Below are 55,550 nucleotides of genomic sequence, written 5' to 3' on the forward strand. Positions count from 1 at the left end.
TCCCGAATCCCGAATCCCGAATCCCGAATCCCGAATCCCGAATCCCGAATCCCGAATCCCGAATCCCGAATCCCGAATCCCGAATCCCGAATCCCGAATCCCGGCCCTCAAGCCACAAACGGCCGGAAATTGATCCCCAACCCCGCCATGCCCTCGACTTCGCCGATCAGGTCGGCGCGCTGCAGCGGTCGCGATTCGATCCACGGCTGCGACAGGATCAGGTGCAGGTTGGCGCCGTCGGCCTTCAGTTCCAGCGCCGGGATCGGGTCGGCCTCGTGCGCGCGGTGCAGCAGCACCGCCAGGCGCAGCAGCGCGGCCTTGCGCTTGGCGCTGAGCAGCAGGCGGTCGGGCAGCGCGTCGAACGCGGTCTTGGAGACGTTGCGGCGGTGCGTGCGCACCAGCGTGGCCAGCACCTGCTGCTCCTGCCGCGAGAAGCCGGCGATGTCCGAGTGCTCCAGCACGTAGGCACCGTGCACGTGGTACTGGCTGTGCGCGATGGCCTGGCCGAGTTCGTGCAGGCGCGCGGCCCAGCCGAGCATGCGCGCGTCGTCGGCATCCAGCGCCCAGTCGCCGGCAACCTGCTCGAACAGCGCCATCGCGGTGTGCTCCACGCGCGCGGCCTGCGCCTCGTCGATGCCGTAGCGCTGGGTGAGCGCGGCGATTGCGGTTTCGCGCGGATCGTTCTCGCCGCCGCGGCCGAGCATGTCGTAGAGAATGCCTTCGCGCATGGCCGCCTTGCTCACCATCAGCCGTTGCAGGCCCAGCGCCTGGAACGCCGCCTCCAGCACCAGCACGCCGCCGGCGATGATCGGCCGGCGGTCGGCGGACAGGCCCGGCAGGTCGATGTCCTCGATGCGCTTGGCCAACAGCAGGCGGTCGCGCAGTTGCGGCAGCGCCTCGGCGGTGATCGCGCCCTTGGTCAGCTTCATCGCCGCGCAGATCTCGCCGATGGCCTTGTGCGTGCCCGACGAGCCCAGCGCCTCATGCCAGCCCAGCGCGCGGTACTGCCCCGCGAACTGCTGGAACTCGGCGCCGATCTCGGTCAGCGCGTCCTTCCACTTCTTCCTGGACAGCTTGCCGCCCGGGAAGAAGCGTCGCGTGCTGGCGATGCAGCCGGCCTGCAGGCTCTCGCGTTCCAGGGTCTGGAAGCCGCTGCCGATGATGAACTCGGTGGAGCCGCCGCCGATGTCGATGACCAGGCGGCGTTCGTCCGGCTTGGGCGGCTGCGCGTGGGCCACGCCCAGGTAGATCAGGCGCGCTTCCTCGCGGCCGCTGACCACTTCGATCGGATGGCCGAGCGCGGTTTCGCCGGGAATCAGGAAGGTCTGCGGCGAGCGCAGCTGGCGCACGGTGTTGGTGGCCAGCGCGCGCACGCGCAGCGAAGGCAGGTCGCGGATGCGCTGGCCGAAGCGCGCCAGGCACTCCAGCGCGCGCTGCCGCGCGTCGGCGGACAGCCCGCCCTTGTTGTCCAGGCCGTCGGCCATGCGCACGGTCTCGCGCAGGCGATCCACCACCCGCAGCTGCCCGAGCTGATAGCGGGCGATGACCATGTGGAAACTGTTGGAACCCAGGTCGATGGCGGCCAGCAGGTCGTCGTCGCGCAGCGGCGGATGAGTGGGGGAGGTGGCAGGCATGGCGGAATGGTAGCCGATGCGCGGCGTGCGCCGTTGGCGCGACGCCGCGCTGCGCTCAGAGCCCGTCGAGCAGGGCCAGCTGCGCCGAGTGCGGCGGCTGGTCCTGGCCCGGGGCCAGCTTGCGGTAGTTGCCGTCGGCGTCCAGTTCCCAGGCGTTGAGATTGTCGGCCAGGTAGTTCTGCAGCACCTCGCGGTGGATGCGCTTGACCAGGTCCGGATCGAGGATCGGGAAGCCGGTCTCCACGCGTCGCAGCAGGTTGCGTTCCAGCCAGTCGGCGCTGGCGCAGAACAGTTCCGGCGCGCCGTCGTTGCCGAACCAGTAGACCCGGCTGTGCTCGAGGAAGCGGCCGACGATCGAGCGCACCCGGATGTTGTCGGACACGCCCGGCACGCCGGGGCGCAGGGTGCAGGCGCCGCGCACGATCAGGTCGATCTTGACCCCGGCCTGCGAGGCGGCGTACAGCGCGCGGATCACCTGCGGCTCGTTGAGCGCGTTCATCTTGGCGATGATGCGGCCCGGGCGGCCGGCATGCGCCAGCTTGGTCTCGCGTTCGATCCGGTGCAGCACGCCCGGGTGCAGGGTGAAGGGCGATTGCAGCAGGCGCTTGAGGCGGATCTTCGGCGCCAGGCCGGACAACTGCTGGAACAGCAGGTGCACGTCGTTGCCGATATCCACGTCGGAGGTGATCAGGCTCAGGTCGGTGTAGGCGCGCGCGGTGCCGCTGTGATAGTTGCCGGTGCCCAGGTGCACGTAGCGGCGCAGCTTTCGGCCCTCGCGGCGCACGATCAGCAGCATCTTGGCGTGGGTCTTGTAGCCGACCACGCCGTACACCACCTGCACGCCGGCTTCCTGCAGGCGGTCGGCCAGGCCCAGGTTGGCCTCTTCGTCGAAGCGCGCGCGCAGTTCCACCACCACGGTGACGTCCTTGCCGTTGCGCGCGGCCAGCACCAGCGCATCGACGATCGCCGAGTCCTTGCCGGTGCGGTACAGGGTCTGCTTGATCGCCAGCACGTTGGGGTCGATCGCGGCCTGCTTGATCAGGTCCAGCACCGCGGTGAAGGCGTCGAACGGGTGGTGCAGCAGCACGTCGCCGGCGGCGGCGATCTCGAAGATGCCTTCGCTGTCGCGCAGGGTGCGCGGGTTCATCGCCGGATACTTCAGGTCCGGGCGCTGCACCAGGTCGTAGACCTGGTTGACCCGGCTCAGGTTGACCGGGCCGTTGATGCGGTAGACCGCGTTCTCCGGCAATTCGAAGTTCTGCAGCAGGGTGCGCACGATCGACTTCGGGCAGTCCTCGGCGATCTCCAGCCGCACCGCCGGCCGGTAGCCGCGGTTGACCAGTTCGTCGCGCAGCGCCAGCGCCAGGTTCTCCACTTCCTCCTCGTCCACCACCAGTTCGGAGTTGCGGGTGACGCGGAACTGGTAGGAGCCCATCACCTCCATGCCCGGGAACAGTTCGTCGACGAAGGTGGACAGCACCGAGGACAGGAACACGAAACTCTGCCCGCCCTCGGACAGGCTTTCCGGCAACTGGATGATGCGCGGCAGCGAGCGCGGCGCGCGCACGATCGCCAGGTGGCCGACGCGGCCGAACGCGTCGGTGCCCTTGAGCACCACCACGATGTTCAGCGACTTGTTGAGGATCTTCGGGAACGGATGCGCCGGGTCCAGGCCCAGCGGCGACAGCACCGGCATGATCTCGTTGCGGAAGTAGGCGCGCAGCCAGCGCTTCTGCCGCGCATTCCAGGAATGGCGGCCGAGCACGCCGATGCCGGCGTCCTTCAGTGCCGGGCGCAGCACCTCGTTCCAGCAGCGGTACTGCTGGTCGACCAGTTGCGCGGCGCGGTCGTGGATGGAGGTGAGGATGGCGCTGGGGCTCATCCCGTCCGGTGCCGGCGGCAGCCCGAACTCCTGCGCGTGGCGCACGGTGGCGGCGCGGATCTCGAAGAATTCGTCGAGGTTGGTGCAGGAGATGCACAGGAAGCGCAGCCGCTCCAGCAACGGCACCTGCGGGTCCTGCGCCTGCGCCAGTACCCGGAAATTGAAGTCCAGTTGCGACAGTTCGCGGTTGATGTACAGCGCGGGATCGCGCAGTGGGTCGCTGGGAATGTCCGGTGGCGGCGTGGGCGGCAGGGCAGGGGCGCGGCGGGGCATGGCGATACTCGTTAGACGGAGGTCAGGGTGGCATGGTCGTGCCGTGGATGCACGCGCCCGGCGCCGAAGTGGCAGGAGAAGGTGCTGCCCTTGCCGACTTCGCTCTCGATCTCCAGTCGCGCCTGATGCAGACCGAGCACGTGCTTGACGATCGACAGGCCCAGGCCGGTGCCGCCGCTCTCGCGCGAACGGCTGCTGGAGACGCGGTAGAAGCGCTCGGTGATCCGCGGCAGATGATGCGCGGGAATGCCGTAGCCGCTGTCGCGCACCGACAGCACCGCGCCGTCGCCTTCGCGGGCGAAGCGGATGCGGATGGTGCCGCCGGCCGCGGTGTAGCGCACCGCGTTGGTGACCAGGTTGGAGAAGGCGCTGTGCAGTTCCTTGTTGGAGCCGACCAGGTCGCAATCGGCCTCGTCGTGGACCTCGATGCGGTGCCGGCCCTGGCTGTGCGCCTCGGCCTCGCGGCGCAGCGTGGCCAGCATCGGCGCCATCGCGATCGACTCCTCGTTGGCGTGCTCCTGCGATTCCAGCCGCGACAGGGTCAGCAGGTCCTCGACCAGCTGGGTCATGCGCTGCGACTGCTTGCGCATCTCGGCGATCATCGGCCCCGAGTCCGGGAAGTCCTCCGGATCGAGCATGTCCAGGTAGCCATGAACCACGGTCAGCGGCGTGCGCAGCTCGTGCGAGACATTGGCGACGAAATCGCGGCGCACCTGCTCCAACTGCAGCAGCTTGCTGACGTCGCGCGCGACCAGCAGCCAGTGGTCGTCGGAATAGGGGATCAGGCGCAGGTTCAGGCGCAGGCGGTCGTCGACCGGCGAGGGCATGTCCAGCATCGGTTCGGCGTTGCGGCCGCCGCTGAGCCAGTGCGCCAGCGGCATCGGCTGCAAGCGCTCCACCACCGGCGCGCCGAGGTCGCCAGGGTGGCGCAGGCCGAGCAGGGTGCCCGCCGCCTCGTTGAACCACTGGATGCGCTGGCTGTTGCGGTCCACCACCACCACCGCGTCGGGCAGTGCCGCGGCGGCGGCGCGGTAGGCGCGCAGCATGTCCAGCAGGCGCCGCTTGCGCACGCGCATTTCCGCCTGGCTGCGGTACAGCAGCCGGTCCAGCTCGTTCCATACGCCGGTGCCGGCCGGCGGCTCCCAGCGCTGGCGCGCGGTCAGTCGCCGCAGCACCCGCCGCAGCCGCCAGTAGTGCCAGCCCATCACCCCCAGCGACATCAGGGTCAGCGCCATCCACACATGGCCGCCGATCCAGCCGACCAGCAACGCCAGCAACAACATGCCGGCGAGCGTGCCGAGGGTCTTCAACCAGGCGGAGCGGATGTGGCGGGGCATCGGGAACGCACTCTGTCGCAAAGGATCGTGATCCGTCCGCCGTTATAGCAGGCGAAGCCGGCGGTCAGATGGACGCAGAGAAGCGATAGCCGGAACCGCGGACGGTCTGCACCATGTTTTCCACCGCGAACGGTTCCAGCGTCTTGCGCAGGCGGCGGATGTGCACGTCGATGGTGCGCTCTTCCACGTAGACGCTGCCGCCCCAGACGTGGTCGAGCAGCTGCGCGCGGCTGTACACGCGCTCGGGATGGGTCATGAAGAAGTGCAGCAGGCGGTACTCGGTCGGGCCGATCGGCACCGGCGCCTCGCCGGCGAACACCCGGTGCGCCGCGCCGTCGATGCGCAGGCTGCCGACCGAGACGCTGCCGTCCTCGTCGTCCTCGCGGGTGCGGCGCATCACCGCGCGGATCCGCGCCAGCAGCTCGCGCGCGGAGAACGGCTTGACCACGTAGTCGTCGACGCCGGCCTCCAGGCCGCCGACGCGGTCGTTCTCCTCGCCGCGGGCGGTGAGCATGATGATCGGCACTTCGCGGGTCATCGCATCCTTGCGCCAGCGCCGGGCCAGTTCCAGGCCGCTGGTGCCGGGCAGCATCCAGTCCAGCAGGATCAGGTCCGGGACCCGGTCGGCGATCGAGGTCTGCGCCTCGCGGGCATCGCCGGCATGCACCGGCTCGAAGTCGCCCTTGCGCAGGGCGAACGCGACCATGTCGCGGATGGCCGGTTCGTCGTCGACGATCAGGATGCGTTTCTGCACAACGGCACCGTGGAACTGGGGAGGAAGGTCGCCAGTAGACTACGGTTTTATTACGGTTGAGTGACGCCTGACACGGGCGCGTTTCAGCGCCGTTGCATGTCCGGGTCCTGCACGCCCTGGCGGCGCAGTTCCAGCACCGTCGGGGTGATCGCAGCGATGCGGGCGTCGATACGCGCGCGCGCCACGTAGTCCAGGTCGCTGCGCTTTTTCAGGTTGCTGAGCTGGATCAGGGCCTGCTCCGGGTGCCCGTTCAGATAGGCGGCCTCGGCGTAGGCCTCGCCGGCGCGGGTGTCGTCGCCGGCCAGTTCGCAGGCGCGGGCGAAGGTGCGCTGGAACACCGGATCCTCCGCGGCCGCCCCCAGCAATGGCCGCAGCACGGCCTGGGCGCGCTGGCCGGCCTGGCGGCCGCCCTGTTCGTTGAGGGCGGTCGCATAGCTCAGGGCCACCGCGCGGTTGCTGGGCATGCGTTTGACCAGCGCCTCGAAGCGCTGGTCGGCGGCCTGGTTGCGGCCGGCCTTGGCCTCGGCCTCGGCCACCGCCACGGTCAGCCACCAGTTGTCCGGGTGCGCCTGCAGCAGGCTTTCCAGCGTCTGCACCACGTCCTGCGCGCTGCCGCCGCTGCGCAGCCGCGCCAGCGCCAGGCCGTAGCGCTGGGCGTCGCTCAGGCCCTGCTTGCTGCCCTGGCGCAGGCCTTCGTACTCGCGGATCGCATCGGCCGGGGTGTTGGCGCTGAACACCCGCAGCCGCTCGCGCGCCCACTCGAACTGGCCGCTGGGGCCGCGCGCGTAGTTGGCGAACGGCAACTGCAGGCCGCCCGGCAGCAACGGGTTGCTGGGCGCGCCCAGCGGCTGGCTCAGCGACACGTCGTTCGGATCGACCCGCTCCTTCAGGGTGCCGCCGGGCACGCTGGTGGTCAGGGTCAGGGTATTTTTCTTCATCTGCTCGGCGCGCTCACGCGCCTCGCTGATGCGGGTGGTGGTGACCGGGTGGGTCATCAGGAAGTCCGGCGTGCTGTAGCCGCCCTGGTTACCGCGCATCGCCAGCGACATGCGCTCGAAGAAGCCGGCCATCGCATCGACGTCGTAGCCGCTGCGCGCCAGGGTGCGGATGCCCAGGCGGTCGGCCTCCGATTCGTTGGAGCGGGTGTAGTCGATCTGCCGCTGCTGCATCAGGCCCAGGCCGCTGGCGATCGCCGCCTGGGTGGCGTCGCCGCTGGAGCGCCCGCCGGCCTGCTGCGCCGCGACCACCGCGGCGAGCATGCCGAGCAGGATCGGGATCTGGTCGCGCTGCGCCCGCTCCACCCCGCGCAGCACGTGCTGCTGGGTGACGTGGGCGATCTCGTGCGACAGCACCGCGGCCACTTCGTCCTCGCGCTCGGCGGTCAGCACCAGGCCGGCGTTGACCGCCACGTAGCCGCCGAGGGTGGCGAAGGCGTTGATCTGGCGGTCGCGCAGCATGAAGAAGGTGAACTTCTGCTGCGGCTGGTCGCTGTTGGCGCCGAGCCGGGTGCCCATGGTCTGCAGCCAGTCGTCGATCAGCGGGTCCTCGAGCACGTAGCCGTAGCTGCGCAGCTCGGCCAGCATCATCTTGCCGTACTCGGCCTGGCGCGCCGGGGTCAGCAGCTCGCCGGCCGAGGAGCCGATGTCCGGCAGCTTGTTCTCCTGGGCCGGCGCCACGGCGCAGGCGGTGGCCAGGGTGATCGCGAAGGCGAGCGGCAGCAGGCGCAAGACGGGCTCCAAGAGGGTAGGCGGACGCCGGGGGGGCGCCCGGGACGACGGTGAATCCGGGATGATTCGCAGTGTTGCGGCAGCGGCCTCGAAAATCCACCCGGCCGCTACCATAGTGACTTGGACCTTCTACACCGCCCGGAGTTTCCCGTGGACAACCCAACTGCCGACACCGGCCAGGCCGGCGGCGCGCCGATCACCCTCTATTCCACCGCGATCTGCCCGTACTGCGTGGCGGCCAAGAACTTCCTCAAGAGCAAGGGCCGCACCTGGAACGAGGTACGGATCGACCTGGATCCGGCCGAGCGCGAGAAGATGGTCGCGCTGGCGCGGCGCACCAGCGTGCCGCAGATCTTCGTCGGCGACGTCCACGTCGGCGGCTACGACGACATGATGGCGCTGCACCGCGCCGGCAAGCTGGAGCCGCTGCTCGACGGCCGCGCCCCCGAGGCGCAGGCATGAGCGGCGCCGCGACGGGCGAGGGCGCCGCGGCAGGGGAGGACCGGGTACGCGAGTTCACCGAGTTCCGCCAGCGCATGAACCAGCGCATTCTGGCCGAGCCGAACCAGGTGGTGCGGCGCTTCTTCGCGCTGGACACCCAGACCTACCAGGCTGGCGCGCTGGACGTGAAGACCAAGGAACTGCTCGGCCTGGTCGCCTCGCTGGTGCTGCGCTGCGACGACTGCATCAGCTACCACGTGGCCCAGTGCAAGGAGGCTGGGGTCAGCCGCGAGGAGTTCTTCGAAACCTTTTCGGTCGGCCTGGTGGTCGGCGGGTCGATCGTGATCCCGCACCTGCGCCGCGCAGTGGACTTCCTCGACACGCTGGAGGCCGGCGCCGCCGCGCCGGCGCAGCACGCCCACGACTGAGCCCGCCTCGGGCTGCCCCCAAGGCCGCCGGCGCCCGCGCCGGAGGCCGCCCGGTTTTGGGCGCCTTCACCGGCTTCGGGCATAATTACCGCTGAAACCTCCTTGCGCCTGCAGCCCCGGTTCCCGGGCGGCGCTCCCCCCTCTTGTACGGAAACCGCAACCCTATGACGCAGACAATCACGGTCATCCGTGGCGATGGCATCGGCCCGGAGATCATGGACGCCACGCTGTTCGTGCTCGACGCGCTGAACGCCGGCCTCACCTACGAATACGCCGACGCGGGCCTGGTGGCATTGGAGAAGCACGGCGACCTGCTGCCGGCCGCCACGCTGGAGTCGATCCGCAAGAACAAGGTGGCGCTGAAGAGCCCGCTGACCACGCCGGTGGGCGAGGGCTTCAGTTCGATCAACGTGGCCATGCGCCGCCAGTTCGACCTGTACGCCAACGTGCGTCCGGCCAAGTCGTTCCCGAACACCAAGTCGCGCTTCGGCGCCGGCGTTGACCTGATCACCGTGCGCGAGAACACCGAAGGCGCCTACCTGAGCGAAGGCCAGGAAGTGTCGGCCGACGGCGAGACCGCGCTGTCCATGGCCAAGGTGACCCGCAAGGGTTCCGAGCGCATCGTGCGCTACGCCTTCGACCTGGCCCGTTCGACCGGCCGCAAGAAGGTCACCGCGGTGCACAAGGCCAACATCATCAAGTCCACCTCGGGTCTGTTCCTGAAGGTGGCGCGCGAAGTGGCGGCGAACTACCCGGAGATCGAATTCCAGGAAATGATCGTCGACAACGCGTGCATGCAACTGGTGATGCGCCCGGAGCAGTTCGACATCATCGTCACCACCAACCTGTTCGGCGACATCCTGTCGGACCTGTGCGCCGGCCTGGTCGGCGGCCTGGGCCTAGCCCCGGGCGCCAACATCGGCGTGGACGCAGCGATCTTCGAAGCCGTGCACGGCTCGGCTCCGGACATCGCCGGGCAGGGCAAGGCCAACCCGTGCGCGCTGCTGCTGGGTGCGGCACAGCTGCTGGACCATGTCGGCCAGCCGCAGAACGCCGAGCGCCTGCGCAACGCCATCGTCGCCACGCTGGAAGCCAAGGACGGGCTGACCCCGGACCTGGGCGGCAGCGGCAATACCATGGGCTTCGCCAAGGCCATCGCCAGCCGCCTCTGAGCGCGCCGGAAGATCGCAAACAAGAAAGGGCGCCCCAGGGCGCCCTTTCTTTTGCTCGGAAGTTGTCCGAAACCACATCTGCAGATCGGTCAAGGGGAGTCGCTCTTACGATTCCCCAATCCTGATTCTCGACTCCCGGCTTCAATTCCGCGACTGCAACTTCGACAGCAAGCGCAGGAACTCCACGTACAGCCACACCAGCGTGACCATCAGGCCGAACGCGCCGTACCACTCCATGTACTTGGGCGCGCCCTGTTCGACGCCGCTCTCGATGAAGTCGAAGTCCAGCACCAGGTTCAGCGCCGCCACCACCACCACGAACAGGCTGAACAGGATGCCGACCGTGCCGGAGGCGTGGATGTAGGGAATCTGGATATTGAAGAAGCCCAGCACCATGGTCGCCAGGTACACCAGGGCAATGCCGCCGGTGGCTGCGACCACGCCCAGCTTGAAGTTCTCGGTGGCCTTGATCATGCCACTGCGGTAGGCGAACAGCAGCGCGAACAGGGTGCCGAAGGTCAGCAGCACCGCCTGCAGCACGATGCCGTTGAAGCGGTGCTCGTAGACCGCCGAGATCGAGCCCAGGAAGAAACCTTCCACCAGCGCGTACAGCGGCGCGGTGATCGGCGACCATTCCTTCTTGAAGATCGTGATCAGGGCCAGGATGAAGCCACCGATGGCGCCGCCCAGCGCGTAGCCGGCCACGCCCGGGGCGATCATCTCGTTGCCCGCGGCGTCGACCGAGAGCGACTGGCTCCAGGCGAACACGGCGGTGAGCACGGTCAGCATCAACAACACGCCGGTCTTGTTGGCGGTGCCGTTCAGGGTCATCGCGCCGCTGTCGCGCGCGACGACCGTGCCGCTGCCGGGCGAGACCACATTGCCGCTGTGCAGATCGAGGAAAGTGGATTCCTTCAGGGCGGGATTACCGCTGCGAAGCATGCTGTTTTCTCCTTCAAAAAGTGGCGCTCGGCCGGTGCCGATGGCAAGGGGTGAGCATAGCGCAGCCGATGTTGCGTACATGCGACGTTGACAGCGGGCCTCAGGCTTCCCACAATAGCCGACCTTTCCGGCCTTGGCCGCGAGGGATGTTCCGCCGGGGTATAGCGCAGTCTGGTAGCGCGCCTGCTTTGGGAGCAGGATGTCGGGGGTTCGAATCCCTCTACCCCGACCAATCCGATGTCCAACGGCGGAAAGGAATGCGACAATCCAGCCAGGGCGCCCGTAGCTCAACTGGATAGAGCACCGGCCTTCTAAGCCGGCGGTTACAGGTTCGATTCCTGTCGGGCGCGCCACACCGGCGCCGGGCAGGAGATGCAAGGTTTCAATGGTGGCTGTAGCTCAGTTGGTTAGAGTACTGGATTGTGATTCCAGATGTCGGGGGTTCGAGTCCCCTCAGCCACCCCATTGATCGTGTGACCCGACGCTTCGCGGGTGTTGCAACGAAGCAAAAAAGCACATAGAATGTGCGACTCAGTTTCAGGGCCGTTAGCTCAGTTGGTAGAGCAGTTGACTCTTAATCAATAGGTCCAAGGTTCGAATCCTTGACGGCCCACCAAAACAGAAAGGCACCTGCTCCGGCAGGTGCCTTTTTCTTTGCCGGCCGGCCTGCAACAATGTGCCGGCAGGCGCCTTCCGGCGCCGCAGCGCGAAAGTGGCGGAATTGGTAGACGCCCTGGTTTTAGGTACCAGTGCCGCAAGGCGTAGGGGTTCGAGTCCCCTCTTTCGCACCATCCCGATGCCCGTGGACCATGCTCGCGCGGCCACGTCCGGCGTCGCCGCTTCGGGCCTACCGGCCCTGCGCTGGCAGGCGCCGCGGGAATAGGCGAAACTATCCGGCTGCGGCGGCTGTCCTGTGCCCGCGCCAACCCGTACTTTTCTACATCGTGCCGAGAGCCGTGGGCTCCCGGTGGCAGGAGTCCACATGCAAGCTTCGATCGAAACCACCGGTACCCTGGAACGGCGTCTGACCTTCACCCTGCCGGAGGATCGCCTGGAAACCCATGTCGGCGGCCGCCTGCGCGAAGTCGCGCGTACCGCGCGGATCAAGGGCTTCCGTCCGGGCAAGATTCCGGCCAAGGTGATCGAGCAGCGCTTCGGGCCGCAGATCCGCGCCGAGGCGCTGGACGGCCTGCTGCGCGAGACCTTCGACTCGGCCGTGCGCGAGCACGCGCTGCGCCTGGCCGGCAATCCGCGCATCGACCGCGCCGGCGACAACGAGCTGCAGTTCGTGGCCACCTTCGAAGTGGTGCCGGACTTCGGCGACATCGACGTGTCCACGCTGCAGGTGATCCGCCACACCGCCGAGGTCACCGACGCCGACATCGAGCAGATGATCGAGAACCTGCGCCTGCAGCGCCGCACCTGGCAGCCGGCCGCGCGTCCGGCGCAGGACGGCGACCTGGTGACCCTGGAGACCTGGTCGCAGGTCGGCGACGAGCGCCTGCCGGCCGAGGGCGTGGAGAAGGGCAGCAGCGTGATCGGCTCGGGCGTCATGTTCCCGGCGATCGAGCAGGGCCTGGTCGGCCTGTCCAAGGACGAAGAGAAGACCCTGACCGTCGACTTCCCGGCCGACTGGCGTGTGCCGCAGTTTGCCGGCAAGCAGGTCCAGGTCCACGTGAAGGCGGTCGACGTGGCCGCGCCGGTGCTGCCGGACGTGGACAAGGAGTTCATCAAGAGCTTCGGCGTGAAGAGCGGCGATGCCGAGCAGTTCCGCAAGGACATCCGCATCAACCTGGAGCGCGAGCTCAAGGGCGCGCTGATGAACCGCCTGCGCCGCGAAGTCGGCGAGCAGCTGATCGCCGCCTACGCCTCGGTCGAAATGCCGCCGCGCCTGGTCGAGAACGAAGCGCGCGCCATGCTGGCGCAGCAGGTCGAGCAACTGCGCCGTTCCGGCCGCGACCCGGGCCAGGTGCCTGACGATGCCCACCAGGGCTTCATGGACGCCGCGCGCAAGCGCGTGCTGGTCGGCCTGCTGGTCGGCGAGGTCGCCCGTCGCAACGAGCTGCGCCTGGACCCGAAGCGGGTCTCGGAGACGCTGCGCCTGATCGCCTCGACCTACGAAGAGCCGGAACAGGTCATTGAGATGTACCGCAACGACCCCCAATTGATGGGAGGACTGCAGAGCCGCGTGATGGAAGAGCAGGTGATCGACTGGATCGCCGAGCGCGCCCAGCACACCGAGCAGGCGATGTCGTTCCAGGACGCGATCCGTCAATAAGACGACGCGTCGCCGCCGCGCGCATCCCGGCATGCGCGCGCCGAATCCCGTTTCACTCCCCGCGGCGGCGGGGCGCAACACGATGCGAAGCCCTGTACACCCCCGTGCAGGGACCGACCCCGAGCAGCAGGAGATCACCGCGTGGACAATGTGACCAAGGCCTTGAATCTGGTTCCGATGGTGGTCGAGCAGACCAGCCGCGGCGAGCGCGCCTACGACATCTATTCGCGCCTGTTGAAGGAGCGTCTGATCTTCCTGGTCGGCCCGATCGACGATCACATGGCCAATGTGATCGTGGCGCAGCTGCTGTTCCTGGAAGCGGACAATCCGGAGAAGGACATCAGCATCTACATCAACTCGCCGGGCGGCGTGGTCACCGCCGGCATGGCGATCTACGACACCATGCAGTACATCAAGCCGGACGTGAGCACCATCTGCGTCGGCCAGGCCGCCTCGATGGGCGCGCTGCTGCTGGCCTCGGGCGCGGCCGGCAAGCGCTATGCGCTGCCGAACTCGCGGGTGATGATCCACCAGCCGCTGGGCGGCTTCCAGGGCCAGGCCACCGACATCGACATCCACGCGCGCGAGATCCTGACCCTGCGCGCGCGGCTGAACGAAATCCTGGCCAAGCACACCGGCCAGTCGCTGGAAACCATCGCCCGCGACACCGAGCGCGACAACTTCAAGAGCGCCGTCGACGCGCAGGCCTACGGCCTCGTCGACCAGGTTCTGGAGCGTCGCCCGGATGAGTCCATCCAGCCGGCATAAGGCTTGCATGTACTGCTAAACGCAGCGTATTCCGCAGGGCCGGGGTCGGGCTAGCGTCCTCCCGGCCCTGTGCTATTCTCGAAATCGAACCACCGTTCATCGGGTGGGGTAACTGGGTAAGCGAAGCAATGAGCGAAGACCGGCAAGGCCGTTCCGGCGACAGCAACAAGATCCTGTACTGCTCGTTCTGCGGCAAGAGTCAACACGAGGTCCGTAAGCTGATCGCCGGGCCCAGCGTGTTCATCTGCGACGAATGCGTCGAGTTGTGCAACGACATCATCCGCGAGGAGCTCGAGGAGAAGGCGCAGTCGGCACGCAGCAGCCTGCCCAAGCCGCGCGAGATCCTGGAAGTGCTCGACCAGTACGTGATCGGCCAGCAGCGCGCCAAGCGCACGCTCGCCGTGGCCGTGTACAACCACTACAAGCGCATCGAGAGCCGGCAGAAGAACGACGAGGTCGAACTGGCCAAGTCGAACATCCTGCTGGTCGGTCCGACCGGTTCGGGCAAGACGCTGCTGGCCGAGACGCTGGCGCGCCTGCTCAACGTGCCGTTCACCATCGCCGATGCGACCACGCTGACCGAAGCCGGCTATGTCGGCGAGGACGTGGAGAACATCATCCAGAAGCTGCTGCAGAAGTGCGACTACGACGTCGACAAGGCGCAGCAGGGCATCGTCTACATCGACGAGATCGACAAGATCTCGCGCAAGAGCGAGAACCCGTCGATCACCCGCGACGTGTCCGGCGAAGGCGTGCAGCAGGCGCTGCTGAAGCTGATCGAAGGCACGGTCGCCTCGGTGCCGCCGCAGGGCGGGCGCAAGCATCCGCAGCAGGAATTCCTGCAGGTGGACACCAAGAACATCCTGTTCATCTGCGGCGGCGCGTTCGCAGGCCTGGACAAGGTGATCCAGCAGCGCTCCAACGACGCCGGCGGCATCGGCTTCGGCGCCAAGGTCAAGAGCTCCGAGCGCAAGCGCGAGGTCGGCAAGATCCTGGCCGAGGTCGAGCCGGAAGACCTGATCAAGTTCGGCCTGATCCCCGAGTTCGTCGGCCGCCTGCCGGTGGTCGCCACGCTCGAGGAACTGGACGAGCCGGCGCTGATCAAGATCCTCACCGAGCCGAAGAACGCCATCACCAAGCAGTTCAAGAAGCTGTTCGAGATGGAAGGCGTGGAGCTGGAGTTCCGCCAGGACGCGCTGCTGGCCATCGCCAAGAAGGCGCTCAAGCGCAAGACCGGCGCACGCGGCCTGCGCACCATCGTCGAGTCGGTGCTGCTGGACACGATGTACGAGCTGCCGTCGCAGGAAAACGTCAGCAAGGTGGTGGTGGACGAGTCGGTGATCGAGCACAAGTCCGAGCCGTACCTGATCTACCAGACCCCGCCGGCGCCGCCCAAGGTCGCCTCCGCGGAGTGACCCCGGGCGGGGTGGGCGCGGCGAACTCGTCGCGGCCTCCCTGTGTCTCGGTAAGTTACTGAAAGTAAAAGGGGTTTCTTGCTCCCCTTGCATCGTCCAGCCGATGGCCCCATAACGGGGCCATCGGCGTTTTTATGGCCGCCCGCACCGCGTTCCCGCCTCCCAAATCGGAATCCTCATGGCCCAGTCCCAATCCGAAGTCCTCGACCTGCCGGTCCTGCCGTTGCGCGACGTCGTGGTCTTCCCGCACATGGTCATCCCGCTGTTCGTCGGTCGCGACAAATCCATGCGCGCGCTCGAGCACGCGATGGAGGCCGACAAGCGCATCCTGCTGGTCGCGCAGAAATCCGCCGAGACCGACGATCCGGCGGCGGCCGACCTGTACAACGTCGGCACGCTGGCGCAGGTGCTGCAACTGCTGAAGCTGCCCGACGGCACCATCAAGGTCCTGGTCGAAGGCCTGTCGCGGGTCAGCGTCGACAAGGTCGCCGAGCGCGACGGCGCGCTGCAGGGCGAAGGCCGCGAGATCGACGCCGCCGAATCGCGCGAGGAGCGCGAGGTCGAGGCGATCGCGCGCTCGCTGATGTCGCTGTTCGAGCAGTACGTCAAGACCAACCGCAAGCTGCCGCCGGAGTTGCTGCAGACGTTGTCCGGCATCGACGAGCCCGGCCGCCTGGCCGACACCATCGCCGCGCACATCGGCGTGCGCCTGGCCGACAAGCAGCGCCTGCTGGAAACGCTGGAAGTGGGCGAGCGCCTAGAGATGCTGGTCGGCCTGGTCGACGGCGAGATCGATGTGCAGCAGCTGGAGAAGCGCATCCGCGGCCGGGTCAAGTCGCAGATGGAGAAGAGCCAGCGCGAGTACTACCTCAACGAGCAGATGAAGGCGATCCAGAAGGAACTGGGCGACCTCGACGATGCGCCGGGCGAACTGGAGGAACTGGCGCGCAAGATCGCCGAGGCCGGCATGCCCAAGCCGGTGGAGACCAAGGCCAAGGCCGAACTCAACAAGCTCAAGCAGATGTCGCCGATGTCCGCCGAAGCCGCGGTGGTGCGCAACTACCTCGATTGGCTGCTGGGCGTGCCGTGGAAGAAGCGCAGCAAGGTGCGCAAGGACCTCAAGGTCGCGCAGGAAACCCTCGACGCCGATCACTATGGCCTGGAGAAGGTCAAGGACCGCATCCTCGAGTATCTCGCGGTGCAGTCGCGGGTGAAGCAGATGAAGGGACCGATCCTGTGCCTGGTCGGACCGCCGGGCGTGGGCAAGACCTCGCTGGGCCAGTCCATCGCCAAGGCCACCAACCGCAAGTTCGTGCGCATGTCGCTGGGCGGCGTGCGCGACGAGGCGGAGATCCGTGGGCATCGCCGCACCTATGTCGGTTCGATGCCGGGCCGCATCGTGCAGAACCTCAACAAGGTCGGCAGCAAGAATCCGCTGTTCGTGCTGGACGAGATCGACAAGATGTCGATGGACTTCCGTGGCGATCCGTCCTCGGCGCTGCTGGAAGTGCTCGACCCCGAGCAGAACAATGCCTTCAACGACCACTACCTGGAAGTGGATCTGGACCTGTCCGAAGTGATGTTCGTGGCGACCTCCAATTCGCTGAACATCCCCGGCCCGTTGCTGGACCGCATGGAAGTGATCCGCATCCCCGGCTATACCGAGGACGAGAAGCTCAACATCGCCGCCCGCTACCTGGTACCCAAGCAGCTCAAGGCCAATGGCCTGAAGCAGGACGAACTGGAGATCGGTGCCGACGCGATCCGCGACATCGTGCGCTACTACACGCGCGAATCCGGCGTGCGTAACCTCGAGCGCGAAGTGGCCAAGATCTGCCGCAAGGTGGTCAAGGAGATCGCGCTGGCCGGTCCGCAGACGGTGGTGCCGGCGAAGAAGGCTGCGGCGAAGAAGGGTGTCGCGCGCAAGGACAAGGCGCGCGTCAGCGTCGGTTCGAAGAACCTGGACAAGTACCTGGGCGTGCGCCGCTACGACTTCGGTCGCGCCGAGGAGCAGAACGAGATCGGCCTGGTGACCGGCCTGGCCTGGACCGAGGTCGGTGGCGATCTGTTGCAGATCGAATCGACCCTGGTCCCGGGCAAGGGCGCGGTGATCCTGACCGGCCAGCTCGGCGACGTGATGAAGGAATCGGCGTCGGCGGCGTTGTCGGTGGTGCGCTCGCGCGCCGAGCGGCTCGGCATCGAGGCGGACTTCCTGCAGAAGCACGACGTGCATCTGCACGTGCCCGATGGCGCCACGCCCAAGGACGGCCCCAGCGCCGGCATCGCGATGGTGACCTCGCTGGTGTCGATGCTGACCAAGGTGCCGGTCCGGTCGGAGGTGGCGATGACCGGTGAGATCACCTTGCGTGGCCGCGTCTCGGCGATCGGCGGACTCAAGGAAAAGTTGCTGGCGGCGCTGCGCGGCGGTATCCGCACCGTGCTGATCCCTGAGGAGAACCGCAAGGATCTGGCAGACATTCCGGAGAACGTCACCCGCGATCTGAAGATCGTGCCGGTGAAGTGGATCGACGAAGTGCTGGATCTGGCCCTGGAGCGTCCGCTTGCGCCCAAGCCCGCCGCCGATGCCGAGCAGGCGCCGTCGCGGCGCAAGCAGAAAGCATCCTCGAACCCGCGCGTCAAGCACTGACGCGCGCTGAACCGTCCCTGCGCACATGGCCCAAACCCGCGCCGTTGCTGGCTTTTCGGCTTGCGCGGGTATGGGCCCGCTGGTATAAATGCAGCGCTTGCGAGCACCGCGAACGGGCGTGCTTGGTAGTGCAAATCATCGATCGGGGTCTCGCCAACGCGAGACAGGCCACGCCGACACCCGATCCTCAATTCCGCGGTCTTCTGCCGCACATGGAGTCATCAAGAAATGAATAAAGCCGAACTGAACGACGCGATCGCCGCTGCCGCCGATATCTCCAAGGCCGAAGCCGGTCGTGCCATCGACGCCTTCGTGTCGGAAGTGACCAAGGCGCTGAAGAAGGGCGACAGCGTCACGCTCGTGGGCTTCGGCACCTTCCAGGTGCGCGACCGTGCCGAGCGCACCGGCCGCAACCCGAAGACCGGCGACTCCATCAAGATCGCGGCGTCGAAGAATCCGACGTTCAAGGCTGGTAAAGCGCTGAAGGATGCCGTAAACTAATCGACTCGCTAGGGTGCTTAGCTCAGCGGTAGAGCGTCTCCTTTACACGGAGAGGGTCGGGGGTTCGAAACCCTCAGCACCCACCAGAGCACCAAGCGACAAGTTTCAAAAGCGGAGTGGTAGTTCAGTCGGTTAGAATGCTGGCCTGTCACGCCGGAGGTCGCGGGTTCGAGTCCCGTCCACTCCGCCAGTTGTACCGAAGCCCCCGAGCGATCGGGGGTTTCGTTTCTCGCAGTCGCCGCCACGCGCCAGCGTCGGCCCGGCCGCTCCGGGAAAGCGGGCCTCGCGCCCGCCTCCGTTCAAACGCGGAGTGGTAGTTCAGTCGGTTAGAATGCTGGCCTGTCACGCCGGAGGTCGCGGGTTCGAGTCCCGTCCACTCCGCCATTTGCACGCGAAACCCCCGAGCGATCGGGGGTTTCTTTTTTTCCGCAGTGCGCTGGTTTCGCCCGGATTCGCCGCCGCGGCGCATGAGCGGCGCGGGCTGGCGGGCCGCCGGTTCTGCCGCAAGGCGTGAAGCGGGTTAAACTGCGCGGCTCGCCAATAGGCCGTCGGTTCCCAATGCTGCAGAAACTTCGCGAAAAGACCTCGGGCTGGATCGCCACCGCGATCATCGGCTTGTTGATGATTCCGTTCCTGTTCGTCATCGACAACAGCTACCTCGGTGGCGTCGGTGCCAACAATGTCGCCAAGGTGCAGGCGCCGCCGGCGTGGTGGTCGTCGGCGCCGACATGGTGGCCGGTGTCGCTGCTGTGGCAGCACCACGAAGTGAGCACGGAACAGTTCCGTACCCGCTTCGAGCAGGCGCGCATCCAGGCGCGCGAACAGCAGGGTGAGGATTTCGATCCGCGTGCGTTCGAAAGCATCGACAACAAGCGCAAGCTGCTCGATCAGCTGATCGACGAGCAGGTGGCGAAGCTGTCGGCCGAACGCGCCGGCGTGGTCATCGGCGATACCGCGGTGCGCGATTACATCAGCTCCATGCCTGCCTTCCAGAACGACGGCAAGTTCGATCCGGAGCGCTACCGCCTGACCCTGGCCTCGGGCACGCCGCCGCGCACGCCGACCATGTTCCAGCAGCTGGTGCGCGACGCGCTGCAGCAGTCGGTGATTCCTTCCGGCATCGCGGAATCGGCGTTCGCCACCAAGCAGGAGACCGAGCGCCTGCTGAAGATGCTGGGCGAAACGCGCGACGTGGAGATGGCGCTGTTGCCGGAAATGCCGGCCGACACCGCACCGGTCAGCGACGCGCAGGTGCAGCAGTGGTATGACTCGCACAAGTCCGACTTCAAGCAGCCGGAAACCGTGACGATCGAGTACGTCGACCTCAATGCGGCCAACCTGCCGCCGGTCAAGCCGGCCGACGAGGCGACGCTGCGCAAGCGCTACGACGACGAGAAGGCGCGCTTCGTCGAGCCCGACCAGCGGCTGGCCTCGCACATCCTGATCAGCGCCGGCAAGGACGCGGCCTCGCAGAAGGCGGCCGAGGCCAAGGCGGCCAAGCTGGCGGCCGAAGCCAAGCAGCCCGGCGCCGATTTCGCCGCGCTGGCCCGCGCCAACTCCGACGACCCCGGTTCCAAGAACGCCGGCGGCGATCTGGGCTGGGTGGAGAAGGGCGTGATGGTCAAGCCGTTCGAGGATGCGCTGTTCGCGATGAAGCCCGGCGAGATCGTCGGTCCGGTGAAGAGCGAATTCGGCTATCACGTGATCCAGCTGCGCCAGGTCAAGGGCGGCGGCGGCAAGTCGTTCGAGCAGGTCCGCGATCAGCTTGCCAGCGAGCAACTGAAGGCCGACAGCGAGAAGGCCTTCAGCGAACTGAGCGGCAAGCTGGTGGACCTGGTCTACAAGAACCCGACTGCGCTGGCCTCGGCGGCGAAGGAAGTGGGCCTGCCTGTGCAGACGCTGGGGCCGTTCTCGCGCGCCAGCGCCAGCGGCATCGCCGCACAGCCGGCGGTGCTGCGCGCCGCGTTCTCCGACACCCTGGTGCAGGACGGCACGGTCAGCGACCCGATCAACCTGGGGCCGAACCACAGCGTGCTGATCCGCGTGACCCAGCACCAGCCGGAGCAGATCCAGCCGCTGGCCAAGGTGCACGAGCAGGTGGTGGCCGCGGTGCATGCCGACCGCACCGCCAAGGCCGCCGCGGCCAAGGCCGACGCGCTGCTGGCGCGCTTGCGCAAGGGCGAGACCCTGCAGGCGCTGGCCGGCCCGGAAAAGCTGCAGATCAACCCGATGCCGGGGCTGCCGCGCAACGTGCCGATGCCGAGCGCGCAGGCCAGCCAGGCGATCTTCAGCGCGCCGCAGCCGGCCGACGGCAAGCCGTCGGTGGGCAAGGTGGAACTGCCTGCGGCGCCGGGCACCGTGGGCAAGCGCTATGCGCTGTTCGCGGTGACCAAGGTGACGCCGGGCGACCTGAGCAAGGTGCCGGCCGAGCAGCGGACCATGTTCCAGCAGCAGCTGGCGCGGATCGAAGGCGAGGCCGATGCCAAGGCCTACGTCGACGCGATGCGCAAGCACTTCAAGATCAGCGTGCAGGAGTCGCAGCTGTAACGGCTGCGCGCCGTCGAAGCACGATGTCAAGCAACAGGCCCGGCAATGCCGGGCCTGTTGCGTTTCAGGCGTCATCGAGGTGTGCGTGTCGCCGCGGGAGAGGTGCGCAGCCTTGGCGCGCAAGTGCATCGCGTGCGCCTGCCGATCGCCGGCAGGCTTGGCAGTGGCACGACTGGGCGGCAAGCGCGGTACGTCGCTACCTTCGCCTCGTGCGCATGCTGAGCGCGCTGGGGCGATCGAGGCAGACATGCTGGCCGTGGGCAGTGCGCGGTTGCCGCAGGCCCTGGACGCGGTGATACGCCTGTCTTGCAGGCGCTTACGTTGGTCGCAGGTGCTCATTCGGGTTGGGAACGAGTGATCAGGTCATCCCGCGGCGTGGCTGCACGGCCGTCGGCGCTGCGGCACGTCGTGGACGTCGTCCCGCCGCGGCGGGAGCGCGTCAGTCCTCGTAGCTCAGCACCATGCCGGGACGCAGCACGCTGCGCGCGGACAGACCGTTCTTCATCAGCAGCGCCTGCACGGTGATGCCGTAGCGCTTGGCGATGTTCCAGGCGGTGTCGCCATCGCGCACGGTGTGGGTGTGGCGCGAGCGTGCGCCGGCGCGCGTGGCGCGTTTCGGCGCGGGGCTGTCGTCGGTGCTGGCCACGGTGGCGACGACCGGCGCGTCGTCCTGCACCGGCGGCGCGGTGTCCTGGGCCAGCACGGGGCCGCCGAGGCTGCGCGGCGCCAGTACCGGCAGCGCACGCTTGGTGCTGCGGCCACTGCCCAGCGCCGGGTTCAGCCGTGCGAGTTGGTTGCCCTGCAGCGCCTGGCGCCGTGCCCATTCGTCCAGCGCCATGCCGGCGGGCAGGGTCTGTGCCTGCAGGATCGGCACGTCGCGGTCCAGCGAGGCCATCCATTCGTCGCGGGTCTGCGCCTGTTCCAGCACGCAGGCCAGCGCGTGCAGCTTCTCGACATAGGCGTAGGTGACCGAGGACAGCCCGGGCAGCTTGTCCGGCTGCGCGTTCTGCGCGTTCATGCCGGCGCGGCGCATCGACTGCAGCACGCGGTACTCGCCGGCGTTGTAGGCCATGATCGCCAGGCGCCAGTCGCCGCCGAACATGCCGTGCAGGGTCTTCAGGTAGCGCACCGCGGCGCGGGTGGAGTCCACCGCGGACAGGCGGCCGTCGTAGCCGCTCTCCACCGGGACATCGTGGTTGCGCGCGGTGCCGGGGATGAACTGCCACAGGCCGGCGGGGCCGCCGCTGTTGCGGGCGCCTGGGCGGTAGCCGCTCTCCACGAACGGGATCAGCGCGAACTCGGTCGGCAGGTTGGCCGCGCGCAGTTCGTCGACCACGTAGCCGAACAGCGGCAGCACGTCCTCGTCCTCGTCGGCCAGACGCGACGGCGCGCGCGAGAATTGCTGCTGCCAGCGCGCATCGGTGGCGCCGGCGTCGCAGCGCGCGTCGGCCAGGCCATCGCGGAAGCGGGCGAGGATGTCGTGCCCGTTACGGGTGGTCGGTGGTGGCAGCGCCGCCGCGTCCGTGGGCAGGCCGTTCAGGCCGGCCACGGTCTGTTCGAGTGCCGCCGCAAGCGGGGTCGAGGCCGCCGCGGGGGGCGTCGCCGACGCCATCGCCAGCGTCAGCGCCGCCGTCAACGCCAGCGCCCTCATGCGCGGAAATCGTCTTTCCAGCGCCTCAATTCGGCGAAGACGTCCACCTCGTCGGACACCCCCCGGCCGAGCCGGGCGCCGATTGCCTGCTGGATCGCCGCCGAGGCGGTGCGCAGGAACGGATTGGTCGCCAGTTCGCTGGCGAGGGTGACGGGAACGGTGGGGCGGGCAGCGTGACGCATGGCCTGGGCTTCCTGATGGCGCTGCCGCAGAGCAGCGTTGGTGGGATCGACCGTGACGGCGAATGCCGCATTGGCCAAGGTGTATTCGTGTCCGCAGCAGACCAGCGTCTGGCCCGGAAGGGCGGACAGGCGCTGCAGCGAACCCAACATCTGGGAGGGCGTACCTTCGAACATGCGCCCACAGCCCAGGCTGAACAGCGTATCGCCGCTGAACAGGTGGCCCTGGCCGACATAGGCCAGGTGCGAGCGGGTATGGCCGGGGACGGCCAGGGTATCGAACTGCCAGTCCAGCACCTTCACGACATCGCCGTCGCCGACCCGCTGGCACGCGAAACCGGTGATCCGCGGGTCGTCCGGCGCGTACACCGGGATGTCCGGCCAGCGCTCGCGCAAGGCGGCGACGCCGCCGATGTGGTCGTCGTGGTGGTGGGTGAGCAGGATGGCAGCGGGCTGCAGCCCTTGCGCCGCGGCTTCCAGCACCGGCTCGCTCTGGCCGGGATCGACCAGCAATGCACGCCCGTCGTCCGTGGCGATCGCCCAGATGTAGTTATCCTGGAATGCGGGCAGGGCGATCAGTCGCATAGAATTGGCACCATGCCTGCCGTGTCGCTTCCTCGTCAAGCCAACGTCTCATCCTGGTTTGATACAGCCGGGGCGCAGGCGCTGCTCCAGGCCGAGCAGCCGCTGATCCTCGACGCCTTGCTCAAGCGCCCCGCGCAGCCTTGGCTGTGGCTGGCGCCGGTACCGCTGCCGCCGCCATCGCGCGAGGTTCCGGGCAGGGGCGTGCGCCTGCACCGCAGCGCGCGCGGCTATGCCGGCGACCTGGTGTGCACGCTGCCGCTGCCGCTGCCGTCGGAGAGCGTCAACGCGATCGTCCTGCAACACGTGCTCGGCGCCGATGCGGCGGCGCTGCTGGAGGAATGCGAGCGCATCCTGATGCCGGGCGGTCGGTTGTGGCTGTTCGCGCTCAACGCGATGAGTCCGTACCGGCTGCGCTGGCGCCGCCAGGGTCTGGTGGCACGCCCGCCGGGCAGCTGGCGCGGCCTGCTCGAACAGGTCGGCCTGCCGTGCGTGGAGCAGTTGCGCTATCTCGGGCCGGTGTGGCCGACTCGCGGTGGTGTCGGCCCGGCCACATCCACCGCACCGCTGCGCGCGGTCTGCCTGTTGCAGGCGGAGAAACGCACCGCCGCCGGCATCGGCCCCATCCCGTTGCGCGCGCCGGTCCGCTGGCGCGGCTCGGTCGCTTCCATCTGAACACGGAGTTTCATGAAGACTGTCGACATCCATACCGATGGCGCGTGCCTCGGCAATCCCGGCCCCGGCGGCTGGGCCGCGCTGCTGCGCTACAAGGGACTGGAGCGCGAGGTGGCCGGCGCCGAGGCGCACACCACCAACAACCGCATGGAGCTGATGGCCGCGATCATGGCCCTGGAGACGCTCAACGAGCCGTGCCAGATCGTGCTGCACACCGATTCCCAGTACGTGCGCCAGGGCATCACCGAATGGATGCCGGGCTGGGTGCGGCGGCAGTGGAAGACTGCCGGCGGCGATCCGGTCAAGAACCGCGACCTGTGGGAACGGCTGCACGCCGCGGCGCAGCGGCATACGATCGACTGGCGCTGGGTCAAGGGCCACAACGGCGATCCGGACAACGAGCGGGTCGACCAGTTGGCGCGCAACCAGGCCCTGCACGTGCGCGCCGGCGGCGCCGCGGTTGCGACCTGATCGTGTCTTCCTTTTCCGCTGCGAGTCCCATGCGCCAGATCATCCTCGATACCGAAACCACCGGCCTGGAATGGAAGAAGGGCAACCGCGTCGTCGAAATCGGCGCGGTGGAACTGCTCGAACGCCGCCCCAGCGGGCGCAACTTCCATCGTTATCTGCGCCCGGACTGCGATTTCGAGCCCGGCGCGCAGGAAGTCACCGGCCTGACCCTGGACTTCCTCGCCGACAAGCCGGAATTCCACGAGGTGGTCGACGAATTCCTGGAGTTCATCGACGGCGCCGAGCTGATCATCCACAACGCCTCGTTCGACCTGGGCTTTCTGGACTACGAACTGTCGCGGCTGGGCGAGTCCTACGGCCGCATCCTCGACCGCGCCACGGTGATCGACACCCTGCTGCTGGCGCGCGAGCGCTTCCCCGGCCAGCGCAATTCGCTGGACGCGCTGTGCAAGCGGCTGGGCGTGGACAACTCGCACCGGCAACTGCACGGCGCGCTGCTCGATGCGCAGATCCTCAGCGACGTGTACATCGCGCTGACCTCCGGCCAGGAGGAGATCGGCTTCGCCCTGGCCGAGGACGGCGCCGCGCGTACGGCAGCGCAGGGGCCGGTCTTCGACATGTCGATGCTGCTGCCGCGCCCGCGGGTGCTGCCGACGGCCTCGGAGCTTGAGGCGCACCAGGCGCGGCTGGAGAAGCTGCGCAAGAAGGCCGGCCGCGCGCTGTGGGACGACGCCGAGCCGGTCGCGGCGGAGGCAGTGGCCGGCTGAGGCCGCCTTGCGCGGGTGGCGCGTCTGCCACGCCGATCCTGAGGATCTGGCTGGCTGCGCGCCAAGCGTGTCATCGCTCAGGCGTGGACAGGCGGGCGGTTACTTCTTCGCGCTTCGATTTTAGAAGGCGTGCGCGGCAGGACGTCGTGCCCGGGACAGATGGCGCGTCTTAGTGGCAGCGCACCAGGATCGCGGTGATGTTGTCCGAACCGCCTTCGTCGAGCGCGGCGGCGACCAGCATGTCCACGCATTCCTGCGCGCTGCAGTCGTCGTGGCCCAGCGCGCTGGCCAGTCCGGCATCGTCCACTTCCTCGGTCAGCCCGTCGCTGCACAGCAGCAGGCGCATGCCCGGGCGCAATTCGCCGGTCATCGTGGCCACGTTCAAGTGCTGCGGATCGGTGACGCCCAGCGCCTGGGTGACGACGTTGCGGTGGGGGTGCGCGCGGGCCTGCTCGGCGGTGAGTGCGCCCTGCGCGATCAGCTCCTGCACGTAGCTGTGGTCCTGGCTGAGCTGGGCCAGCTTGCCGTCGCGCCACAGGTAGGCGCGGCTGTCGCCGACCCAGGCCACCTCGAAGCGGTTGCCCTGCACCCGCGCGGCCACCACCGTGGTGCCCATCGGCAGGGTGTCGTTGCGGCGCTGCGAGGCGCGGATGATCTCCTCGTCGGCGATGCGGATGGCCTGCGCCAGCGCGGTGCCCCCGCGAACCTCGCGCACGATGGCCTCGCGCGCCAGGGCGCTGGCGACTTCGCCGCAGGCGTGGCCGCCCATGCCGTCGGCCACCAGCCACAGCCCCAGTTCGTGGTCGCCGTAATAGGTGTCCTCGTTGAGGTCGCGGCGCAGGCCGACGTGGGTGAGGTGTCCGAATTCGATCATTGCGCGCCTGCGGCCGGCCGGTGTTTTCTGGGGTCGAAGGGCATCATCGCGGTCGCGCGCGGATCAGGCAATCGCCGGGCGCGGCGCCACGCAGGCGGGATTCATCGCCCCGCGCCACGGGGGCGCTTGCGGGGCATCGGCGCCGGGCCGCTTGTCCGCGCGCGGCGGGAACCGTATGATGCACGCCCCCGGTCCGCCGGGGACCACCCGGGAAGGTGGCAGAGTGGTTGAATGTACCTGACTCGAAATCAGGCAGGCGTTTATAGCGCCTCGGGGGTTCGAATCCCCCCCTTCCCGCCAGTTCTCGCGTCTCGCGCTCCCGCGAGGTTGCGTCTCCAGGGGGCATAGACATGCCCCGTGCCGGACCGGCAAACGTCGCTGGCGATTCCAGCCGCGCTGCAGGCGCTGTGCCGTTACCCCATCGCATCCCCGCGCCGCGACCGAGCCGTCCAGGGTCCTCGGGCGGGCGGTCGACCACATGTGGCCATCGATGGATCGCCCCGTTCGTGCAGGTTCGATCGCAACAGGTCTTGCGCGTGGCGTGGACCCGCACTCCACCTCCGGTTGGGCCTGATCCCGCCTCACCGCGGGTGAGACCGGCCGCCAGGTCTGCCTGCGCAGGTGGACGCCCGCATCCCGAGGCGTCGCGCCTGCATCCGGCGCGTCGCAGGCGTTCCTGCCATGCGTTGGACAAGATCGTTCTCCCGGTTCATCCATCGTCCAGCGGTCGTGTTCGCATGCTGTCGCCCCCTAGTTTCGGCATTGGCGCAATGGACAGTCGGGTTGGCTTGGAGCGAGTGGATCGATGTGCCGATGCGTGTCTCGGCGTCACCAGGGTGGCGCCGCGCGCGCAGGCGGTGAAAACGACGAACGCAGGTGGGCACCCAGGATCGCGTCGGTGCTTCTCCTCCATCGTGATGTGCATCCTGCTGTTTGTCGCGGTCGGCGCCACGGCCCAGCGAGGCGTTGCGGCGCCGATGCCGGACGCGCCGGAATCCGCGCGCGCGGCGCGGTTCGGACTCAGCGAACGCGCGGATGCCTATGTCGTCGACACCGGTGCGGGGTTGACCTTCGCCGTGCGGCGCATCGCCGGCCACAATGGGTTGCAAAGCGCGGGCGGTCTGTCCTCGCTGCGCTGGCATGGCGTCGAGTACCAGGATCCGGCCAAGGACAGCCACGTCAACTCGGGTTTCGCCGGCCTCTACGCGGACGCCGGGCCGGTCGCCGTCGAGGCGCGACAGCTCGATGCCGACACGATCCGGGTCACGGTGCGCTCGGGTGATCTGGTCCATTACTACCTGGCCCGGCGCGGCGAGCCGCGCATCTACATGGCCGACCGCTTCAGCAGCGAACCGAAGCCCGGGCTGCTGCGCTTCGTCGTGCGCGTGCCCTGGGCGCTGCTCCCGCATGGCCCCGAACCGGCGGACCTGCACGGTACCGATCGCACCATCGAGGCGCATGACGTGTTTGCCCGTCCGGACGGGCAGACCCGCTCGAAACACTATTCCAACATGCGGCTGCTCGACTGGCGCTTCTTCGGCGCGACCGGTGCGCATGTCGGGATGTGGATGGTGCGCGATGACAACGAAGGCGGCTCCGGCGGCCCGTTCTACCGCAGCCTGCTGGACCAGGGCACCGTCGACCAGGAGCTGACCTACATCGTCAATTACGGCGAAGGCCAGACCGAGCCGTTCCGGACCGGCATCCTCGATGCCTACACGCTGGTCTTCACCGATGGCGCGCCGCCCGGGCCGGTCGATACCGCGTGGTTCGCCGGTGCGGGCCTGGACGGTTACGTCCCGCCGGCGGCACGCGGCGGGGTGGCCGGTACGGCGCGCGGCCTTGATCCTGCCTTTGCCTACACGGTGGGTTTCGCCTCGGCCCAGGCGCAGTACTGGACCGGCGTCGGCGCGGACGGGCGCTTCGAACGCAGCGGCATGCTGCCGGGCGTCTACCGGGTGACGCTCTACAAGAACGAACTGGCCGTCGCGCAGGGCGAGGCCACCGTGGCGGCAGGCCGTACCGTGGCCGCCGGGACGCTGCGCGCCGACGATCCGGACGCCGTGCCAGCGTTGTGGCGGATCGGGCGCTGGGACGGCTCGCCGCGCGAGTTCTTGAACGGCGACAAGGTGACGACCATGCACCCGTCGGACGTGCGCATGGCGAGCTGGCGGACCGCGCCGTTCACGGTCGGGGCGTCGTCAGCGGCGCAGGACTTTCCCGCGTATCAATGGCAGGACGTGAACAACGCACTGCACGTGCGCTTCGTCCTCGCGCGCATGCCGGCCGCGCCGCCGACGCTGCGGATCGGCATCACCACTGCCGCCTTTCATGGGCGCCCCGTGCCCGCGATCGGCGGTTGGCAGGTGGCGGTTCCCACGGCGTCGCAGCAACCGACCTCGCGCACGTTGACGGTCGGCACCTATCGCGGCAACAACACCGTTTATCGCTTCGTCATCCCGTTGTCCGCTTTGAAGGTCGGGAGCAATGAGCTGACGTTGAGCGTCGCCAGCGGTCAGCACGGGCAGGGTTTCCTCAGTCCGGGCGTTTCGTACGATGCGATCGATCTGGTCCAGGAGAACGTACCTGCGGGCGTCGCTGCGGCGCGCTGACGTCCGTGCGCCGTTCCACTAGGTTGGTGCGCAGCCGCGGCGCAGCGCCGACGCCGTCTTAAGGCAGAGCCGTTACACTTGCGCGACTTCTGTTTGTGGTGTCTGCCATGTCCGAAATCCTGGTGCCCGTATCCTTTGGCGAATTGCTCGACAAGATCGCCATCCTGCAGATCAAGTCCGAGCGCATTGGCGATGCCGAAAAGCTGGCCAACGTGCGCGCCGAGTTGTCGGCGCTGGAAAAGACCTGGATGGCGCATCCGGCGGCCGGTGGCGACGTGGCGCGGTTGCGTGCGGAGTTGAAGGCGGTCAACGAGCGCCTGTGGGTCATCGAGGACGAGATCCGGATCAAGGAGAAGGCGCAGGCCTTCGACGAGGAGTTCATCAAGCTGGCGCGCAGCGTGTACTACGAAAACGACGAACGCGCGCGCCTCAAGAAGGAAATCAATCTGGCCCTGGGCTCCAGCTACGTGGAAGAGAAGTCCTACCAGGACTACCGCAACCCCTCGGCCTGAGGGCGGCGCCCGGGAGGCGTTGCCGTCTCCCGGATGCCGGACCACCGTCAGCCGCGCGCCACCACCAGGCCGGTCAGGCGCCGCACCAGCGGCAGCACCAGCAGCAAGGTGGGGAAGGCGACCAGCCAGGACAGCGCCCAGGCGCCGAGCCAGAGCGTGCCGACGCCGGGCGCCAGCCCGACGCTGCGCAGGGTGCTGATCATTGAGACGATGCAGGTCATCAGCACCGACAGCAGCAGTGGGGTCACCCAGGCGGCATGGCGCGGGGGCAGTTTGCGGGAAAACAGCGGGGAACGTGACATTGCGGACTCTCCGTAAGCCGGTCGATCGAAGGCGCCACCCGCCAACGGCCTGCCAGGCCTGGGCGGGAAACAGCCCCGGACGGATCCGGCGCAGTTGGCGCGTTGATTGACGTAAACGCTTACGGCGGCTCCTGCGGGCCGGGTCGGCGGCAGGACGCGCGGCGATGGTAGGGCGGCGCCGCGCGCGCCGCAATAGGACTCAGCGGCCGTGGTCGGCGCGGTAGCGCTCGAACGCGGCGATGGCGTCGTCCACCTCGATCAGTGCCATCACCCCGTCGAACTCGATCTTGCTGCCCCACTTCAGGCGCTCGGCCGGCTTGCCCAGGTACTTGCGCGCGGCCGCGTCGTACCTGTCCACGCAGTAGCGCAGGTCCGAATACGGGCCGCTGCGGCGCGGGTTGCTGGCCGCGTGCAGGCCCAGCACCTTGGCACCCATCGCGTTGGCGATGTGCATGGGGCCGGAGTCGGGGGTCAGTACCAGCGCCGCGCGCTGCAGCAGCGCCGGCAGTTGCTTGAGCGTGTCGCGGCCGACCAGGTCGAGCACCGGCGTGCGCGCTGCGGCGACGATGGCGTCGGCGGTGCTGCGTTCCAGATCGCTGCGGCCGCCGCACAACACCACGCGCCAGCCCTGTGTGGCCGCATGGTCGGCCACCGCGGCATAGCGCTCGGCATACCAGTTGCGGCGTTGGTGGCTGGAGCAGGGCGAGATCAGCAGTGCCGGGCGGCCGTCGTCGGGCCACTGCGCGCGCGCCCAGGCATGGGCGTCCTCGGGCACCGGCAGGTCCCAGCGCACCTCGGTCTGGCGCAGCCCCAGCGGCTCGCAGAAGCTGCCGATCGCATCCAGCACGTGGATGCCGGGGCGGTCCGGAATGCGTTCGTTGACGAACAGGCCATGCAGGTCCTTGGAGCGGCTGCGGTCGTAGCCGATGCGCCGGCGCGCCGGCACGAACGCCGACAGCACGTTGGCGCGCAATGCGACCTGCATCTGCAGCAGCGCGTCGAAGCCCTGCGCGGGCAGGTCACGGCGCAAGGCGCGCATGCCGGCCACGCCGCTGCGCTTGTCGTAGGTGTGGAACACCACGCCCGGCAAACCGTCCAGCAGCTTGTGCCCGGCCTTGTCGATGATCCAATGCAGTGCCGGCGCCTGCGGCCAGGCACGCTGCAAGGTCCGCACCAGCGGCACCACGTGGGTCACGTCCCCCAGCGCCGACAGGCGCAACAGGCACAACGAAGGGAGCGTTGCCGGCATGGTGTTGTTAGACTCGCTGGATGGTTGCATTCGACGCCACCGAAGCGCTGACGCCGTACCGCGAGGGCCGCGGTTACGGGGCCATTCTGTTCGACCGCGAGCGGCTGCGGCAAGCCGAACCGGCGCTGTTCTCCGCCGCCGCCTGGGCCGAACGCGCGCGCCCGGTGGATGCCGGCGGCCGTGGCGGCGCCTGGTTCGTCGATGCCCCGTTCGGCAGTTGTGTGCTGCGCCAGTACCGCCGCGGTGGGCTGGTCGCCAAGCTGGTCCGCGACCGCTACCTGTGGACCGGCGCCGACCGCACCCGCAGCTTCGCCGAGTTCCGGCTGATGCGCGCGCTGATCGCGCGCAAGCTGCCGGTGCCGCGACCGCTGGCGGCTTGCTATCTGCGCCAGGGGCTGCGCTACCGCGCGGCGATCCTGATGGAGCGGTTGGAGGGCGTGCGCTCGCTGGCCGACTGTGCGCGCATCGCCGGCCGCGGCGCGCCGTGGGAGGAGGCGGGGCGGCTGATCGCACGCTTCCATCGCGCCGGCCTCGATCACGCCGACCTCAATGCCCAGAACATCCTGTTCGACGGCAACAACCGCGGCTGGCTGATCGATTTCGATCGCGGCGTGCTGCGCATTCCCAGCACCCGCTGGCGCGAGCGCAACCTCAAGCGGCTGCGTCGTTCGCTATTGAAGCTGCGCGGCGAACGCAGCGTCGATGCGGTGGAGAAGGACTACGCGCGCCTGCGCCGCGCCTACGACCTGGCCTGGGAGCGCGGTTGCTGATGACCGACTGGGCGCTGCGTTTCCAGGGCGTGGGCAACGCGTCGGCGGTGTCGCTTGGCTCGCCGATGGCCACCATCGAGCGCGATGGCCGGCCGTGGCTGACCATCGATTGCGGCGGTGAGGGGTTGACCGCCTACCAGGCGCACTACGGCGCGATGCCGCAGGCGCTGTTCGTCACCCATGTGCATCTGGACCACGTCGCTGGCTTCGAGCGGTTGTTCGTGGACAGCTATTTCTCCGAGCGCCGTGGCAAGGTGCGGTTGTACGTGCCGGCGACGGTGGTGCCGCTGCTGCACCGCCGGGTGGCCGACTATCCGAACGTGCTGGCCGAGGGCGGCGCCAACTTCTGGGATGCGTTCCAGCTGATCGCGGTGGGCGATGCGTTCTGGCACGAGGGCATGCGCCTGGAGGTGTTCCCGGTGCGCCACCACTGGCCGGAGACCGCCTACGGCCTGCGCCTGCAGGGTGCGCTGGTGTGGAGCGGGGATACCCGGCCGATCCCGGAAATGCTGAACCGGTATGCCAACGACGGCGAACTGGTGGCCCACGACTGTGGTCTTCACGGCAACCCGTCGCATACTGGCGTGGACGATCTGGAGCGGGAGTATCCCGTCGAGCTGCTGCAACGGACCATGCTGTACCACTACGCCAGCACTGAGGATGCCGAAGCCCTGCGCAGGCGCGGGCACCGCGTGGCGCGCCCGGGCGAATGCGTGGCGCTGCCCGCGCCGCGCGCCGCGCAGGTGCCGCAGGTAGCGGTGGGATGAACGCGCTGCCGCGCTTGCCGCTCGCGTCGGCGACGCCGGCGGACCGGCGCGGGCGACCGTTGCGCGACCTGCGGCTGTCGGTGATCGAGGCGTGCAACTTCCGCTGTGGCTACTGCATGCCGGCCGACAAGGTGCCGGACGATTACGGGTTCGACGCCGCATCGCGGCTGTCGTTCGCGCAACTCGAGACCCTGGCCCGCGCCTTCGTGCGCAACGGTGTCAACAAGCTGCGCCTGACCGGCGGCGAGCCGCTGCTGCGCCGCGATCTGCCCGAACTGGTGCGGCGGCTGGCGCGCATTCCCGGTGTGGACGATCTGGCCATGACCACCAACGGCGCGCTGCTGGCGCGGCACGCGCAGGCCTTGCGCGAGGCCGGTCTGCGCCGGGTCACGGTCAGCCTGGACGCGATCGAGCCGGCGGTGTTCCGGAAGATGTCCGGCGACCGCGGCGAGATCGCGCAGGTGCTGGAGGGCATCGATGCGGCGGTCGCGGCCGGGTTCGGGCCGGTCAAGCTCAACTGCGTGGTCCAGCGCGGCATCAACGACGATCAGGTGCTGCCCTTGCTGGCGCATTTCCGCGGCAGCGGCCACGTGCTGCGCTTCATCGAATACATGGACGTGGGCACCTGCAACGCCTGGCGCCGCGAGCGGGTGGTGCCGGCCGCCGAACTGCGCGACCGCATCGCCGCGCGCTGGCCGCTGCAGGCGCTGGCGCCGCATTATCCCGGCGAGGTCGCCGCGCGCTATGGCTTCGCCGACGGCGGCGGCGAGATCGGCTTCGTGACCTCGGTCAGCACGCCGTTCTGCGGCGATTGCCACCGCGCCCGCGTGTCCGCCGATGGCCATCTCTACACCTGCCTGTTCGCGGGCGAAGGGACCGACCTGCGGCCGGCGCTGGCCGGCGGCGAGGAGGCGCTGGCCGAGCGCGTGCGCGCGCTGTGGGAGCGCCGCGAGGATCGCTACAGCGAACTGCGCGGTGCCGCGCAGGTCAGGCGCGGCAAGCACGTCGAAATGTTCCTGATCGGCGGTTGAGCGATGGACGCCGCAGTGCAACGCGCGCTGGTCGCGCTGGAACTGGAGTTGCTGGAGCCGGCGGTACGGGCCTCGGCAGCGCGCGTGGCCGAACTGCTCGACGAGGCCTTCGTCGAGTTCGGCGCCTCCGGCCGTTGCTTCGACAAGCCGGCGGTGCTGCACACGCTGTCGGCCGAATCGGGCGACGTCCGCTACCGCGCCTTCGACATCGAGGTGCAGTCGCTGGCGCCGGATCTTGCGCAAGTGCGTTACCGCAGCGAGCGCAGCGGCGGCGAGCCGCCGCGGCAGGCGCTGCGCAGTTCGCTGTGGCAGCGCCGTGACGGCCGATGGCGCATGCTGTTCCACCAAGGCACGCCGATTCCCGGCGGTGCCTGAAGATCGCGCCGTGGGAGCGGCAGCGCAGTCCATGACCAAGAAGACCACCGCCACGTCCGCGCGCGCCGCCGCGCCGGCACTGACCCACCTGGATCCGCAGGGGCTGCCGACCATGGTCGATGTCTCCACCAAGGCCGTCACCGCGCGCGTCGCCGTGGCCGAGGCGCAGGTGCGCTTTCCCGCTGCCGTGGCCGCACAGTTGCGCGCCGATGCGTTGCGCAGCGCCAAGGGCGGCATCGTCGACACCGCGGTGATCGCCGGCACGATGGCGGTCAAGCGCACCCACGAACTGATTCCGTTCTGCCATCCGCTGCCGATCGACGGCTGCCGCTTCGCCATCGACTGGCGCTCGCCGCAGGTGCTGGGCATCGAGTGCACGGTGCGCACCGTGCACCGCACCGGCGTGGAGATGGAGGCGCTGACCGGCGCCAGCGTCGCCGCGCTGACTGTCTACGACATGTGCAAGGCGCTGACCCACGCGATGACCATCGGTCCGGTGCGGCTGGTCGGCAAGCGTGGCGGCAAGCGCGACGTCGGGAGCGTGGCATGAGCGCCTCGGTGACCGTGCTGTACTTCGCCAGCTTGCGCGAAGCCGCGGGCCTGGAGCGCGAACAGGTGCGCACCGATGCGCCCGACCTGCGCGCGCTGTACGCCGAACTCGATGCCCGGCATGGCTTGCGCTGGCCGCTGGATCGGTTGCGGGTGGCGGTGGACGGCGCCTTCGTCGGCTGGGACGAAGCGGTGCGCGACGGCAGCGAAGTGGTGTTCATCCCGCCGGTCTCGGGAGGCTGAGCCATGGCCACCGAACCGCGTTTCCGGCTGGCCGACCAGCCGCTCGACATCGCCATGCTGCGCGCCCCGCTGGCGCACGCCCAGGCCGGCGCCTACGCCAGCTTCGAAGGCTGGGTGCGCGATCACAACGACGGCCGCGCGGTCGACGGCCTGCACTACGAGGCCTACGCCGCGCTGGCCGAGGCCGAGGGTCAGCGCATCGTCGACGAGGCGCTGGCCCGCTTCGCCGTCCTCGATCTGCGCTGCGTGCACCGCATCGGCGAACTGGCGATCGGCGATCTGGCGGTGTGGGTCGGCGTGGTCGCCGCGCACCGCGGTGCTGCGTTCGATGCCTGCCGCTACGTCATCGACGAGGTCAAGGCACGCGTGCCGATCTGGAAGCGCGAACGTTATCGCGACGGCGATGCTGGCTGGTTGCATCCGGAGACGCAGGCGCCGCAACGCGAATAGCGGCGCACGATCACGCGTTGATCGCTGTCTTCGTAGGGAGGGGTGGTAACCCCGCCGGCTGACCTCGGCGCCCGCGTCGATCGATACCGTTGCTGCCTTCCGGCCCTGGCGGGGTTTTCGACCTAGCGTCGCGAGGGGCCGACGGGGCCACCATAGAGACGAAACCGCGCCAGTGGCGCGGTCTTTCCCTTTGGTTCTCGTCGCCGGCGGCGAAGAAACCCTGCGAGGGAAGCGCATTCGAATCTGGCGGAGAGAGGGGGATTCGAACCCCCGAAGCGCGGTTTAGACGCTTACACACTTTCCAGGCGTGCTCCTTCAACCACTCGGACACCTCTCCGGGTCTTGCGCGGGCCATGCGGTCCGGGCAAGGGCGGGAATTCTAGCCGTCATGGCCGCCGTTCACAAGGCGAACCACCGCCGTTGCGTGAACTGCGCTCATCTTCGCCCTGTTCATCGTCGCAGGCAGCCTGCGCCGAAGGCCGGCGCGCGCGTGACGGCGGCTGACCGGGCGACTGAACGATCGTGGTGGCCCGGCGTGGCACAATGGTGGTTCAGATGAAGACGGTCGCCTGATGTCCTATCTCGTTCTCGCCCGCAAGTGGCGCCCCAAGCGTTTCGCCGAGCTGGTGGGGCAGGAGCATGTGGTCCGCGCGCTCACCAACGCGCTGGACAGCGGCCGGGTGCACCACGCGTTCCTGTTCACCGGCACCCGCGGCGTCGGCAAGACCACCATCGCGCGCATCTTCGCCAAGTCGCTGAACTGCGAGCAGGGCACCAGCGCCGACCCGTGCGGCCAGTGCGCGGCCTGCCTGGACATCGATGCCGGCCGCTACATCGACCTGCTGGAGATCGACGCCGCGTCCAACACCGGCGTGGACGACGTGCGCGAGGTGATCGAGAACGCGCAGTACATGCCCTCGCGCGGCAAGTTCAAGGTCTACCTGATCGACGAAGTGCACATGCTCTCCAAGGCGGCGTTCAACGCGCTGCTGAAGACCCTGGAAGAGCCGCCGGAGCACGTGAAGTTCCTGCTCGCCACCACCGACCCGCAGAAGCTGCCGGTGACGGTGCTGTCGCGCTGCCTGCAGTTCAACCTCAAGCGCCTGGACGAGGAGCAGATCCAGGGGCAGATGACCAAGATCCTGGCCGCCGAGCAGATCGAGGTGGATGCCTCGGCGATCGTGCAACTGGCCAAGGCCGCCGACGGCAGCCTGCGCGACGGCCTGTCGCTGCTCGATCAGGCCATCGCCTACGCCGGCGGTGCGCTGCGCGACGATGTCGTGCGGACGATGCTGGGCACGGTCGACCGCACCCAGGTCGGGGCGATGCTGGACGCGCTGGCCGATGCCGATGGGCAGCGACTGCTGCAGGTGGTGGCCGGCCTGGCCGAGTTCTCGCCCGACTGGGCTGGGGTGCTGGAGGCGCTGGCCGAGGCCTTGCACCGCATCCAGGTGCGGCAACTGGTGCCGGGCGCCGCCACGCCCGCGCTGGACGGCCTGGATCCGGCCCCGTTGGCCGAGCGCCTGCGGCCGGAGATCGTGCAGCTGTGGTACCAGATGGCGCTGAACGGGCGCCGCGACCTGTATCTGGCGCCGAGTCCGCGCGCCGGCTTCGAGATGGCGTTGCTGCGCATGCTGGCGTTCCGTCCGATGGGCGCCGCGGCGCTGCCGGCCGGCAGCGCGACCAGTGCGGCTGCGCAAGGGCACGGCAATGCGTCGGCGGCCGCGGCCAGTGCGCCTGCTGCAGCGATGGTGGCACCTGCAGCGGTGGCTGCCGCTGCCCCGTCGGCGCCCGTCGGCGCCGTGTCGGCACCGGTCCCCGCTGCGCCCGCGGCGGCTGCGCCCAGTGCGGCGGCGACTCCGCTGGATCCGCCGTGGGATCCGCCGGCGCCGCCGGTGGCACGCCCTGCGCCGTCCGCGCCAGTCACGGTACCGGCGCCAGCGGTCGCCCCGGCCGCGGCCGCCGAACCGGAGATGGCAATGGTGCCGCCGCTGGCGCAGACGCCGCGCACCCACGCCGCCGTGTCCGACACGCCGCGCGCGCTGCACAGCGCCGAGGACTGGCTGGAACTGGTCGCCGATTGCGGCCTGAATGGTCCGTCGCGCCAGCTCGCCGCCAATGCCGCCTTCGTCAGCCATGCCGAGGGCGTGCTGCGGCTGTCGCTGTCGCCGGGCTTCGAGTACCTGCAGTCGGAGCGTTCGCTCGGCGAACTGGCGGCGGCCCTGGCCGATGCGCTGGGGCAGCGGCCGAAGATCGTCATCGAAAGCGGCATCGCGGTCGATGCCGAAACCCTGCACGAGCGCTCGCACCGGCAACGCGGCGAGCGCCAGAACGCGGCCGAAACCGCGTTCATGAACGACCCGGCGGTGCAGGCGCTGATCCAGCAGCAAGGCGCGCGGGTCGTTCCCGATTCCATCCGTCCCTACGATGAGTGAACCACGATGCGCGGCAATATCGCCCAACTGATGCAACAGGCGCAGAAGATGCAGGAAAACCTGCAGCGCGCCCAGGAAGAACTGGCCCAGCTGGAAGTCACCGGCAGCGCCGGCGGCGGCATGGTCACCGTGACCCTGACCGGCGCCAAGGAGTGCCGCAAGGTGCGGATCGATCCGAGCATCCTGGCCGACCAGGAAATGGCCGAGGACCTGATCGCCGCCGCCTTCAACGACGCCTCCAACAAGATCGATGCCGAATCCAAGGCGCGCATGGGCGCGGCCACCGCCGGCATGCCGATCCCGCCGGGCATGAAGCTGCCTTTCTGAGGGCCCGGGATTCGGGAGTGGGGATTCGGGATTCGTGGTTTCTCGCGAGCGCGCTGCCCCTCCCGCTTCGGTGAATTGCCTTCGTTAGGAGCGGCTTCAGCCGCGACGGGCTTTCCAGGAACGCCTGTCGCGGCTGAAGCCGCTCCTACGGAAATCTCCACGTTTCCGTCGGATCGCGTGACAACGATTTGGTTGCCGACCGTCCGTTGCCATCCGAATCCCCAATCCCGAATCCCCAACCGCAATGAGCTCGCCACTGCTCGAACAACTGATCGATGCGTTCCGCGTGCTGCCTGGCGTCGGCCAGAAGACCGCGCAGCGCATGGCCTATCACGTGCTCGAGCGCGAGCGTGAAGGCGGGCAGCGCCTGGCCGAGCGGTTGCACGAGGCGATTGAACGCATCGGCCATTGCGCGCAGTGCCGCGATTTCAGCGAGACCGAACTCTGTGCGATCTGCGCCAGTCCCGCCCGCGACCGCCAGCAACTGTGCGCGGTGGAATCGCCGGCCGACCGGCTGGCGATCGAGCACGCCACCGGCTACCGCGGCCTGTACTTCATCCTGCAGGGCAGGCTGTCGCCGCTGGATGGCATCGGGCCGCGCGAGCTGGGCCTGGATCGGCTGGCCGCGCGGCTGGCGCAGGGCGAGGTCGCCGAACTGATCATCGCCACCAACTCCACGGTCGAAGGCGAGGCCACCGCGCATTACCTGGCGCAACTGGCGCGCCAGCACGGCGTGCGGCCGAGCCGCCTGGCGCAGGGCCTGCCGCTGGGCGGGGAGCTGGAGTACGTGGATCGCGGCACGCTGTCGCATGCCTTCGGCAGCCGCAGCGAAGTGCCGCGCGCCGGCGCCGGCGAGTAACCGCCGCACGCGGCTGCGGCGCAACGCCGAATTGGGCTATAACGACGGCCCCTTCTTTCGTTCCGGGCGCGCTCCATGGACACCATCTTCGGCAAGATCATCCGTCGCGAAATTCCCGCCAGCATCGTCTACGAGGACGACGCCGTGCTCGGCTTCAAGGACATCGCGCCGCAGGCGCCGGTGCATGTGCTCTTCATCCCCAAGCAGGTGGAGATTCCGACCCTGGACGACCTGGCGCCGGAGCAGGCGACCCTGGTCGGCCGGCTGGTGCTGGCCGCGGCCAGCTATGCGCGCGAGCAGGGCCTGGCCCAGGACGGCTACCGGGTGGTGATCAACTGCCGCGAGCACGCCGGGCAGACCGTATTCCATCTGCACCTGCATTTGCTCGCCGGCGCGCCGTTGGGGCGCTTCGGCACGCCCTGAGTCGCGCGGCTGGCGCCAACCGGCAGGCATAAAAAAAACGCCGCTGGATCAGCGGCGTTCTTCGTTGCGGTGAATGCGGCAGGCTTACCACCAGCCCCAGCGCGGACCCCACGGGCCCCAGCCCGGGCCCCACGGGCCGTACGGGTAGGCGGGCACCACTTCGACCTGGCGCACCACCGGCCACAGGTAGACCACGTCCGCGTCCATCTTCGGCAAGCGGTAGTCGTACTCGCCGATGCGGGTGTTGTCGTAGCCGGACACATGGCCGATGAAGGTCACTTCGCGGCCGGGCTCGAACACCGCCGGGTCGTAGAAGCCGGCACGGCAGGCGATGAAGCGGCCATCGCTGGCGTCGGCCGAACTGCTGTCCGGACGGCCGCTGGCATTGAGCGGGCGCGACAGCATCTGGAAGCAGGTCTGGCCCTGGCCGGGCGTGGTCTTGATGATCTTGCCGCCCCATCGCACCGGCGCGCCGGCCTGCTGGCCGGCGACCGAATCGCGCGGGCTGACCGGCGCGAACTGGCCTTGCAGTGGCTTGGGAGCGGTGGCGCAGGCGCCGAGCGCCAACGCAGCGATCACGGGGAACAGCAGGCGAATCTTCATCGGGATGCTCCAGTGGGCGGACGGTGCCTGCGCAGGTCGCGCAACAATGAAGCGCTGTCCGAATCAGCGCCAGCGTATCGCGCATCGGCGAAACGCCGGCTGAGCGGAATCAGCGTCGCATCGCCGGTTTCCTGCTGTACGCGCGCGGCCCACGCCATTGCCGGTTCGTGCGGCGCGCGGCCCTGGCCGCGCTTGGCGTAGCGCCGGCTCAGGCCGCGCCAGGCACGCAGCAAGGGATCGCGCTCGCGCTCGCCGCGGGCCAGCCACCAGGCCATCGCACCCAGCAGCAGGGCCGCCAACCCGGCGAACAGCGCCACCAGTTGGCCGGGCTCCAACTTCGCCACGCCGAACTGGCTGAGCAGGCGCTGCTGGCGGTTGGCGTCGAAGGACAGCACCAGGTCGTTCCAGCCGCGCCGCGCCCAGTCGGCGAGGTCGCGCAAGCGCCAGTCGGCGTTGCCGCCCTGGGCGCCGGCGCCGTTGCCCAGCCGGTCCTCCAGGGTGTCGTAGATGCGTTCCGGCGCCACTGCCGCGGTCGGGTCCACGCGCACCCAGCCGCGTTGCGGCAGCCACACCTCTGCCCAGGCGTGCGCGTCCATGCGTCGCACCACCCAGTAGTCGCCGAATGGGTTGCGGGTGCCGCCGGCATAGCCGGTGACCACGCGCGCGGGAATGCCGGCGCCGCGCATCAGCACCACGAAGGCCGAGCTGAAGTGTTCGCAGAACCCGGCCTTCTGCCGGAACAAAAACTCGTCCACGCCGTCGCGGCCGGGCAGCGGCGTCTGCAAGGTGTAGGCGAAGTCGCGGCGGATCCATTGCAGGGCGCGGGCGACGATCGCCGCGTCGTCGGCGCCGGCCTGCTGCCGCCATTGCCGGGCCAGCGCCAGGGTGCGCGGGTTGTAGCCCGGCGGCAGCGCCAGTGCGCGTTGCCGCTGCGCCGGATCCAGATCGGCCTCGACCCGCTGCGGCGGCGCCGAGCGCAGCCGCCAGCGGGTCAGCGCACTGAGCGGGCGCTCGGTCTGCAGTACCGCGTCGGCGCTGAGCCGGGTACCGGCCGGCGCCTGCAGCGGCAGGTCCAGCGCGACCAGTTGCCGGCGGTCGGTCGGCTCCACTTCGAGTTGGTAGTCCCAGCCGCCCGGCGCGAACTGCACCGCCGGTGCCGGCGCCCAGGCGTTGCCGCGTTGCGCGCGCCAGGTGCGGCCGTCGAAATCCCACAGCACCGGGCCGCGCCAGTAGCGCTGCGCCGGTGCCGGCACCGGGCCGAAGAACTGCACGCGCAGCGCCGGGGTGTCGTCGGCCATCAGGTCCAGCCATTGCCCCGGGCTCATCGTGTCCGACAGGCCGGGACGGCCCATGGCGCGCTCCGGTACGCCCCACAGTGGCGAGCCCAGCCGCGGGAACAGCCAGAACGCGGCCAGCGCCAGCGGCAGGCCCAGCGCCAGCAGGCGGCCGACGCCGCGCAGTTGTCCGCGCAGCGGGCGGCGTGCGCTGTGTCCTTCCTGATCGGCCAGGCGCTGCATGCACAGCAGCGCCGCGATCACCGCGGCCAGCCCCAGCGCCATCGTCACCGGGCCCTGGTCGAGCAGGAAGGCGGCGAACGGCGCGAACAGGGCGAAGCCGAGCAGGCTGCGCGCATCGCGCAGGCTCTTCAGTTCCGAGGGCTTGATCGCCAGCATCGCCGCCAGCAGCGCGCAGCCGGTATCGCGGCCGAAGCGCAGGCCGACCTGCCAGTACAACGCTGCGAGCATCACCGCGACCAGGGCCAGGCGCAGCAGTGCCGGCATCGGCCGCCACGCCGAACTGGCGCCGATCAGCAGCGCCGACAGCGCGATCATCCAGGCCAGCGTCCCCGGCAACTGCAGCAGCAGCGGCAGCAAGGCCAGCAGCGCCGCGCCCAGTGCCCAGGCGCGGCTGGCGGCGTGCAGCGCGGGCGAGCGCGGCTCAGCCATGCGGCAGCAGCGCCAGCGCGCGCAGGCACAGATGCCGATGCTGCGGCCCGCGGCCCGGCCCCAGCGCCGGCTGCCCCGGCAACAACAGGCGGTAGCGGCGGCCGTCGCGTTCGGCGTCCTCGACCCAGCGTGCCAGCCGCGCGATGCGGCGTTCGTGCGGCAAGGTCGGCAATGTGCGCCAGTCCAGCACCACGTCCACCCCTATCGGACGTTCGTACTCGCGCACCAGCAGGGTGTCGCGACGCGCCGAGTGCTTCCAGGCGATCGCCCGCGGCGCGTCGCCGGCGCGGTAGGGACGCAACTGGTGCAATTCCTCGCCGAGCGCGTGCAGGCGGGTCTGGGTCGGGGTGCCGGCGCCGGCCGGCAGCGGCGGGCCATCGGCTTCCGGTTGCGGGTAGACCAGCAGCGGGGTGTCCGGCCAGAACCAGGCCCAGGCGCGCAGCAGGCCCAGCGGTTGGGTGGTGGAGACCTGGATGCGCTGCAGGTCGAGCCAGCCGCGGCGCTCGGTGGGCACCTCCAGGTCGGCGGCGTTGTGGTCGTCGCCGAGCAGGTCCAGATACGTGTGGGCAGCACCGTGGCGCACGCGCAGGCCGCGCCGGCGGCGGCCGTCGGCGGTGGCCAGCGCCAGCCGCAGGCGCAGCGGCTGACCGGCGGCGACCGGCTCGGCCGACAGCGCCTCCAGGCGCAGCCCGGACAACTGCAGGTGGGCGACGATGGCGCTGGCCATCGCCGCTGCGCCGAGCAGCATCGCCAGCAGCAGCGCCGGGTTGTTGTTGTAGTTCAGCGCGCCGAGCAACATCGCCGCCAGCAGCAGCGCCATGAAGCCGCCGAACGGCGTCGGCAGGATGTAGATGCGGCGCCGGTCCAACTGCATCGGCAGGGCTTCCGGCGCGCGCGGCGCGGCCAACTGCGCCAGTCGCTGCCGCCAGTCGCGCCGCCCGCCCGGCATCGGCGTCAGTCCACCGCGACGCTGTGCAGGATCGCCTTGGCCAACGCCTGGCCGGAGGCCGATTCCTGCTCGGCGACCAAGCGGTGTTCGGCGACCGCGACGAACAGTGCCTGCACGTCGTCGGGCAGCACGTGGCCGCGCCCGAGCAGCAACGCATGTGCCTTGGCCGCGCGCAGCAGGGCGATGCCGGCGCGCGGCGACAGGCCCACACGCACGCCGGGGTGCTGGCGGCTGCGCGCCAGCAGCGCCTGCACGTAGCCGACCAGCGCCTCGCTGGCATGGATCTGCTCCACGCCCTGGCGCAGGGTGGCCATGTCGGCCTCGCCGAGCAGCGGCTGCGCCTGCGCGATCAGGTCGCGGCGGTCGCTGCCGCTGAGCAGCGCGCGTTCGGCCTCGGCGTTGGGATAGCCCAGCGCCAGGCGCAGCAGGAAACGGTCCAGTTGCGAGTCGGGCAGAGGGAAGGTGCCGGACAGGTCCACCGGGTTCTGCGTGGCGATGACGAAGAACGGCGACGGCAGCGGATGGGTGGTGCCGTCGAGGGTGACCTGCTGTTCGGCCATCGCTTCCAGCAGCGCGCTCTGGGTGCGCGGCGGCGCGCGATTGATCTCGTCGGCGAGCAGCACGTGGGTGAACACCGGCCCCGGGTGGAACTGGAACTGGCGCGACTGCGCGTCGTACACCGACACGCCGAGCACATCGGCCGGCAACAGATCGGAGGTGAATTGCACGCGCTGGAAGCCCAGCCCCAGGCTCGCCGCCAGCGCATGCGCCAGCGTGGTCTTGCCCAGGCCGGGCAGGTCCTCGATCAGCAGATGTCCGCCGGACAGCAGGGCGACAAAGGCCATGCGCACCTGCTGCGGCTTGCCCAGGACCAGCGAATTGACCTGCTGCTGGGCGCGTGTGAGCGCCTCGCGCAACGTATCGGTTAGCATTTCCGGCAAGCGGAGCGGAGTAGGCATCGCAGTCTCGCAACGGTTTCAGGGAGTGTACGGGCAATGCAAGGGGAACAACGTGCACGCAGCGTCTTCATCGTGCTGTGGACGCTCGTCACCGCCGTCAAACTGCTGGTCGCCGCGCGCCTGCCGTTGTTCGTCGACGAGGCGTTCTACTGGCAGGAAGGCCAGCATCTGGCGCTGGCCTATTCGGATCTGCCCGGGCTGACCGCGTGGTTGGCGCGGCTGGGCGTGGCGCTCGGCGGCGATCACCTGCTGGCGCTGCGCGCGCCGTTCCTGCTGCTGGGCGCGGCCCTGCCATGGCTGATCGCGCGCATCGCCACGCGCTGGTTCGGCGCGGTGGCGGGCTGGCGCGCCGGCAGCCTGGCCTTGCTGATGCCGCTGTCCGGCACCCTGGGCATCCTGGCGCTGCCGGACGTGCCGATGGCGCTGGCGACGATCCTGTGCCTCGACGCCACGGCGCGGCTGCTGCGCCAGTCCGAGGCGATGAGCGCGGTGGAGCTGGCGCTGGGCCTGAGCATCGGCGCGCTGAGCCATTACCGCTTCGTCGGCGTGATCGGCGTCGGCGCGATCGCGCTGCTGCTGATCCCGCAGGGCCGGCGCATGTTGCGCGATCCGCAGGTGTGGGTGGCGTTGGCGCTGGGCATGGTCGCCTGGCTGCCGCTGCTGGCCTGGAATGCGGATAACGGCGAGGCCGGTCTCAAGTTCCAGTTGGTCGATCGCCATCCCTGGAGTTTCCAGCCGGCCGGCATCGCCTTCCTGCTGATCCAGTTGCTGCTGGTCACGCCATTACTGGCGGTGGCGATGACCAAGGTGGCGCTGATGGCAACGCGCGGCGGCAGCAGCGGCACGCGCGTGCAGTGGCGCTATTTCGGCCTGCTCGGTGGCGTGTCCACGCTGGGCATCTTCCTGCTTGGCTTCTTCACCGATGCCGAACGGGTCAGCTTCCACTGGCCGCTGCCGGGCTATCTGGCGCTGCTGATCGCCACGCCGGTGATCCTCAACGGCTGGAGCAAGCCGCTGCGCCGCGCCACCTGGCTGCTGGCCGGGCTGGGCCTGGTCGGCGCGTTCGGCTACTACCTGGCGGTGTCGACGCCGGCGGTGCGCGAGCACGCCGCCGGCGACAAGTACTACCCGCGCAACTTCGCCGGCTGGCGACCGCTGGCCAGCGCGGTGCGTCGCGAACTGGCGACCATGCCGCCCGGCACCCAGGTGCTGGCGGACAACTTCAAGGTCGGCGCCGAACTCGGCTTCGAGCTGCGCGACCCGAACATCCAGGTGCTGCCGCATCCGTTGAACGACAAGCACGGGCGCAGCGCGCAACTGCAGCAGTGGGGGCTGCTCAGCGACGGCCACCGCGACGGTCCGCGCCTGCTGGTGCTCTCGCCCAGCGACATGAAGTACCGGCTGCTGCTGCAGCGCTACCACGCGGTCTGCGACCTGGTCGGTCCGCTGCCGCCGCCGCGCGTGGTGTCCAGCGACCACGGCAGCCAGCGCTTCCTGCTCTTCGCGTTGCCGGCGCAGCGCGCGACCGGTCCCTGCACCACGCCGGCGATGGCCTGGTTCAACACCCCCGACGTGGACGCCACGGTCGGCCGCCGCTTCGACGTCTCCGGCTGGGCGTTCAAGGACGGAGTGGGGCTCGACCGGATCGAGGTGCTGCTCGACGGCAAGGTCGCGGCGCAGGCGCACTACGGCGCGTTCTACGACGTCACCAAGTTCTGGAAGATCTCCACCGATCCCGGTCATCCGAACATCGGCTTCAGCGCCACCGTCGATGCCAGCGGCCTGGCGCCGGGCACGCACTGGTTGGGCCTGCGCCTGCACGGCCGCGACGGCAGCGTCGAGGACTGGTGGGAACAACCGATCGTGCTGCGCCCGCGCTGAGCTGGGGCGTCTCGTCGCCCCCGAGGATGCCGTGCTTGGTTTGGCGGCGCGCCTGCCATGCCAAACCCGAATGCCGGGGTTGCGCGCCCGTGGCCGCGCCATCGTTCGGCCCTGGGCTGACGTCTACGTCCTCCTGCGTCTCGCCATAGGCAGGCGCAACCGCGGCGCGACGTGCTCGGGGAGTAGTGATCCGCCCTAGAATGACGCGCCTTTCCACGCCGTCGCGCAGGACCGCACGCCGCCCATGTCCAGTTCCCCCTCCGACCGCCCCGCGGCCGCGCCGCGGATCGCGGTGCTGGTGCCGTGCCACAACGAAGCGGCCACCATCGGCCAGGTCGTGGCCGATTTCGCCACGCACCTGCCCGGCGCGCGCATCCACGTGTTCGACAACAACTCCAGCGACGCCACCATCGCCCGGGCGCGTGCGGCCGGCGCGGTGGTGCGCGAGGTCGCGCTGCAGGGCAAGGGCAACGTGGTGCGGCGCCTGTTCGCCGACATCGAGGCCGACGTCTACGTGCTGGTCGACGGCGATGCGACCTACGATGCGGCGATGGCGCCGGCGCTGGTCGAGCGCTTGCTGCGCGACGGGCTGGACATGGTGGTCGGGGCGCGCCGCAGCGACGCGGCGGCGGCCTACCGCGCCGGCCATCGCACCGGCAACGTGCTGCTGACCCGCTGCGTGGGCTTCCTGTTCGGCCGCAGCTTCGACGACATGCTGTCCGGCTACCGGGTGTTCTCGCGGCGCTACGTGAAGTCGTTCCCCGCGCACGCCGCCGGCTTCGAGACCGAGACCGAACTGGCGGTGCACGCACTGCAGCTGCGCATGCCGGTGGCGGAAGTGGACACCGCCTATGGCGCGCGTCCGGAAGGATCGCAGAGCAAGCTGCGCACCTGGCACGACGGTACCCGCATCCTGTTGACCATCCTGCGCCTGTTCAAGGCCGAGCGGCCGCTGTTGTTCTTCTCACTGGGCTTCGGTGCCTGCGTGCTGCTGGCGCTGGCGCTGGCGGTGCCGTTGCTGCAGACCTATTGGCAGACCGGCCTGGTGCCGCGCTTCCCCACCGCGATCCTGTGCTCGGCGCTGGTGTTGCTCGGCGTGCTGCTGCTGGCCTGCGGGCTGATCCTGGACACGGTCACGCGCGGCCGCATCGAGGCCAAGCGCCTGGCCTACCTGGCGATCCCGGCCTGGCCGGCGGCAGACGTGCAGGGTACGCAGCGGGGTGACGGCGCATGAGTGTGGGCATGGCTGCTGCGGCGGAAGTGCCGCGCCCGACGCGCCGCCAGCGCCTGCTGGCCGCGCTGGATCGCCGCTTCGCCTTCCACAGCCGCGGCAACGTGATCGCGGCGGGCGTGGCGGTGGCGCTGCTCGGCGGGCTGTTGTCGCTGTGGCTGGGCCAGGACGCCAACTGGGACCTGCGCAACTACCACCTGTACAACGGCTACGCTGCACTGCACGGCCGCCTCGGCATCGACCTGGCTCCGGCGCAGATGCAGAGCTACTTCAATCCGCTGCTGGACGTGCTGCATTACGCGCTGTTCGTCGGCCTGCCTGCGCCGCTGGCCGGGTTCGCGATGGGCGTGCTGCATGCGCTGGCGTTCCTGCTGCTGGCCGGCATCGTCTGGCAGGTGCTGGACCCGCGGCTGGATCGCGCGCGGCTGGTGCCGTGGCTGGCGTTGGCCGGCCTGTGCAGCGCCGCGTTCCTGTCCGAGTTCGCCGGCACCATGGCCGACAACACCAGCGCCCTGCCGGTGCTGGGCGCGCTGCTCGCCGCACTGCACGCGCAACGCCGCCAGCAGGCCGCGGGGCAGGGCGTGGCGCTGGGCTGGTGGACGCTGGCCGGCGCCCTGCTCGGGCTGGCGATGGCCTGCAAACTGACCAATGCCCTGTTCGCGCTGGCCCTGGGCGTGGCCGCGCTGGTCGCCGGCGGGCGCCTGCGGCAGCGCATCGGTGGTGCCGCGGTGCTGACCGCGGTGACGCTGCTCAGCTTCGCGCTGCTGGCCGGGCCCTGGCTGCTGCGGGTCTGGCAGACCTTCGGCAATCCGCTGTTCCCGCAGTTCAACAGCCACTTCCTGGCGCCGCTGGCGCAGCCGGTGGCGATCAGCGACACGCGCTGGTTGCCGAAGACGCTGTGGGAATGGCTGACCTGGCCGCTGCAGTTCTCGCTGGTGCCGAACCGGGTCAGCGAGGTGCGCCTGCGGCAACTGGTGTGGCCGCTGCTGTATCTGCTGGGCCTGGTCGCGTTGCTGCGCTGGGCGCTGAGGCGTCCGCGCGCCTCCGCGCCGGCGGAGGTGGTCGCGCCGGCCTGGCGTGCGGTGCTGGTGTTCGTTGTGGTGGCCTTCCTCGCCTGGCAGGCGGCCTTCAGCATCCAGCGCTATTTGGTGGTGCCGGAGCTGCTGGCGCCGCTGCTGCTGTGGGTGGGGCTGCGGCGGTTGCTGCCGGCGCGCATCGCCGCCCCGGCGGCACGCTGGACCCTGATCGCCTGTGCGGCCTTTGCGCTGTATGGCTGGGGCGAGTGGGGCCACGAGCGCTGGGCGCGGCAGGCGTTCCGGGTGCAGGCGCCGCCCATGCCGCAGCCCGAGCGCAGCCTGGTGCTGCTGGTCGGCGATGCGCCGGAGTCCTGGCGCATTCCGTTCCTGCCGGAGCAGGCGGCGTATGCCTCGGTCGCCTCCAATTTTCCGGAAACGCCGGCCTACACCGCGCGGGTACGGGCGATGCTGGCGGCGCGCGGGCAGGGCTATGCGCTCTTGCCGGCCGAGGTGGATCGCAATGTCGAGCGCCTGCGGCGGCTCAATGCCGTGGCCGCGGGCCTGGGCCTGGATCGCGGCCCCGACTGCGCGCTGATGCGGCGCCTGGCGCACCGCCCGGTGCGCGCCGGCGTGGCCGTGGACGCCGGCCGCTGCCGCTGGGTGCTGCTGCCGGAACGGGCCGTGGATGTCGCCGCCGCGGACCGGCAGACCCAGGCGCTGGCCGCGCAGCAACTGGCGCGCTACGGCCTGGCGCTGCAGCCGGGGTCCTGCCGGATCTACCCGTCCTGGGTCGGGCAGGCGCGCTTCCCGTATCAGTGGTGCCGGTTGCAGTGAGCTAGGGCAGGGTGTAACCGGCCTCGCGCAGCAGCTCGGACAGCGCGATCAACGGCAGGCCGATCAGCGCGGTCGGGTCCTGGTTGTGGATCGCGCGGAACAGGCTGATGCCCAGGCCTTCGCACTTGAAGCTGCCGGCGCAGTCCAGCGGCCGTTCGGCGGCGACGTAGCGGGCGATGGCCTCGGCCTGCAGGTCGCGGAACTGCACTTCAGTGAGGTCGCAGGCCTGCAGCGTGCGCGCGCCGCGCTGCAGGCACACGGCGGTGTGGAAGCGCACGCTGCGCCCGGACATGGCCGCCAGCTGTGCGTGCGCCGCGGCCACGTCGCCGGGCTTGCCCAGCGGTTGGCCGTCCAGTTCGGCGACCTGGTCCGAGCCGATCACCCAGGCCTCCCCGGCGGTGGCCGCGACCGCCGCGGCCTTGGCCGCCGCCAGCCGCTGCGCCAGCGCCAGCGGCGTCTCGCCGGGCAGCGGGGTCTCGTCGACCTGTGGGCGGGCGCAGTCGAAGGGCAGGCGCAGCCGCTGCAGCAGTTCGCGGCGGTAGGCGGAGGTGGAAGCCAGGATCAGCGGCGGCATCGGCAGAGGGATAGGAGGGCAGCGGTGGGCCGGGGCCGGCAGTCTGCGGCGGCCGCCGCGGACCGGCAAGGCGATGCAGGGACGGGCCGGGGACGGTTTGACAGCGGCCCCGGCAGTCCTTAACATTCTGCGGCTTATGTCCGCGAACGTGCCCGAACTGTTGGATGCCTGGCGGATGGTCGCAGCGCGCAGGGTCTTCGAAGACCGCCTGCCGCTCTCGGCGATGACCCGTCTGCAAGGCAGCCTGGCCGACACCGAAGGCGAATGCCGCTACACGCTGGAATTCGGCCGCGACGCTGTACTGCAAGTGTCCTATGTCGAACTGAAGATCGAAACCGAGCTGCCGCTGATCTGTCAGCGCAGCCTGCAGCGCTTCCTGCTGCCGGTGTCGAGCGTACAGCGGCTGGGGCTGATCCGCAGCGAGGAAGAAGAAGCCGCGCTGCCGCCGGATCACGAGGCCTTGCTGGTGCCGGAAGACGGCATGCTGCGGCCGGCCGATCTGGTCGAGGACGAGTTGGTGCTGGCGGTACCGCTGGTGCCGGTGGCGCCCGGAAGCGAGGCGGTCGATCGCGACTGGCCGGCGACCGAGGAAGAAACGAGCAAGGTCAACCCGTTCGCGGCGTTGGCGGCGCTGAAGAAACAGTAGCGGTCGGTCCGCCTGCCGCTGCCTGAGGTTGTTGCCGGACGCGCGCGTCCTGCGCGACGTAATGACGACAGATGTAAACGAACCGAGTTTGGAGCAATCCCATGGCTGTGCAGAAATCCCGTGTCACCCCGTCCCGCCGCGGCCAGCGCCGTTCGCACGACGCCCTCAGCGCCAAGCAGCTGTCGACCGATCCGACCAGCGGCGAGATCCACCTGCGCCACCACGTCACCGCCGACGGTTACTACCGTGGCAAGAAGGTGATCGCCACCAAGACCGCGCAGGTCGAAGAAGATTGATCCGTGCCCGTCCACCGCGCTGCGGCGGACGGAGTCACCCATCTTCACAGGCCGCGCCGCACCGGTGCGGCCTGCGTAACAGGCAACAGGAACCAGCATGAGCAAGCGGATCTATTCCAGGATCGCGGGCACCGGCAGCTATTTGCCTGAAAAAGTGTTGACCAACGACGATCTGTCGCAGATGGTCGACACCAGCGACGAATGGATCCGCAGCCGTACCGGCATCCGCGAGCGGCACATCGCCGCCCCCGGCCAGACCGCCGGCGACCTGGGCTACGAGGCCGCGCTGAAGGCGATCGAAGCCGCCGGCATCGATGTCGCCGAACTCGACATGATCGTGGTCGGCACCACCACCCCGGACCTGATCTTCCCGTCCACCGCCTGCCTGATCCAGGCCCGCCTCGGCGTGGTCGGCTGCCCGGCGCTGGACGTCAATGCCGCCTGTTCGGGCTTCGTCTACGCGCTCAGCGTGGCCGACAAGTTCATCCGCAGCGGCGACGCCAAGACCGTGCTGGTGATCGGCACCGAAACCCTCAGCCGCATCGTCGACTGGACCGAGCGCACCACCTGCGTGTTGTTCGGCGACGGCGCCGGCGCGGTGGTCCTGCGCGCCGATAACGACACGGGCATCCTCAGCACCCATCTGCATGCCGACGGCAGCAAGAAGGAACTGCTGTGGAATCCGGTCGGCATCGCCACCGGGCTGGGCGACGGCACCGGCGATCCGGCCGCTGGCGGCATCCAGATGAAGGGCAGCGAGGTGTTCAAGTACGCGGTCAAGGCGCTGGACGCCGTGGTCGACGAGACCCTGGGCGCCAACGGCCTGGACAAGCACGACCTGGACTGGCTGATCCCGCACCAGGCCAACTTGCGCATCATCGAAGCCACCGCCAAGCGCCTCGACCTGCCGATGGAGCAGGTGGTGGTGACCGTGGACATCCACGGCAACACCTCGTCCGCCTCGGTGCCGATGGCGCTGGACGTGGCGGTGCGCTCGGGCCGCGTGCAGCGCGGCCAACTGCTGCTGCTGGAAGCCTTCGGCGGCGGTTTCACCTGGGGCTCGGCGCTGCTGCGCTACTGAGCCTGCCCCGTGCCCGGCGCCATCGGCGCCGCGGTGCGCCAGCGGCGATGCCGAACGCGGTGCGTCGTCTCCACGACACACGGCGATATGCTGGCCGAACCATCTCTCATCGACGCCAGTGCGTCAGGCGCGCCGTGCACAGTCGCCGCGCCCGGAGGCGCGATGGGCGTCTGAGCGCTGTCCGCTGCTGCATTGCGTCGGCGCCTTACCGAAGCTCCTGCAGGAGCGGCTTCAGCCGCGACACGCATTCCCGGTCAAGCCCGTCGCAGCGGAAGCCGCTCGTACGCAGGTGACGAGGCGTCCCTGCTGAGCGACGGCAGCGCGCGGTGTTGCGGCGCCCTGCATCCGGGCGGTCGAGGTGCGGTTCGACCCGAGCGGCCGCCAGGGCGTGCGCGCCCATCGCGCCATCGCTTGGCCGTCCAGCCATGCCCGATTCGACCCATGCCCATCGCGCCTTACTGCTGTCGGCATGCGCTGCCGTTTCCTTGCCTGACGCGCCCGGTCGCAACGGTTTCCGCCCCCATGCGTCGCGCCCGCCACGCGCGCTGTCGGCACGACGCCCGGCACGGCGGAGCGTCGCGCCGCTGGCGCCACGCGGTGGGCCGGCCACCACTCACATACGCCCGAGTACAGACGTCCGGCCGGTTTCGCCCGTATCATCGCCGCTCGATTTTCGCAGGGCCAACCGCGTGACCGATTCCACACTCGCCTTCGTCTTCCCCGGCCAGGGTTCGCAATCGCTGGGCATGCTGGCCGAACTGGCCGAATTGCATCCGCAGCTGCGCGACAGTTTCGCCGAAGCCTCCGATGGCGCCGGCGTGGATCTGTGGGCGCTGAGCCAGGGCGGCCCGGAAGAGATGCTCAACCGCACCGAGTACACCCAGCCGGCGTTGCTGGCCGCGAGCGTGGCGCTGTGGCGGCTGTGGCTGGCCGAGGGCGGGGCGCGTCCGGCGCAGCTGGCCGGGCACAGCCTGGGCGAGTACAGCGCACTGGTCGCTGCTGGCGCCTTGTCGCTGCACGACGGCGCGCACCTGGTGCGGCTGCGCGGGCAGCTGATGCAGGACGCCGCGCCGGCCGGCGTGGGCGCGATGGCCGCCGTGCTCGGCGCCGAGGACGCGCTGGTCGAGGAGGTCTGCGCGCAGGCCGCGGGCAGCCAGGTGGTGGTGCCGGCCAACTACAACTCGCCGGGGCAGGTGGTGATCGGCGGCGATGCCGCCGCGGTCGACCGCGCGCTGGCGTTGCTGGCCGAGCGCGGCGTGCGCAAGGCGGTGAAGCTGGCGGTCAGCGTGCCCTCGCACACCCCGCTGATGCGCGAGGCGGCCAACCGCCTGGCCGAGGCGATGCGCGGGCTGGCCTGGCAGGCGCCGCAGCTGCCGGTGGTGCAGAACGCCGATGCGCAGGTGCACGAGGGCGTCGAGGCGATCCGCCAGGCGCTGGTCGAGCAGTTGTACCTGCCGGTGCGCTGGACCGGCTGCGTGCAGGCGCTGGCCGCCGGCGGCGCCACCCGCCTGGCCGAGTGCGGCCCGGGCAAGGTGCTGACCGGCTTGGTCAAGCGCATCGACAAGTCGCTCGATGGGCGTGCGCTGGGTACGCCTGCCGATTTCGCCGGTGCGCGCGAGGCCTGGGCCTCCTGATCGCCGGCCGCCGCGCGGGGCGTGTCTTGCCCGCGCCGGCCTCCTTCCTTCCCTACGGCGCCATGCGCCGTCCGTCTTCAAGGAAACGCAGATGAGCAAGCCATTGCAGGGCGAGATCGCCCTGGTCACCGGCGCCAGCCGCGGCATCGGCGCGGCCATCGCCGACACCCTGGCCGCGCAGGGCGCTACCGTCGTCGGCACCGCGACCTCCGATTCCGGCGCACAGGCGATCGGCGCGCGGCTGGCCGCCCACGGCGGCCATGGCCGTGCGCTGGACGTCACCGACGGTGCCGCGGTCGATGCGCTGATCGAGGCGATCGCCAAGGAATTCGGCCCGGTCTCGATCCTGGTCAACAACGCCGGCATCACCCGCGACAACCTGCTGATGCGGATGAAGGACGACGACTGGCAGGCGATCATCGACACCAACCTGACCAGCGTGTTCCGCACCTCCAAGGCGGTGCTGCGCGGCATGATGAAGGCGCGCAAGGGCCGCATCGTCAACATCGCCTCGGTGGTCGGCGTGACCGGCAATCCGGGCCAGGCCAACTACGCGGCGGCCAAGGCCGGCATCATCGCCTTCTCCAAGTCGATGGCCAAGGAAATCGGCTCGCGCGGCATCACCGTCAACGTGGTCGCGCCGGGCTTCATCGACACCGACATGACCAAGGCGCTGCCGGAGGCGCAACGCACCGCGCTGCTGGAGCAGATCGCGCTCGGTCAGCTCGGGCAGCCGTCGGACATCGCCAACGCGGTGGCGTTCCTGGTCGGCCCCAATGCCGGCTACATCACCGGCGAAACCCTGCACGTGAACGGCGGGATGTACATGCCGTAAGCCTGCGGCGCAGCGGACGCGCCTAAGTGGCTGATCGGCCGGCAATTGTGCAGCGATGCAAGGGCCAGCCGGTTTCCACTACACTATCCAACGCGGCCATCGCAGCCCGATGGCGTTTTGTGAGTCCCTCACAGGAGCACCGCACATCCGTGTGCGGGGGTCCTAAACTCGAACCACCACTACTCCATCTGGAGCGATATCCCAATGAGCACCATCGAAGAACGCGTCAAGAAAATCGTCGTCGAACAGCTCGGCGTCAAGGAAGAAGAAGTCACCAACAACGCATCGTTCGTCGATGACCTGGGTGCCGACTCGCTGGACACCGTCGAGCTGGTGATGGCCCTGGAAGAAGAGTTCGAGTGCGAGATTCCGGACGAAGAAGCCGAGAAGATCACCTCGGTGCAGCAGGCCATCGATTACGTGAAGTCGCACGTCAAGAGCTGATGCGGCGTTCTCGATCGCCATCGGCGCCTGCGTGGGCCCGATGCGCGTGACAATCCCATGGGGCCGCGCATGCGGCCCTGTGTTTTTACAGGGTCAAGGCCGCGCGCATCGCGGTGAGGAGATTTCGCAATGAGCCGTCGTGTCGTCGTAACCGGCATGGGCCTGGTGTCGCCGTTGGGCAATGACCTGGCCAGCAGTTGGGAAGGGATCGTCAACGGACGCTCCGGCATCGGCCCGATCACCCAGATCGATGCGTCTCAATTCACCACCAAGATCGCCGGCGAGATCAAGGATTTCGATCCGACCAAGTTCATCTCGTCCAAGGACGCGCGCAAGATGGATTCGTTCATCCATTACGGCGTCGGTGCCTCGTTCATGGCGCTGGACGATTCCGGCCTGGAGATCACCGAGGCCAATGCCGAACGCATCGGCGCGATCCTCGGCTCCGGCATCGGTGGGCTGCTCGGCATCGAGGAACAGACCGTCAAATTCCACGAGGGCGGCGCGCGCAAGATCTCGCCGTTCTACGTCCCCAGCACCATCATCAACATGCTGCCGGGCCAGGTGAGCCTGATCAAAGGGCTGAAGGGGCCGACCTTCTCCGCGGTCTCGGCCTGCGCCACCTCCAACCATTCCATCGGCACCGCGATGCGCATGATCCAGCATGGCGACGCCGACGTGATGCTGGCCGGCGGCGCCGAGCGCGGCTCCTCGCCGACCTCGGTGGGCGGCTTCTGCTCGATGAAGGCGATGTCCACCCGCAACGACGATCCCGCCGCCGCCTCGCGGCCGTGGGACAAGGAGCGCGACGGCTTCGTGCTGGGCGACGGCGCCGGTGTGCTGGTGCTGGAAGAGTACGAACACGCCAAGGCGCGCGGTGCGCGCATCTACGCCGAGCTGGTCGGTTTCGGCGCCAGCTCCGACGCCTTCCACATGACCGCCCCGAGCGAGGACGGCGAAGGCGCCGCGCGCAGCATGGTGGCGGCGATGAAGGACGCCAAGCTCAACCCGGACCAGGTCGACTACCTCAACGCGCACGGCACCTCCACGCCGCTGGGCGACCTGGCCGAGACCCTGGCGATGAAGCGCGCGCTGGGCGATCATGCCTACAAGACCATGGTCAGCTCGACCAAGTCGATGACCGGCCACCTGCTCGGCGCCGCCGGCGGTGCCGAGGCGATCTTCTCGGTGATGGCGATCCACGCCGGCATCATCCCGCCGACCATCAACCTGCACGAGCCGGGCGAAGGCTGCGATCTGGACTACGTGCCGAACGTGGCGCGCGAGAAGAAGATCGACGTGGCCATGTCCAATGGGTTCGGCTTCGGCGGGACCAATGGCACGCTGCTGTTCAAGCGGGTGTAAGGGGGCGTAGCCCCCTCGGGATTCGGGAGTAGGGATTCGGGATTGGGAGAAGCCGGCGCCGTCATGGTGCCGCGCTGGTCCGCCTGACACGGGGGCGCGGCATGTCCGCGCCGAGATTCTCCGGCGTCGCATTGCCCGGCGGCGCCTGCACCGCCTCACGTTTTCATTCTTCTAGCGGATCTTCGATGCTGCGTACCGTTCCCTTGCCGGCCGACGTCGATCTGCTGGCGCTGCATCGCCTGGCGCCGCAGCGGTATCCGGTGCTGCTGGAATCGGCGGCGTCGGGGACAGCGCAGGGGCGCTGGGACATGTTGCTGGTCGCCGACGGGCAGGGCCTGCGCCTGGATCGCGATGGCGTCACCCGCGAGCTGGATGGTGCGGCGGTCGCCGGCGATTTCCTGAGCGCG

52 protein-coding genes, 10 tRNA genes and 1 other RNA gene (1 of these 63 running past the window's edge) are annotated in these 55,550 nt (G+C 69.3%); 45 read left to right on the forward strand and 18 right to left on the reverse strand.

The genetic code is table 11. The annotated features are described in order from the left end of the window. Positions 1–107 precede the first annotated feature (107 nt). From ppx to FHR66_RS02935, 5 genes are all read right to left on the reverse strand, one after another. On the reverse strand, positions 108–1,634 hold the full coding sequence (gene ppx / locus FHR66_RS02915; RefSeq protein ID WP_160966165.1) for an exopolyphosphatase: 1,527 nt from the start codon (positions 1,632–1,634) through the stop codon (positions 108–110). A gap of 55 nt (positions 1,635–1,689) precedes the next feature. Then, positions 1,690–3,789 carry a polyphosphate kinase 1 gene (gene ppk1, locus FHR66_RS02920; protein WP_160966167.1) on the reverse strand — a complete coding sequence of 700 codons (2,100 nt, stop codon included), beginning with the start codon at positions 3,787–3,789 and terminating at the stop codon, positions 1,690–1,692. Positions 3,790–3,800: 11 nt separating this feature from the next. Continuing rightward, a complete protein-coding gene (gene phoR / locus FHR66_RS02925; RefSeq protein ID WP_160966169.1) occupies positions 3,801–5,126 on the reverse strand; it encodes a phosphate regulon sensor histidine kinase PhoR in 1,326 nt (441 codons plus the stop codon). A 64-nt stretch (positions 5,127–5,190) separates the two neighbouring features. Then, positions 5,191–5,880, reverse strand: coding sequence for a phosphate regulon transcriptional regulator PhoB (gene phoB / locus FHR66_RS02930; RefSeq protein ID WP_160959358.1), 690 nt, complete (start codon positions 5,878–5,880; stop codon positions 5,191–5,193). A gap of 83 nt (positions 5,881–5,963) precedes the next feature. Then, positions 5,964–7,607 (reverse strand): M48 family metalloprotease, encoded by a 1,644-nt coding sequence (locus FHR66_RS02935; RefSeq protein WP_160966171.1) that lies wholly within the window; start codon positions 7,605–7,607, stop codon positions 5,964–5,966. 150 nt (positions 7,608–7,757) lie between these two features. Here FHR66_RS02935 and grxC point away from each other — a divergent pair, with 150 nt between their 5' ends. The 3 genes from grxC (at position 7,758) to FHR66_RS02950 (ending at position 9,648) form a co-directional block, all read left to right on the forward strand. Beyond that, on the forward strand, positions 7,758–8,069 hold the full coding sequence (gene grxC / locus FHR66_RS02940; RefSeq protein ID WP_160966173.1) for a glutaredoxin 3: 312 nt from the start codon (positions 7,758–7,760) through the stop codon (positions 8,067–8,069). Then, positions 8,066–8,476 carry a carboxymuconolactone decarboxylase family protein gene (locus FHR66_RS02945; protein WP_160966175.1) on the forward strand — a complete coding sequence of 137 codons (411 nt, stop codon included), beginning with the start codon at positions 8,066–8,068 and terminating at the stop codon, positions 8,474–8,476. Before grxC ends, FHR66_RS02945 begins: the two co-directional genes overlap by 4 nt. Positions 8,477–8,640: 164 nt before the next feature. Beyond that, a complete protein-coding gene (locus FHR66_RS02950; RefSeq protein ID WP_160966177.1) occupies positions 8,641–9,648 on the forward strand; it encodes an isocitrate dehydrogenase in 1,008 nt (335 codons plus the stop codon). Positions 9,649–9,789: 141 nt separating this feature from the next. On the opposite strand, the gene FHR66_RS02955 is transcribed toward FHR66_RS02950, so the two are convergent. Continuing rightward, entirely contained in the window at positions 9,790–10,590 is an 801-nt protein-coding gene (locus FHR66_RS02955; RefSeq protein WP_160966179.1) for a Bax inhibitor-1/YccA family protein, read from the reverse strand. Between the two features lie 155 nt (positions 10,591–10,745). Here FHR66_RS02955 and FHR66_RS02960 point away from each other — a divergent pair. From FHR66_RS02960 to FHR66_RS03025, 14 genes are all read left to right on the forward strand, one after another. Beyond that, a tRNA-Pro gene (locus tag FHR66_RS02960) sits at positions 10,746–10,822 on the forward strand. Between the two features lie 44 nt (positions 10,823–10,866). Beyond that, a tRNA-Arg gene (locus tag FHR66_RS02965) sits at positions 10,867–10,943 on the forward strand. A 35-nt stretch (positions 10,944–10,978) separates the two neighbouring features. Next, positions 10,979–11,055, forward strand: a tRNA-His gene (locus tag FHR66_RS02970). Between the two features lie 75 nt (positions 11,056–11,130). After that, positions 11,131–11,206: transfer RNA gene (locus FHR66_RS02975), tRNA-Lys, on the forward strand. Positions 11,207–11,296: 90 nt separating this feature from the next. After that, positions 11,297–11,381, forward strand: a tRNA-Leu gene (locus FHR66_RS02980). Positions 11,382–11,572: 191 nt separating this feature from the next. Beyond that, positions 11,573–12,868 (forward strand): trigger factor, encoded by a 1,296-nt coding sequence (gene tig / locus FHR66_RS02985; protein WP_160966181.1) that lies wholly within the window; start codon positions 11,573–11,575, stop codon positions 12,866–12,868. A 141-nt stretch (positions 12,869–13,009) separates the two neighbouring features. Beyond that, positions 13,010–13,636: an ATP-dependent Clp endopeptidase proteolytic subunit ClpP gene (gene clpP, locus FHR66_RS02990; RefSeq protein WP_017907831.1), complete on the forward strand. Its 627-nt coding sequence runs from the start codon at positions 13,010–13,012 to the stop codon at positions 13,634–13,636. A gap of 128 nt (positions 13,637–13,764) precedes the next feature. Next, positions 13,765–15,051 (forward strand): ATP-dependent Clp protease ATP-binding subunit ClpX, encoded by a 1,287-nt coding sequence (gene clpX / locus FHR66_RS02995; RefSeq protein WP_160966183.1) that lies wholly within the window; start codon positions 13,765–13,767, stop codon positions 15,049–15,051. Positions 15,052–15,229: 178 nt separating this feature from the next. Next, complete coding sequence (gene lon / locus FHR66_RS03000; protein WP_160966185.1) at positions 15,230–17,698, forward strand: endopeptidase La; 2,469 nt, start codon at positions 15,230–15,232, stop codon at positions 17,696–17,698. Positions 17,699–17,881: 183 nt separating this feature from the next. Beyond that, positions 17,882–18,199, forward strand: a complete 318-nt coding sequence (locus tag FHR66_RS03005) for an HU family DNA-binding protein (protein ID WP_228135976.1) — start codon at positions 17,882–17,884, stop codon at positions 18,197–18,199. 11 nt (positions 18,200–18,210) lie between these two features. Then, positions 18,211–18,285: transfer RNA gene (locus FHR66_RS03010), tRNA-Val, on the forward strand. A 27-nt stretch (positions 18,286–18,312) separates the two neighbouring features. Beyond that, a tRNA-Asp gene (locus FHR66_RS03015) sits at positions 18,313–18,389 on the forward strand. Between the two features lie 117 nt (positions 18,390–18,506). Then, positions 18,507–18,583 (forward strand) — tRNA-Asp (locus tag FHR66_RS03020). Positions 18,584–18,757: 174 nt separating this feature from the next. After that, a complete protein-coding gene (locus tag FHR66_RS03025; RefSeq protein ID WP_160966187.1) occupies positions 18,758–20,746 on the forward strand; it encodes a peptidylprolyl isomerase in 1,989 nt (662 codons plus the stop codon). A 439-nt stretch (positions 20,747–21,185) separates the two neighbouring features. Here FHR66_RS03025 and FHR66_RS03030 read toward each other — a convergent pair whose 3' ends face one another. Both FHR66_RS03030 and gloB read right to left on the reverse strand, forming a co-directional pair. Next, positions 21,186–22,397, reverse strand: coding sequence for a lytic transglycosylase domain-containing protein (locus FHR66_RS03030; protein ID WP_160966189.1), 1,212 nt, complete (start codon positions 22,395–22,397; stop codon positions 21,186–21,188). Beyond that, positions 22,394–23,161, reverse strand: a complete 768-nt coding sequence (gene gloB / locus FHR66_RS03035) for a hydroxyacylglutathione hydrolase (protein WP_160966191.1) — start codon at positions 23,159–23,161, stop codon at positions 22,394–22,396. The genes FHR66_RS03030 and gloB overlap by 4 nt, the downstream gene beginning before the upstream one ends. Before the next feature lie 12 nt (positions 23,162–23,173). Here gloB and FHR66_RS03040 point away from each other — a divergent pair, with 12 nt between their 5' ends. From FHR66_RS03040 to dnaQ, 3 genes are read left to right on the forward strand one after another with little or no spacing between them, the layout of a single operon-like run. Continuing rightward, the gene (locus tag FHR66_RS03040; RefSeq protein ID WP_184448238.1) at positions 23,174–23,833 is read left to right on the forward strand and encodes a class I SAM-dependent methyltransferase; all 660 of its coding nucleotides are present in this window, start codon (positions 23,174–23,176) and stop codon (positions 23,831–23,833) included. A gap of 12 nt (positions 23,834–23,845) precedes the next feature. Next, positions 23,846–24,304: a ribonuclease HI gene (rnhA, locus tag FHR66_RS03045; protein WP_017907823.1), complete on the forward strand. Its 459-nt coding sequence runs from the start codon at positions 23,846–23,848 to the stop codon at positions 24,302–24,304. Between the two features lie 29 nt (positions 24,305–24,333). Continuing rightward, a complete protein-coding gene (dnaQ, locus tag FHR66_RS03050) occupies positions 24,334–25,071 on the forward strand; it encodes a DNA polymerase III subunit epsilon (RefSeq protein WP_160966193.1) in 738 nt (245 codons plus the stop codon). Between the two features lie 169 nt (positions 25,072–25,240). On the opposite strand, the gene FHR66_RS03055 is transcribed toward dnaQ, so the two are convergent. Next, the gene (locus FHR66_RS03055; protein ID WP_048490132.1) at positions 25,241–25,945 is read right to left on the reverse strand and encodes a PP2C family protein-serine/threonine phosphatase; all 705 of its coding nucleotides are present in this window, start codon (positions 25,943–25,945) and stop codon (positions 25,241–25,243) included. A gap of 209 nt (positions 25,946–26,154) precedes the next feature. Between FHR66_RS03055 and FHR66_RS03060 the strand changes: the two genes are divergently transcribed. From FHR66_RS03060 to FHR66_RS03070, 3 genes are all read left to right on the forward strand, one after another. Continuing rightward, a tRNA-Ser gene (locus FHR66_RS03060) sits at positions 26,155–26,245 on the forward strand. Positions 26,246–26,862: 617 nt separating this feature from the next. Next, positions 26,863–28,557: a rhamnogalacturonan lyase B N-terminal domain-containing protein gene (locus FHR66_RS03065; protein ID WP_160966195.1), complete on the forward strand. Its 1,695-nt coding sequence runs from the start codon at positions 26,863–26,865 to the stop codon at positions 28,555–28,557. 107 nt (positions 28,558–28,664) lie between these two features. Continuing rightward, complete coding sequence (locus tag FHR66_RS03070; RefSeq protein WP_160966197.1) at positions 28,665–29,069, forward strand: DUF6165 family protein; 405 nt, start codon at positions 28,665–28,667, stop codon at positions 29,067–29,069. Between the two features lie 47 nt (positions 29,070–29,116). On the opposite strand, the gene FHR66_RS03075 is transcribed toward FHR66_RS03070, so the two are convergent. Beyond that, positions 29,117–29,371 (reverse strand): DUF2798 domain-containing protein, encoded by a 255-nt coding sequence (locus FHR66_RS03075; protein ID WP_160966199.1) that lies wholly within the window; start codon positions 29,369–29,371, stop codon positions 29,117–29,119. Positions 29,372–29,570: 199 nt separating this feature from the next. Then, positions 29,571–30,620 (reverse strand): glycosyltransferase family 9 protein, encoded by a 1,050-nt coding sequence (locus FHR66_RS03080; RefSeq protein WP_160966201.1) that lies wholly within the window; start codon positions 30,618–30,620, stop codon positions 29,571–29,573. Positions 30,621–30,640: 20 nt separating this feature from the next. Here FHR66_RS03080 and FHR66_RS03085 point away from each other — a divergent pair, with 20 nt between their 5' ends. From FHR66_RS03085 to FHR66_RS03115, 7 genes are read left to right on the forward strand one after another with little or no spacing between them, the layout of a single operon-like run. After that, entirely contained in the window at positions 30,641–31,390 is a 750-nt protein-coding gene (locus FHR66_RS03085; protein WP_160966203.1) for a 3-deoxy-D-manno-octulosonic acid kinase, read from the forward strand. Then, entirely contained in the window at positions 31,390–32,157 is a 768-nt protein-coding gene (locus FHR66_RS03090) for an MBL fold metallo-hydrolase (RefSeq protein WP_160966205.1), read from the forward strand. The genes FHR66_RS03085 and FHR66_RS03090 overlap by 1 nt, the downstream gene beginning before the upstream one ends. Continuing rightward, a complete protein-coding gene (moaA, locus tag FHR66_RS03095; protein WP_160966207.1) occupies positions 32,154–33,188 on the forward strand; it encodes a GTP 3',8-cyclase MoaA in 1,035 nt (344 codons plus the stop codon). Before FHR66_RS03090 ends, moaA begins: the two co-directional genes overlap by 4 nt. Before the next feature lie 3 nt (positions 33,189–33,191). Further along, the gene (locus FHR66_RS03100; RefSeq protein ID WP_160966209.1) at positions 33,192–33,563 is read left to right on the forward strand and encodes a nuclear transport factor 2 family protein; all 372 of its coding nucleotides are present in this window, start codon (positions 33,192–33,194) and stop codon (positions 33,561–33,563) included. A gap of 31 nt (positions 33,564–33,594) precedes the next feature. Then, entirely contained in the window at positions 33,595–34,113 is a 519-nt protein-coding gene (gene moaC / locus FHR66_RS03105; protein WP_160966211.1) for a cyclic pyranopterin monophosphate synthase MoaC, read from the forward strand. Then, positions 34,110–34,355 carry a MoaD/ThiS family protein gene (locus FHR66_RS03110; protein WP_160966213.1) on the forward strand — a complete coding sequence of 82 codons (246 nt, stop codon included), beginning with the start codon at positions 34,110–34,112 and terminating at the stop codon, positions 34,353–34,355. The genes moaC and FHR66_RS03110 overlap by 4 nt, the downstream gene beginning before the upstream one ends. Positions 34,356–34,358: 3 nt before the next feature. Continuing rightward, positions 34,359–34,805, forward strand: coding sequence for a molybdenum cofactor biosynthesis protein MoaE (locus tag FHR66_RS03115; protein WP_160966215.1), 447 nt, complete (start codon positions 34,359–34,361; stop codon positions 34,803–34,805). Positions 34,806–34,853: 48 nt separating this feature from the next. Here FHR66_RS03115 and ffs read toward each other — a convergent pair. Both ffs and FHR66_RS03125 read right to left on the reverse strand, forming a co-directional pair. Next, an RNA gene (ffs, locus tag FHR66_RS03120) (signal recognition particle sRNA small type) lies at positions 34,854–34,950 on the reverse strand. A 99-nt stretch (positions 34,951–35,049) separates the two neighbouring features. After that, positions 35,050–35,142, reverse strand: a tRNA-Ser gene (locus FHR66_RS03125). Between the two features lie 235 nt (positions 35,143–35,377). Between FHR66_RS03125 and dnaX the strand changes: the two genes are divergently transcribed. From dnaX to FHR66_RS03145, 4 genes are all read left to right on the forward strand, one after another. Then, positions 35,378–37,240 (forward strand): DNA polymerase III subunit gamma/tau, encoded by a 1,863-nt coding sequence (gene dnaX / locus FHR66_RS03130; protein WP_160966217.1) that lies wholly within the window; start codon positions 35,378–35,380, stop codon positions 37,238–37,240. Positions 37,241–37,246: 6 nt separating this feature from the next. After that, positions 37,247–37,567 carry a YbaB/EbfC family nucleoid-associated protein gene (locus tag FHR66_RS03135; RefSeq protein ID WP_160966219.1) on the forward strand — a complete coding sequence of 107 codons (321 nt, stop codon included), beginning with the start codon at positions 37,247–37,249 and terminating at the stop codon, positions 37,565–37,567. 244 nt (positions 37,568–37,811) lie between these two features. Continuing rightward, positions 37,812–38,426, forward strand: coding sequence for a recombination mediator RecR (recR, locus tag FHR66_RS03140; RefSeq protein WP_160966221.1), 615 nt, complete (start codon positions 37,812–37,814; stop codon positions 38,424–38,426). A gap of 75 nt (positions 38,427–38,501) precedes the next feature. Then, on the forward strand, positions 38,502–38,849 hold the full coding sequence (locus FHR66_RS03145) for a histidine triad nucleotide-binding protein (protein WP_010342491.1): 348 nt from the start codon (positions 38,502–38,504) through the stop codon (positions 38,847–38,849). Positions 38,850–38,933: 84 nt separating this feature from the next. On the opposite strand, the gene FHR66_RS03150 is transcribed toward FHR66_RS03145, so the two are convergent. From FHR66_RS03150 to FHR66_RS03165, 4 genes are read right to left on the reverse strand one after another with little or no spacing between them, the layout of a single operon-like run. Further along, the gene (locus FHR66_RS03150; protein WP_160966223.1) at positions 38,934–39,452 is read right to left on the reverse strand and encodes a Slp family lipoprotein; all 519 of its coding nucleotides are present in this window, start codon (positions 39,450–39,452) and stop codon (positions 38,934–38,936) included. Further along, entirely contained in the window at positions 39,449–41,398 is a 1,950-nt protein-coding gene (locus FHR66_RS03155; RefSeq protein WP_160966225.1) for a transglutaminase family protein, read from the reverse strand. Before FHR66_RS03155 ends, FHR66_RS03150 begins: the two co-directional genes overlap by 4 nt. Continuing rightward, positions 41,391–42,347 (reverse strand): DUF58 domain-containing protein, encoded by a 957-nt coding sequence (locus tag FHR66_RS03160; RefSeq protein WP_167087314.1) that lies wholly within the window; start codon positions 42,345–42,347, stop codon positions 41,391–41,393. The genes FHR66_RS03155 and FHR66_RS03160 overlap by 8 nt, the downstream gene beginning before the upstream one ends. Before the next feature lie 5 nt (positions 42,348–42,352). Beyond that, entirely contained in the window at positions 42,353–43,306 is a 954-nt protein-coding gene (locus FHR66_RS03165; RefSeq protein WP_048490150.1) for an AAA family ATPase, read from the reverse strand. Between the two features lie 36 nt (positions 43,307–43,342). Here FHR66_RS03165 and FHR66_RS03170 point away from each other — a divergent pair, with 36 nt between their 5' ends. The 3 genes from FHR66_RS03170 (at position 43,343) to FHR66_RS03180 (ending at position 48,268) form a co-directional block, all read left to right on the forward strand. Beyond that, complete coding sequence (locus tag FHR66_RS03170) at positions 43,343–45,187, forward strand: ArnT family glycosyltransferase (protein WP_160966229.1); 1,845 nt, start codon at positions 43,343–43,345, stop codon at positions 45,185–45,187. 244 nt (positions 45,188–45,431) lie between these two features. After that, positions 45,432–46,421, forward strand: coding sequence for a glycosyltransferase family 2 protein (locus tag FHR66_RS03175; protein WP_160966231.1), 990 nt, complete (start codon positions 45,432–45,434; stop codon positions 46,419–46,421). 8 nt (positions 46,422–46,429) lie between these two features. Next, entirely contained in the window at positions 46,430–48,268 is a 1,839-nt protein-coding gene (locus FHR66_RS03180; RefSeq protein WP_237475281.1) for a glycosyltransferase 87 family protein, read from the forward strand. 1 nt (position 48,269) lies between these two features. Here the strand turns inward: FHR66_RS03180 and FHR66_RS03185 are convergent, their stop codons facing one another. Continuing rightward, the gene (locus FHR66_RS03185) at positions 48,270–48,842 is read right to left on the reverse strand and encodes a Maf family nucleotide pyrophosphatase (RefSeq protein WP_160966235.1); all 573 of its coding nucleotides are present in this window, start codon (positions 48,840–48,842) and stop codon (positions 48,270–48,272) included. Between the two features lie 136 nt (positions 48,843–48,978). Between FHR66_RS03185 and FHR66_RS03190 the strand changes: the two genes are divergently transcribed. The 8 genes from FHR66_RS03190 to FHR66_RS03225 all read left to right on the forward strand — a co-directional run. Then, positions 48,979–49,488: a YceD family protein gene (locus tag FHR66_RS03190; protein ID WP_010342480.1), complete on the forward strand. Its 510-nt coding sequence runs from the start codon at positions 48,979–48,981 to the stop codon at positions 49,486–49,488. A 101-nt stretch (positions 49,489–49,589) separates the two neighbouring features. Continuing rightward, on the forward strand, positions 49,590–49,784 hold the full coding sequence (gene rpmF / locus FHR66_RS03195; protein WP_010342479.1) for a 50S ribosomal protein L32: 195 nt from the start codon (positions 49,590–49,592) through the stop codon (positions 49,782–49,784). A 97-nt stretch (positions 49,785–49,881) separates the two neighbouring features. After that, entirely contained in the window at positions 49,882–50,865 is a 984-nt protein-coding gene (locus tag FHR66_RS03200; protein ID WP_160966237.1) for a beta-ketoacyl-ACP synthase III, read from the forward strand. 689 nt (positions 50,866–51,554) lie between these two features. Further along, positions 51,555–52,499: an ACP S-malonyltransferase gene (gene fabD / locus FHR66_RS03205; protein ID WP_160966239.1), complete on the forward strand. Its 945-nt coding sequence runs from the start codon at positions 51,555–51,557 to the stop codon at positions 52,497–52,499. A gap of 91 nt (positions 52,500–52,590) precedes the next feature. Continuing rightward, the gene (gene fabG, locus FHR66_RS03210) at positions 52,591–53,334 is read left to right on the forward strand and encodes a 3-oxoacyl-ACP reductase FabG (protein WP_160966241.1); all 744 of its coding nucleotides are present in this window, start codon (positions 52,591–52,593) and stop codon (positions 53,332–53,334) included. 204 nt (positions 53,335–53,538) lie between these two features. After that, positions 53,539–53,778, forward strand: coding sequence for an acyl carrier protein (gene acpP, locus FHR66_RS03215; RefSeq protein WP_160966243.1), 240 nt, complete (start codon positions 53,539–53,541; stop codon positions 53,776–53,778). 129 nt (positions 53,779–53,907) lie between these two features. Further along, a complete protein-coding gene (fabF, locus tag FHR66_RS03220) occupies positions 53,908–55,143 on the forward strand; it encodes a beta-ketoacyl-ACP synthase II (protein WP_160966245.1) in 1,236 nt (411 codons plus the stop codon). 185 nt (positions 55,144–55,328) lie between these two features. Further along, on the forward strand, positions 55,329–55,550 hold the 5' portion of the coding sequence (locus FHR66_RS03225; RefSeq protein ID WP_160966247.1) for an aminodeoxychorismate synthase component I. Its footprint extends 1,128 nt past the window's final position; 222 of the gene's 1,350 nt are visible here — the first part of the coding sequence; its start codon is at positions 55,329–55,331; its stop codon lies beyond the right edge, outside the window.

This window comes from Xanthomonas sp. F4 (assembly GCF_011761895.1).

Coding starts and splice junctions, on each gene's coding strand:
- ppk1 (WP_160966167.1), bottom strand. CDS start 3,789: ATGCCCCGCCGCGCCCCTGCCCTGCCGCCCACGCCGCCACCGGACATT.
- rpmF (WP_010342479.1), top strand. CDS start 49,590: ATGGCTGTGCAGAAATCCCGTGTCACCCCGTCCCGCCGCGGCCAGCGC.
- recR (WP_160966221.1), top strand. CDS start 37,812: ATGAGCTCGCCACTGCTCGAACAACTGATCGATGCGTTCCGCGTGCTG.
- FHR66_RS03150 (WP_160966223.1), bottom strand. CDS start 39,452: ATGAAGATTCGCCTGCTGTTCCCCGTGATCGCTGCGTTGGCGCTCGGC.
- moaC (WP_160966211.1), top strand. CDS start 33,595: ATGACCAAGAAGACCACCGCCACGTCCGCGCGCGCCGCCGCGCCGGCA.
- FHR66_RS03200 (WP_160966237.1), top strand. CDS start 49,882: ATGAGCAAGCGGATCTATTCCAGGATCGCGGGCACCGGCAGCTATTTG.
- FHR66_RS03065 (WP_160966195.1), top strand. CDS start 26,863: ATGTGCATCCTGCTGTTTGTCGCGGTCGGCGCCACGGCCCAGCGAGGC.
- clpX (WP_160966183.1), top strand. CDS start 13,765: ATGAGCGAAGACCGGCAAGGCCGTTCCGGCGACAGCAACAAGATCCTG.
- ppx (WP_160966165.1), bottom strand. CDS start 1,634: ATGCCTGCCACCTCCCCCACTCATCCGCCGCTGCGCGACGACGACCTG.
- acpP (WP_160966243.1), top strand. CDS start 53,539: ATGAGCACCATCGAAGAACGCGTCAAGAAAATCGTCGTCGAACAGCTC.
- FHR66_RS03135 (WP_160966219.1), top strand. CDS start 37,247: ATGCGCGGCAATATCGCCCAACTGATGCAACAGGCGCAGAAGATGCAG.
- FHR66_RS03100 (WP_160966209.1), top strand. CDS start 33,192: ATGGACGCCGCAGTGCAACGCGCGCTGGTCGCGCTGGAACTGGAGTTG.
- FHR66_RS03190 (WP_010342480.1), top strand. CDS start 48,979: ATGTCCGCGAACGTGCCCGAACTGTTGGATGCCTGGCGGATGGTCGCA.
- FHR66_RS03180 (WP_237475281.1), top strand. CDS start 46,430: ATGGCTGCTGCGGCGGAAGTGCCGCGCCCGACGCGCCGCCAGCGCCTG.
- rnhA (WP_017907823.1), top strand. CDS start 23,846: ATGAAGACTGTCGACATCCATACCGATGGCGCGTGCCTCGGCAATCCC.
- FHR66_RS03085 (WP_160966203.1), top strand. CDS start 30,641: ATGGTTGCATTCGACGCCACCGAAGCGCTGACGCCGTACCGCGAGGGC.
- phoR (WP_160966169.1), bottom strand. CDS start 5,126: ATGCCCCGCCACATCCGCTCCGCCTGGTTGAAGACCCTCGGCACGCTC.
- FHR66_RS03115 (WP_160966215.1), top strand. CDS start 34,359: ATGGCCACCGAACCGCGTTTCCGGCTGGCCGACCAGCCGCTCGACATC.
- FHR66_RS03155 (WP_160966225.1), bottom strand. CDS start 41,398: ATGGCTGAGCCGCGCTCGCCCGCGCTGCACGCCGCCAGCCGCGCCTGG.
- fabF (WP_160966245.1), top strand. CDS start 53,908: ATGAGCCGTCGTGTCGTCGTAACCGGCATGGGCCTGGTGTCGCCGTTG.
- FHR66_RS03170 (WP_160966229.1), top strand. CDS start 43,343: ATGCAAGGGGAACAACGTGCACGCAGCGTCTTCATCGTGCTGTGGACG.
- tig (WP_160966181.1), top strand. CDS start 11,573: ATGCAAGCTTCGATCGAAACCACCGGTACCCTGGAACGGCGTCTGACC.
- fabG (WP_160966241.1), top strand. CDS start 52,591: ATGAGCAAGCCATTGCAGGGCGAGATCGCCCTGGTCACCGGCGCCAGC.
- FHR66_RS03185 (WP_160966235.1), bottom strand. CDS start 48,842: ATGCCGCCGCTGATCCTGGCTTCCACCTCCGCCTACCGCCGCGAACTG.
- FHR66_RS02950 (WP_160966177.1), top strand. CDS start 8,641: ATGACGCAGACAATCACGGTCATCCGTGGCGATGGCATCGGCCCGGAG.
- FHR66_RS03055 (WP_048490132.1), bottom strand. CDS start 25,945: ATGATCGAATTCGGACACCTCACCCACGTCGGCCTGCGCCGCGACCTC.
- gloB (WP_160966191.1), bottom strand. CDS start 23,161: ATGCGACTGATCGCCCTGCCCGCATTCCAGGATAACTACATCTGGGCG.
- FHR66_RS03165 (WP_048490150.1), bottom strand. CDS start 43,306: ATGCCTACTCCGCTCCGCTTGCCGGAAATGCTAACCGATACGTTGCGC.
- dnaX (WP_160966217.1), top strand. CDS start 35,378: ATGTCCTATCTCGTTCTCGCCCGCAAGTGGCGCCCCAAGCGTTTCGCC.
- FHR66_RS03090 (WP_160966205.1), top strand. CDS start 31,390: ATGACCGACTGGGCGCTGCGTTTCCAGGGCGTGGGCAACGCGTCGGCG.
- lon (WP_160966185.1), top strand. CDS start 15,230: ATGGCCCAGTCCCAATCCGAAGTCCTCGACCTGCCGGTCCTGCCGTTG.
- FHR66_RS03110 (WP_160966213.1), top strand. CDS start 34,110: ATGAGCGCCTCGGTGACCGTGCTGTACTTCGCCAGCTTGCGCGAAGCC.
- FHR66_RS02945 (WP_160966175.1), top strand. CDS start 8,066: ATGAGCGGCGCCGCGACGGGCGAGGGCGCCGCGGCAGGGGAGGACCGG.
- FHR66_RS03160 (WP_167087314.1), bottom strand. CDS start 42,347: ATGCCGGGCGGGCGGCGCGACTGGCGGCAGCGACTGGCGCAGTTGGCC.
- FHR66_RS03030 (WP_160966189.1), bottom strand. CDS start 22,397: ATGAGGGCGCTGGCGTTGACGGCGGCGCTGACGCTGGCGATGGCGTCG.
- FHR66_RS03080 (WP_160966201.1), bottom strand. CDS start 30,620: ATGCCGGCAACGCTCCCTTCGTTGTGCCTGTTGCGCCTGTCGGCGCTG.
- FHR66_RS03075 (WP_160966199.1), bottom strand. CDS start 29,371: ATGTCACGTTCCCCGCTGTTTTCCCGCAAACTGCCCCCGCGCCATGCC.
- moaA (WP_160966207.1), top strand. CDS start 32,154: ATGAACGCGCTGCCGCGCTTGCCGCTCGCGTCGGCGACGCCGGCGGAC.
- FHR66_RS03145 (WP_010342491.1), top strand. CDS start 38,502: ATGGACACCATCTTCGGCAAGATCATCCGTCGCGAAATTCCCGCCAGC.
- dnaQ (WP_160966193.1), top strand. CDS start 24,334: ATGCGCCAGATCATCCTCGATACCGAAACCACCGGCCTGGAATGGAAG.
- FHR66_RS03175 (WP_160966231.1), top strand. CDS start 45,432: ATGTCCAGTTCCCCCTCCGACCGCCCCGCGGCCGCGCCGCGGATCGCG.
- FHR66_RS03040 (WP_184448238.1), top strand. CDS start 23,174: ATGCCTGCCGTGTCGCTTCCTCGTCAAGCCAACGTCTCATCCTGGTTT.
- FHR66_RS03070 (WP_160966197.1), top strand. CDS start 28,665: ATGTCCGAAATCCTGGTGCCCGTATCCTTTGGCGAATTGCTCGACAAG.
- FHR66_RS03025 (WP_160966187.1), top strand. CDS start 18,758: ATGCTGCAGAAACTTCGCGAAAAGACCTCGGGCTGGATCGCCACCGCG.
- FHR66_RS02955 (WP_160966179.1), bottom strand. CDS start 10,590: ATGCTTCGCAGCGGTAATCCCGCCCTGAAGGAATCCACTTTCCTCGAT.